Raw genomic sequence first — 57,671 nt, 5'->3', positions numbered from 1 at the left:
GATAGTAACCTTGTGATCCGAACTTATGGAGGTATTAGTTTAGCAAATTCGTTTAATAAAATAGATGGATATTTAGGAAGAACAGATCAAGAACTTCAAGTGAAAAAGCAAATTGCTAAAGAAGCAAGTAAACTATTACTTGAAAAGCAAACCGTATATTTAGATGTGTCGACCACAATCTCACTTTTGCCTCAATATTTAGCGAATAGAAATATAAACTTAGCTGTGACAAACTCGATTGACATTGCCGATCAATTCTTAAAGACCACTTCAATACCTACTACGATTCTTGGAGGAACTTTAAACAGAGAAAGCCGTTCAGTTACTGGTGGATACCCAATCTGGGAATTAACTAAGTATCGGTTTGATAGTTCTTTCTTAAGTTGTGCGGGTATAAATAATCAGGGAATCTATTATGCCCATGAAGAAGATATCGCAATGAAACAGGCAGTTAGAGAGAAAAGTAATAAAATCGTATTACTATGTGATCATACAAAAATTAATTTATCACACAATTACCTTGTCTACTCGTTTGAAGAAATTGATTACTTGATAACTGATAAAAAAATTCCTGAAGAATTAGTCGTTAGAATAGGAAAGAGCAAAATCATCTACACAAAGGAGAATAGCTATGATTAAAACGATATTATTTGATGTTGATGGAACGATTATTGATACAGAATATGTTATGACACATTCTCTGCAAAAAACATTGCGTGAAGAATTAGAGAAGGAAATCCCGATTAAAGAATTACATTATATTTTAGGTATTCCTGGAAGAGAAGCTATTAAAAAGTTTGTAAATACTGAAGAAGAAGAGAAAACTCTCTTATCAAAATGGGGTGAAAACGTACTTTTATTAGCAGACAATGCTCAAGTTTTTCCGCATATAGAAGAAACATTACAGACATTGCATGTAAAAGGGATTCAATTAGGACTTGTCACATCTAAAACAAAAGAAGAAATGAAAAATGAGTTTGATCGATTTAATTTAAATCTATATTTTGATATACAAATTACAGCTTCAGATACTAAGTTGCATAAACCTTTTCCGGACCCCATACAAAAGGCAATTGATGAATTGGGCATAAAAAAAGAAGAAACGATTTATATTGGTGATTCATTATATGACATGCAAAGTGCGAAAGCTTGTGGGATAGCATTTGGTTTAGCTAAATGGGGAGCCAAAAATATAGAAAAATTTCAAAGTGTAGATATAATTATTGATTCTCCTCAAGAAATACTTGATTTGTTAGAAAAATAGACAAAGAGCGTGAGATAAGGATAGGGTCTCACGCTCTTTGTTTTTCACCATTTAAAGATTGAAATTTTTGCCATTTAAAAAGAAAAGTGACAACTAGATCTTTCAATGATTGTCCATCGTCTATTTAGGGTACACTTATAATAGACACCAATGTTGTAGAAATTTGTTTTGGTTTAAAAATTTTGTCAAAAATGTTCGGACTAACTCCTGTTAGGCTAAAAACACTGGGATACTATCAATTCCGACGAACGAGTGCATTTTTTTAAAATTTATTTACATAGTAATTTGTTAAGATTATAATAGATTCTTAAAATAAGAGGTCTAGTGATAGAGAGAAATTATCAAAATATATATGGGAGGTTATATTTATGCATTTATTCGGAATGGTAGTCTTTGTTGTTGCATTTTTATTTTTACGTTTTTTAGATAAATTATAAGGCAAAACAGGTTCTTATCTAAGAGTGATTAGTTATTTAATCGTTTTGATTTTATGTATTTTTGTAGTAGTATACATGATTAAAAATACTTATATAGAAGGTTTTTCGTCGGTAAACGAACTTTTAACTCTTATTTTTGTAATGGTTATCATGTTTTTTCAGTTATTTATTGTGGCAAAAAAATTTACCGTTCTTTCACTGAAATATAGATGAATGTTTATTAAAAATTAATGTATATAAATAAATATGGTGTTATTGTTTATATATAAGTAAGCGCTTGCTGTAAATGGTGAAAGGGTGAACATTCCATGAAAAAATTGTCAATTTTTCTCGCTACAACAATTATGTTATTCTCTACAACGGTTCCAACTGCTGCTTATGCTGCTGAAGTAAATAGTCAAAACTCTATTGACGAAGATGTTTGTACATTAAATAGTCGTTTTGTTACTGATAGCCAAACAAGTGAGTTTCAAAGTATTTTACAAGATTCGCTTACAAGTTACAAAGCTAAACCACAAGTAGAAAAACAAGCAGAGATTCAACAACTTGCCAATCAAATTGAATGGATTTTTACTAATGCTATTGTAAGGGACATTTCTGGAAGCATAACAGCAATTGATTTCAATAAAGTCGAAAGTTATTATGGAGATACAGCTGTTAATTCCAAAGGATACCAAATTTTGAAAGAAGTAGTTGCTCAATTCGATCAATCTAACGTAAACCCTTCTACTAATGGGATTATGCCAAGAAGTTTTTTGAGTTGTATGGAAGATAATATAAAAGATCTTATTGGTGGAACAGCGTTTGCAGCAATTGCTAAAGGAGCTTGGGCTAAGCTTATTGAAGAACAGGCTTGGAAAGAAGTTGCAGAACTTATCGTTGAAGTTGCAGGATCAGAATTTACGGTAGGGGCTCTAGCAATTTCACTAGTTTATTTTGCTGCAAGATGTATATAATATTTTTTGATTATTTTAGAAACAGTATGTAAAATAAAAAAGCAGATTCCTTCAGATGGAGCGGAGGGAGCTGTCCTAAGATTGTGAGACAGTAATAAAAATAAAAAAGCATTTTCTTAAACTGTTGATTTCCGATAGTCTATTGGTGATCGATAGACTAGTTTTTGTTGAATTAGAATTTCATTATAATAAGTAATGTATTCTTTTACAATTTCTATTACAATAGATGTAGGCTCGTTTGTAAGCCTATCTAGGTAGAACGTTTCATGCATCACTGAAACGATTCGATGCAGGTATTATCTGAGGGTGTCTCTTTGCGAGACATACTCATGGTAATGCCTTTTGTTTTTATTTGGTTCTGGTAGTCAAAAGAAGTATAAACAGAACCTTGATCACTATGCAATAGACAATCCGTTGTTTTGGACAATTGATTAAGTGTGTCTAGAACAAAAGATGTATCTTGCTTATCACTGATGGTATAGGCGATAATTTCACCATTGTACAAATCCATAATCGAAGATAAATACAATTGTTTTTGACCAAAAGGCAGATAAGTAATGTCTGTTACTAATTTCTTTAAAGGGGCTTCTGAAGAAAATTGTCTATTCAGCTTGTTCTCGACAATCGTATAAGGTTGTCAAACTTTACTGCGTTTCTTCATTTTCACACGACAATTCCAATGATATTTCTGCATAATCTTTTGTATGGTGTTTTTATTAACTTTGTATTCCTTGTTAATCAACGCAGTGATCTTTCGATACCCATATCGAAATTTATGCTGGAAGCAGAGGCGACGAACAGCATCCATCCATTGCGAAAACACCTTGACTATTGAAAAAGAAATCAAGTAATAATGTACTAAGAAATGAGTCTAATTAAATAGAAAGAGATCAAAACAAAATGGACTATTACCATGCGAATATCGGAAACAGTCCATTAAAACAGTTCAATTGTATGAGGGAGATTTATAGCAGATAAGTGTATTCTTATATCGAATTTTCTGTTACTTTTTATTTATTGTTTTTTGTTTTGAGGGTTTCGGTAGTTTGTCGAAGTTATTTCTACATATAAATGATCACTGTTTGAATTGCTAGTTTGTACCTAAGCGATAAGAAAGAGGGGTATCTTTGCCTTTGTTTTTTCGATACAACCAGTAGTCTAAGACAGCAGCGATACAAATACAGATTGGGGCATTTTCTTCTATTGGAATATCAAGGACGTAATAATCACCAGTAAAAAGTGTGGCTTTATCCATTTTCATGATTTGTTGATTAAAGTGATGAATTTGATACTGATGATTATAAATATCTCCTTGAACAGTCCAATGGAGGCGACGAATATAATAAAAATCTCCCGGCCAATTAAAAATTTTTTTCATCGTTCCCACTTTTTTAAAATCTTTATAAAGCTCAAAACGAGTGCCAAATGTAAGACTCGTTTGTTTAATGTGCGCCACAAGATTGCCATTCATCGCATAAAGAGACAGAGCATCACCTTTTGTTCCCCAGCGTCCAACCATCAAGAAGATGGATTTACCCGATTCATCTTTGACAACAGTTCGTGTGGCACGACTGAGATGTTTTTCTTGAATGAAATATTCTGACATCTTTATCCCTCTTTTCTCGTAAGTTACAGATTTTCGGAAATAGCACGCAAAATTGCTTTACCAACTCCAAATTCAAGGTTAGTATCAGTCGTATATTTTGCATAATCTTTTACTTCAATTTCAGCATTTCCCATGGCAAAACTGACACCAGCTACTTGCAACATACTTACATCATTAAAATTATCACCAATAGCCATCACTTCATCTAACGCAATCCCACGATCATGGGCAATATGTGCCACAGCAATTCCTTTTTGGGCATTCTTATGATTGATTTCGATGTTGTTTTGTCCAGAAGAAGTGACTGCCAAATCACCTAGCTGACTAATCTCTTTTCCGACAGGTCCTAACACATGAGGGCCTTCAGGATGGTAACAGATCACTTTCAATACTTCTATTGTTTTGTCTTGAAGCAACTCGCGAATACTATCTGTATAATTGATATGCAACAATTCAAGATAGGCAGAAGCCATAGCAATTGCCATTTTATAGGTTAAATGGGGAAGCTGGATACCAATCATTGAAGCAAAGCTTTCAATTCTTTTCGCTTGGCTTTCAGAATAAAGTCCACGATTTGTCGCTACTTCATAATAAATGTCATTTGCATCAAGAATATCTAAGACCGTCTTTGTTTGAATTGTTGGTATTGGAACCGTAAATAATGAGTTTCCAGTTTTATCAAAAACTTGTGCGCCATTTAAAGTAATCATGGCGCAATCAATTCCAGCTTCATCCAAGGCTGCTCGTGCTTCTTGATAATTGCGACCAGTCGCTACCATAAATTCAATACCAGCGTCATTTGCCAATCGAATAGCTTCCACATTTTCTGGTGAAATACTCATATGTGCGTCTAATAAAGTGCCGTCCATGTCTGAGGCAATTAATTTGATCATAGGTATAATCGTTCCTTTCTTTCTCTTCTACTTAGTTTACCATATTCAACGATCACTTAGTGCGAAGATTGCCACTTGTTAAGAAAGAAATTGTGCGTTATTCTGAATATTGGAGGTGGGAAAGTTGAAAACAATCATTCATAATAGTTGGCAAGATGTTTTAGCGGATGAATTTGAAAAAGAATATTATCAAAATTTAAGAAATTTTTTGAAAAAAGAATATACCACGCAAAAGATCCATCCTGATATGTATCATATTTATGAAGCCTTGGAATTGACTCCATATGAAAAAGTAAAAGTAGTGATTTTAGGACAAGACCCATATCACGGGGGGAATCAAGCACATGGTTTGTCATTTTCTGTTCAACCAGGTGTTAAGATTCCACCATCTTTAAATAATATCTATAAAGAATTACAAAGTGACTTGGGTATTGCGCCAGTTCATCATGGATATTTAGTTTCATGGGCAGAACAAGGCGTATTATTATTAAACACGGTACTAACGGTTCGAGAAGGACAGGCCTATTCACATAGAGGGAAAGGCTGGGAAATTCTGACAGATAAAATTATTGAAAAATTAAATGAAAGGCAAAAACCGATCGTTTTTATTTTATGGGGAAAACCAGCACAAGAAAAAATAAAAATGATTGATAAAAGTCGTCATATTATTTTGACTTCTTCTCATCCGAGTCCTTTGTCTGCTCATCGAGGATTTTTAGGTTCAAGACCTTTTTCCAAGACAAATGATGCGCTACTTGCTTTAGGAGAAACACCGATCAATTGGCAACTACCTGAAACAGTGTAATAAGACAACGTTTTCCTGTTATATGTCAGTTTTCAGAGTATGTGAAAGTCTTCATTACTAATGGTTTTTTGACTAATACAGATAAAATAAACTGTTCTTTTTTTTGTGAATAGTGTATGATGGGTACATAGAAAATATCTGGAGGTTATCTTGTGGAATTGTTTGATAGTTTAAGATTTAAAATTGTACGTCGTAGTATTAAAATTGTTTTTCCTGAAGCAACAGATGCAAGAATTTTAGGAGCAGCTGCTCGCTTAAAAGCCGAAGAGTTAGTTGAACCTATCTTGATTGGTAGCGAAGAAGAAATAACAGCAGCTGCTCATGCCCGTGGAATCAAAACATCAAGTTTTACAATCATTGATCCAAATCATTATGAGAAATGGGATGAAATGGTTGAAGCTTTTGTCGAACGTCGTAATGGAAAGGCATCCAAGGAACAAGCAGAAAATATCTTAAAAGATGTCAACTACTTTGGAACGATGCTGACCTATATGGGTGTCGCGGATGGCATGGTTTCTGGCGCAATCCATTCAACTGGAGATACTGTACGTCCTGCCTTACAAATTATTAAAACGAAACCAGGTGTAAGCCGAACAAGTGGTGCGATGATCATGGTGCGTGGTCGAGATCAAGAAAAATATGTATTCTCAGATTGCGCAATCAATGTCAATCCTAATGCACAAGAATTAGCAGAAATTGCGGTAGAGTCAGCAAAAACAGCTGAATTATTCGATATTGATCCAAAAGTTGCATTAATGAGTTTTTCAACAAAAGGTTCTGCCAAAGCACCAGAAGTGGATAAAGTAGTCGAAGCAACAAAAATTGCCAAGCAATTAGCACCTCAATATGTCATTGATGGTGAACTACAATTTGATGCATCTTATGTGCCTTCAGTCGCACAGTTAAAGGCACCTAATTCAGATGTGGCTGGTCAAGCGACCGTTTTCGTTTTCCCAGAATTACAATCTGGAAATATCGGCTACAAAATTGCGCAACGCTTCGGTAACTTTGAAGCAATTGGCCCCATTTTACAAGGATTAAATAAACCTGTTTCTGATTTATCTCGTGGCGCAAACGAAGAAGATGTTTATAAATTAGCAATTATTACTGCTGCACAAACTTTATTAGATTAATCTGTAAAAGTTAATTGTATAAGTTCAATCAGTCAAATAGATTAAATCAATCGATGAGTAATTACTTTTAAATGTTACTAAATAGCAGAAAAAGATTCATGGCAACTGTCGTGAATCTTTTTTTTGCTTTAAAAATTTTTCTTTCCACGATATACTGACAAAAAAGGTTAGACTAAGGGAGTCGTTTTTGATGATTGAGTTAAATGGATTAAATAAGACAGAGGAATTAGCAAAAGTGATTGGGGAAGTAGCAAAACCTGGTGATAATTTAGTATTAACTGGGGATTTAGGGGCAGGAAAAACCACCTTAACTAAAGGAATTGCTGTCGGTTTAGGGATTGATCAAATGATTAAAAGTCCCACTTATACCATTATTCGAGAATACAATGAGGGAAGATTACCCCTTTATCATATGGATATTTATCGTGTAGCTACAAGTGGCGCTGATCTGGGATTAGACGAATACTTTGAAGGAGAAGGCTTATCTGTTATTGAATGGGGAAATTTATTAGAAGAAACTTTGCCAGAAGACTATTTGGAACTGATTTTAGAAAAAAGTGATACAGATTTAGAGAAAAGATATGTGAAATTGCAATCATATGGTGAGAAAAGTGTAGATTTTAAGCAACGCATTATGAAACAATGGAGTAAAATAAATGAGTGAAGAAGTAACATTAATCATTCGAGAAGCTGAATCTAAAGATGCCAGTGAACTATTAGCTATGATGCAACAAGCGGATAGAGAAACCGATTTTTTAGTGATTGATGAACAGGATTTAAACTTATCAACTGAAGCCTTAGCAATAGAAATCGACTATTTGAAAAAGAGTATAAACAATCTTTTACTGGTTGCTAGTATGGATAAAAAAATAATTGGTGTTTTATCTGTCAAAGCCCAAGAACAAATGCGAGTCTCTCATATAGGAGAAGTAGGGATAAGTATTTTAAAAGATTATTGGGGAATAGGGATAGGAACCATGATGTTAGAGGAACTCTTAATTTGGGCTAAAGAAAATGGCGTTTTTTTTAGGTTAGAGCTAGATGTCCAATCCCGAAACGAACGTGCGGTTCACCTTTACCAAAAAATGGGCTTTCAAATTGAAGCCACCATGAAAAGAGGCGCTAGAAAAGAAACTGGTGAATTTTTAGATGTCTATAAAATGAGTTTGCTACTTTGATGGATAGACAATAAAGGCCTAGAGATAGAATTTCATTCTAAATAGTGACGACAAGAGTACTGTAAAAAATAAGACGAAAGTTTGTCAAAGTTAGGCAAACTTTCGTCTTATTATTTCTAGTCCATTTATCAATTATTTCATAAAAATGAAGTGAAATAATTGAACACGTTACTTTAGAGTCACCAATTTTTTCAAAGGTTCTGTTCCAAAGTGTTTTTCCTGATAAAGCAAGATTTCTGCACATGCACGGCTATCTTCTAGTGCATCATGATGATGAGCTAAAGAAATATTTAGATTTTCACATACCGTGTTCAAACGGTGATTTGGCATTTCTGGAAATAAACGGCGACTGGTTTTGACGGTACATAAAGACAAATAATTAGGCTGTAGTAGATTGTAATAATCTAAACATCCGGCTAAAACTTTGTTATCAAAAGCAGCATTGTGAGCTACAACTAACCGATTTTTTTGAAAATACTGGTTTATTTCTTGCCAAACTTCTGGAAATTTTGGCGCATCGCGAACATCTTCTTGGTGGATGCCATGAATCTGGATATTTTTCCAGAAAAAGGGTGTTTCTGGTTGGATTAGTGTGTAATATTCACCAACGATTTGACTATTTTGTACCATGACCAATGCCAAAGATCAGGCACTGTGAGATTGGTGGTTTGCTGTTTCAAAGTCCATTGCAACAAAATTCAACTACATAACCTCCTTAAAAAACTACATTAACATAACGATCAATTAAAAGAAAGATAACGAACAAATATGTAAAAAATATGAAAGAAAAAGTGACAATAGATGACTAGTTTAAAGATAATCTTGCCCGATGGTTAAAAAGATTTAGAAAAAACAAGAGGGGCAATAGCTCAATTAGGTGATTGAGATCCCCCCTTATTTTTATTAATAAAAAGTTTTTTCATCGTAAGCTATCTATGCCTTATTTCAAATCTAGCTCCACTGGACAATGGTCACTGCCCATGATTGTAGTGTGAATTTTTGCATCCATCAATTGCGGCTTCAATTCTTCACTAGTCAAGAAATAATCAATACGCCAGCCAGCATTATTCTTACGTGCATTGAAGCGATAACTCCACCATGAATAAACACCTTCTTGTTCAGGATAGAAGTAGCGGAAAGTATCAATAAAACCATTACTTAGTAAATGTGAGAACGCTTCTCTTTCTTCTATAGTAAAGCCTGCATTTTTTTGATTCGTTTTCCAATTTTTTAAATCAATTTCTTGGTGTGCCACATTCAAGTCTCCACAAACGATCACTGGTTTTTGTTTTTTTAATTCCTCTAGATAACGGTAAAAGGCCTCTTCCCATTGCAATCGATAATCCAATCGTTTTAATTCATTTTGAGAGTTAGGTGTGTAACAAGTAACTAAAAAGAATGCAGGATACTCTAGTGTAATCAAACGGCCTTCTTGATCATGGAGATCAATTCCCATGCCATAAGAGACGTTCAAGGCGGGTTCTTTGGCAAAAATTGCTGTACCAGAATACCCCTTTCTTTGGGCATAATTCCAATATTGATGATATCCAGGTAAATCTAATTCAATTTGTCCAGCTTGTAATTTCGTTTCTTGCAGGCAAAAAAAATCTGCATCCAATTCATTAAAGACTTCTAAAAAATTTTTATTCACAATGGCACGAAACCCATTGACATTCCATGAAATAAATTTCAAACAAACACGCACCCTTCCTTTTTCTTCTTTGTATGAATACTTGCGATTATATTGTACCTTATTTTCTTTAAAAATAGTGTAAGATAAGAGTAAATAATTGATAGGGGGAAAGAAAATGAAGATCGGTGTGATTGGTGTAGGCAATATTGCGGAAAAAGCGTATCTACCTACCTATGCAAAAAATCAAGGAATTGTTGATTTTTATTTTGCTACAAGAAATAAAGAAACAAAAAAGAGGATTCATGCAATGTATGGGTTTAACCATCTTTATGAAACGCTCGATGAATTGTTAGCACAAAATATCGAAGCTTGCATGATTCATGCTGCAACAAAAGTACATTATACATTGGCAAAAAAATGTCTTGAAAACCATATTCATGTTTATATTGATAAGCCCTTATCCGTCAATCTTAATGAAGTAAGAGAACTACAAGAGTTAGCAGACAAAAACCAAGTCATTTTAATGGTCGGATTTAATCGACGATTTGCACCCATGGTTGACCGTTTAAAGAAAGTACCTGATAAGCGATTGATCCAGTTACAAAAAAATCGAGTGGCTGCTCAAGAAACAACAGAATTTGTCATCTATGATCTCTTCTTACATTTGATTGATACGGCGGTCTATCTTTTAGATGAACCGATCCTTCGTACAAATTATCAAATTCGTGAAACAAAAGAATATTTAGATTTTGCTATTTTACAGTTAGAAACAGCTCATCAAACAGCCATATTAACGATGGATTTAGCTAGTGGTGCCAATACGGAACGATACCAGATAACGAGTAGAAATGGTATTTATGAAGTTTCTGAACTAACAGAATTAACTATCCAACAAGCGCCTGAACTAAAGATAGAAACATTTGGTGATTGGGAAAACACGTTGGTAAAACGGGGATTTGAGCCAATGATTCAAGCCTTTTTGACGGAAATAAAAAAAGAAAAACCTGATCTAAATGCTTTAAAACAACAACAGATTGTTCAAAGTCATGCGCTTTGTGAAGAAATGCTGATCAAACATATGAGACAACAAATGTAAGGAAACTGGTAAGTTTGTTTTAAGCATGATAGAATAATGAGGATGTTTGATATAGAAAGGAAAATCCTCAGTGAATAAAGAAAACTTAGTGAAGAATTTACCAGAAATGTATCTGTTGTTTGATGAACCATTGATGAATTATACATTTACAAAGACAGGTGGTCCAGCGGATGTTCTTGTTTTTCCAAAATCTCAAGAAGAAGTAAAAGAAGTTGTGGATTATTGTAGAAAAAATGAAATTCCTTGGATAGTGTTAGGAAATGCAAGTAACTTAATTGTTCAAGACGGTGGGATTCGTGGCATGGTCATCATGTTGACTGAGATGAACCAAATTCGAGTAGAAGGTACAACGGTGATTGCAAAAGCAGGGGCTAAATTAATTGATACGACCTACGCAGCATTAGAGGCTTCTTTAACTGGTTTTGAGTTTGCGTGTGGGATTCCTGGTAGTATCGGCGGGGCTGTCTATATGAATGCAGGGGCTTACGGCGGAGAAGTGAAAGATGTATTAGCTGAAGTCGATGTTTTATTAGAAGATGGTACATTAAAAACTCTAACCAATGAAGAAATGGCTTTTTCTTATCGTCATAGTAAAGTGCAAGAAATGAATGCAATTATTTTAGAAGCACGTTTTCAATTAACGGCTGGTGATCAAGAAATAGTTAAAAGACGTATGGAAGAACTGACTGAATTAAGACAATCAAAACAACCATTAGAGTATCCTTCTTGTGGAAGTGTTTTTAAACGTCCAGTTGGGCATTTCACTGGTCAATTGATTCAACAAGCTGGTTTGCAAGGATTGAAGTGGGGCGGCGCACAAATTTCTGAAAAACATGCAGGTTTTATCGTAAACATTGATCATGCGACAGCAACGGATTATATAGAATTGATTGCCCATATCCAAGAAGTAATCAAAGAAACATTTGACGTATGTTTGGAAACAGAAGTGCGAATCATTGGCGAAGAACAAGCAGTAGATGTGAAAAATTAACGTTCGTCAGAAGGGCTTAGCTAGTTAGACACATGGATTAAATGGCGAATTTATTATCAGATAGTTGATTAGGTAATAGGTTGGAAGAATAACATCTTTAGAAAGGAATCTAAAATATGTTAGATAAGCATATCCCTTATGCTGAAATTTGGATGTCACGTCCGATCGGTGGAATACTACCTAACGTTTCTTTGCCTGATGGGTATCATTTTGAATGCTATACTTTGGGAGATGAAAGAAGTTGGGCTCAAATTGAAGTGTCTGTAGGAGAATTTGAAACGAAAGAAGAAGGAATGACTTATTTTCAACGTGTCTTTTTACCCTATCAAGACCAACTTCAACAACGGATGCTATTTGTTGTCACTGAATCTGGGAAAAAGATTGCAACGGGAACGGCTTGGTATAAACAACGTAAAGATGGATGCTATCCACTTTTTCATTGGTTGGCTGTAATGCCTGAGCATCAAGGTAAAGGTATTGCTAGAGCTTTAACTGTTGAAGTATTGCGTCGATTTCAAGAACTTGAAACTCATGGACCCATTTATTTGCACACACAGACTTGGAGCTATCCGGCCATCAAGCTTTATCAAAAATTAGGGTTTTCCATTCTCCCTGAAAACTTTGATGGCAGTGAAAATAAAGATTATCCTTTAGCAATGAAAGTATTAGAACAACTAAAAAACAACAAGAAAAGCGAATGATTTGTTTTTCTTGTTGTTTTTTATGTTATTAAAGTTTAAATGAAGCCACTATTCGTTTTTTTTATTTTTCGTTTGAACCGATGTCACTTCTCCTGATCATTAGAAAATACTTTATGTATTGAAATTTCTAGAGGGAAATATAGATTTTAAGCAAGGAATCCTTGCTTTTTGGGTTACTTTGAACAACCTACAATCGTACGATACCTCTTACGCTAAATTGAAAGGATATTCTCGGCATTAGTCTGTAATCGCAAATCTAACTTTAACTAATTAAAGACTGTAACAATCATTAGTTTTTTCTGATGATTGTTACAGTCTCTAGTTTTTGTAGGTAGATTCCCAAGTTTTAGTAGCAATAGTTTGTTTTAACTTTACCGATCAGAAGAGCCCTTTATTTTTGTTGGCGACGTTCTCTTTTTCTTCGAGGAATAAAGTTGCGGATGAAGGTAAATTTTCTATAATGATTTTGACTGTATAAATAGCCAAATATGCTAAAAGTTAAAGCACCAATGAAGTTGACAAATAAATCTTTCATCGTATCAATAATTCCTATATCTAAGTAGCCACCAGTAATTGTATATTTCTCTATATTGCCATCTGGATTTTTATATTCCACAATAGTTTTTTCAATATCTTTAATGGAATAGACAGTGTTGCCGTCTTCACTTAACTTAACACTATTGATTTGTTGGACAAGGCTATCTTTTTGCATATCAAGTTGAAATAAATGATCCGCTGAAAATTCAACAAATTCCCACATGACACCGACTGTCATCGAAAAACAAAAAGAGACGATTGCAAGAAGTAAAGGGGTGAGGTTCATCGTTTTTGTATTTTTGTTAAGCAAATAGACAAGAGAAAAGCCAACGCCACCTGCTAAAAAGCCACTTAGCCCATGAAGTACCGTGTCCCACATGGAGAAATATCCATAAAAGTCACTTAATTCTCCTAAAACTGTTGAACTAAAAATAAAAGAAATAATAATGACTTCCAACATATTCGGTATTTCGATTTTAAACACTTTTTCTAAAAGATAGGGGATTTCAAATAAAACTAATGTTAGTAATAAAAGAAAGATATTTCCTACATTTCGCTGGATTATTTGGTCAATCAATAAGACTGTAACAATGACACGTAAGAGGATATAAAAAGCATGAGTAATCCTTTCAGCAGTTTTTGTTCCATTCATAAAAAATCTTTTCATATAATTCATAAAATAACTCCTTTATCTATAGTTAAGATTATACTAGGTAACTAGCTTGAGCCAAAATTTTTTGTACTAATCATGGTTTTAAGAAAGAAGGTGGCGTTTGCAAAAAAAATTAATAGAAAAAGAGTAGAATAAAAAAGAATTGTTAAAAATTAAAATAATGGTTGAGATTGTGAATTTTTTCACTTAAAATAAAAAAGAAGAATAAATTTTAGGAGGAAATAATGAAAAAAATAGTAAAAAGTTTATTTGTTTTTACATCGGTGTTTATTATGGGGGCCTGTGGTACGGGGACAGAGACAAATGAAAAAACGACTGCTACTAGTACAAAATCATCAGAAAAAACAGAAGTATCTTCTGGCGCTTCTGAACAAACTTACACGAATCCAGCTGAGATGAAAGATTCTTACGATATTATTATTGTTGGTGCAGGTGGAAATACATTAAAATCTTCAAGTGGCATGAATGCTTCAGAAACAAAATTCCAAAAAGAAAATGGTATTAAAGATTCAAATGATGCCTTTTATGAAGAAACCTTAAAAGGAGGCGGAGGTACCAACGATCAAGAATTACTTCGTTACTTTGTGGATCATTCAGCTGAGGCAATTGATTGGTTAGATCAAAATGGAATCACATTAGATAATTTAACGATTACGGGTGGGATGAGTGAAAAAAGAACGCATCGTCCTTCTGATGGTTCAGCGATTGGTGGCTATTTGGTAGATGGGTTATTAAAAAATGTCCATGAACGAAATATTCCTGTTTTTGTCAACACAGAAGTGACTGACATCAAAGAAAATGACGGCAAAGTCAATGAAGTGACTATAAAAGTCCAAGGAGAAGAACCAAAAGCGATCACAGGAAAAGCGATTGTTGTGACATCAGGTGGCTATGGAGCGAGTGAATCATTCATCAAAAAATATCGCCCTGATTTAGAAGGCTATGTAACGACGAATCAATCTGGTTCAACAGGTGACGGTATTACGATGATTGAAAAATTAGGTGGACAAATCGTTGATATGGATAAAATCCAGATCCATCCTACAGTGCAACAAGATGAAGGAGTATTGATCGGTGAAGCAGTACGTGGTGAAGGTGCTATTTTGGTAAATCAAGAAGGAAAGCGCTTTGTAAATGAGCTAGATACAAGGGATAAAGTATCTGCTGCGATTACTGCTTTACCAGAAAAATCAGCTTATTTGATCTTTGATCAAGGGGTGAGAGATCGAGCAAAAGCGATTGATTTTTACGAACAAAAAGGCTACGTGGTTTCTGGTGAGAGTGTAGCAGAATTAGCTGAAAAAGTGGCTCTTCCTCAAGAAGCACTGACGCAAACACTTGAAACTTGGAATCAAGCAGTGGCCGCACAAAAAGATGAGCAGTTTCAACGTACGACAGCGATGGAAAACGATCTTTCAAAAGCAAAATATTATGCCATCAAAATCGCACCAGGTATCCACTATACAATGGGTGGGGTGAAAGTTAATACAAAAACAGAAGTATTAAATAAAGAAAATCAAGCAATTACCGGCTTGTATGCTGCAGGTGAAGTCACTGGAGGACTGCACGGAGATAATCGTATTGGTGGCAATTCAGTTGCTGAAATCATTATTTTTGGACGCCAAGCTGGTCAGCAAGCGGCTAAATTTGTTAGTGAAAGTTAAAGATAAATAAAACCAATAGGAATGAGGAGAAAATGTTGTAATGCGTTTTCTCCTTTTTTATCCCTTTGATTATTTTTACAAATAGTTTGATTTATTTAAAAAAAATATCTCTATGATAACACCAGTTTTCAATATACAATAAGCAATAGAAAGGAGGGGAAGAAGTGAGCGGTATATTATTTTTCTTATTTCTAGTGATTGCTATAATAAGATTGTATGTCTTAAAAATTTCAAGTGTACATGCAAAAGCACTGTTAAACGCAGGAGCTGTTGAATATGGACAATTCACGACTAAATGGCTAGCTATCCTACATACTCTGTTTTATTTTTCAGCTTTCTTTGAAGGAATTGTTCGTAAAGTAACGTTTGATTCATCTAGTTTTTTGGGACTTGTTCTGATTCTATTTTCTTTTATTATGTTAATCTGGGTCATGCGTTTATTAGGAAAGTATTGGACAGTCAAACTAATATTTGAAGAAAATCATCAATTAAACAATCACTGGTTATTTACATATGTGAAACACCCAAATTATTTTTTGAATATTATTCCTGAACTATTAGGTGTTAGCCTTTTATTCCATGCATCTACCACTTTAGAAGTATTGATTATTCCTTATAGTATTTGTCTTTATATGCGAGTAAAAAAAGAAAACCAACTCATCGGATCAATTAGCCAATCAGCTTAAAAAAGTTTGAAGAAGCTGCTCAAAAAGGCGGCTCTTCAAACTTTTTTATTACTCCAGTTTTTTTGAAAAGTGATTGGATTAAGGTTAAGAAGGAATAGTTAAAATAATTTTTCCAATATTTTTATTTGCTTCCATGTATTCATGGGCTTCTTTTACTTCATCTAACGTAAATGTCCGATCAATAATTGGTTTTATTCGTTCATCTGCAAGATAAGCTCCTACATTTTGCATAAATTCCTGTGTTAGTTTTGCTTTGTAGTGGTCACTTCTGGGAGTGAGTAGCGTACCAATTAATTGAACTCGTTTTGTAATCAATGTGCCTAAATTTACTTCAGGAACAATGGTACCGCCCAACATACCAATTAGTACCCAACGACCGTCAACAGCGATAGAGGCTAAATTTTTTGTCCAGTAAGAAGCGCCGATGAAATCTAGAATCACATCTACTCCCTTACCTTTTGTTATTTTTTTCACTTCTGTTTGAAAATTGTGCGTTTTATAATTGATCTGTTCATCCGCACCCAGTGATTTACAAAAGGCCAATTTTTCTTCTGAGCCTGCCGTGACGATTACTTTTGCTTTTGAAAGTTGTTTGGCTAATTGAATAGCTGCTGTTCCTACACCGCTAGCACCCGCGTGAATTAAAACTGTTTCTCCTTCTTGCAATTTTCCCAGCCAATAAAGTGTCTGATAAGCAGTTAGAAAAACTTCTGAAATACCAGCAGCATTCACGTAATCTAAGGAATCTGGCAGTAAAATCGCACGATCAGCCGGCATGACAGCATATTCGGCATAGCCACCTAAATTGACTAAACCACAAACTCTTGTTCCTGGCGTAAAGTTGGGATCATCGCTTAAATTTTCGACCACTTCTCCGGCTACTTCTACGCCTAAAATTGGAAAAGGGGGCTGTTGGGTGGTCGATTCTCTGCGCATGATATCGGTGCGATTAATTGCGGCAGTATGGACTTTTATAAGCAGTTGCCCTTTATCAGGTGTTGGTTTTTCTGCATTGATTTCTTGTAAGACTTCAGCAGACCCAGGGTGTTTAAATGTAATGGCACGCATCAATTATTCCTCCTCCAATACTTGGTGAAATGCAGTTGTAAGATCTTGGTTTCCTTCAGATAGAACGAGAGTTATTTTAGATATACTTGGTTGGTCGACTAAGGCTGTTAAGACAGACGCTACAGTTTTACGTGAAACTGTTTCAGCTGCTTTATCCAACGGTTTTACTAATTGGACAGGTGTTATTTCTTCATCATTTGTCAATGAGACGGGTTGAAGGATTACATAATCCAAAGAAGTTTGATGTTTTAGCCATTCATCTGCGTAATGTTTAGTAATATAGTAATCGATCATCGTATCTGGCCATTTACTGCGATCATCTGCAAAAACTGCACTGATCATAAAATAGCGGTGTACGTTAGCCATTTCAGCAGCAATCATGGTTTTGATTGCACCATCTAAATCGATTTGTAATAGATTTTTTCCTTGTGAACCAGCGGTAAAGATGATAAGTTCATTACCTTTGAAGACGTGTGCCATTTCTTCAGCTGTCCAAGTAAGATCGAACGAGACATAAGTCACATTTTCGCTTTTTACAAGTGACTGTGTCGCTACATCTCGTACTCCGGCTACTATTTGATGGTTTGTTGCTGATAAGTCTTTAACTAAGTGTCTTCCAATTTGACCATTTGCTCCTACAACAAAAATATTCATTTTAATCTTCCTTTCTTACAGTATTCACTAACAATCATAACACTAAACGAAAAAAATACGAGGCAAAAGAGGTTGTGAACAGTATGGTCTGCTTCAAGAATTAAGAAGCAATACTGTTCACAACCTCTATGTTTACTTACGTTGTCTTTTTTCTTTAGATCAAATAATTATTTGGGTTGGGGAGTGGCATGCATAAGGCGAAGCAACACATTGCAAACTGCGGCAGTCGCAATCCCTGCTACGATCCCTTCTGGAATACCGCTTGTGAAAATAACAGTTAAAATAGCAGAGTAGACAGCATGGATACTTTTTCCAACCACTTGAGCATAATCATGTTGAAATAAGAAATAAATCATATTCATCACAAGAACTGTGTTCACGAAAGAACCAGCTAAGCCTGCTAGAAATAAAGAGAGAGAATAGAATTTATTTTTACTTAATTTTAGTATTCCTTTATAGACAAAATAAGGAACAATCCCAATCATAATACGTGGGATAAAAGCAATCAATATGGCTTTTAAGCTTCCATGTTCAGTGCCAATGACTGGGATGAAAGGGGAGAAAACAAAGGATAAAGGTGTTTGAACAATCGTACTTCTAATCATACTAATTAAGCCGAAAGTTCCCCCTAAAAAAGCACCTAATCGTGGACCCAAAACGATGGAAGCGATGATTACTGGTATATGCATGGTTGTAGCATTGATTGGTCCAATTGGAATAAATCCAAGAGGTGTGACTGCTAATAAAATAAGGATAGCTAAAAACATCGCAGTCAAAGCAAAAGTTCTTGTGTTTTTCATAATAACGTACTAAGCCTTTCTTTCGTTCATTAATTGCACAGCTTGATCAATGATGATTTGGATGTCAGCTAAAGCACCTTTACCAAAATCACCACAAGCTAGTAAAGATTCTCTTGGTTCAACTTCATGATAACCAATTGATTTTAACGTTTCTAAATTTTTTTGATTGATCGGATGTTGGTACATATTGGTATTCATTGCGGGTGCAATTAATTTTGGTATTTCTTTTTTTAGTGCCATTGCTACAGTTGAAAGTAGGTCATCTGCAAGTCCATTAGCTAATTTCCCAATGATGTTTGCTGTAGCAGGTGCAATCAAAAACAAATCTGCTTGTTTGGCCAATTCAATATGGTTAATCACTGCAGGATCTTTTTCTTGCATAACATCTGTATGGACAGCACGTTTTGACAATGATTGTAAAGTAAGTGGTGTAATAAAGTGAGTACTACTTTCTGTCATGATCACATCCACTTGATAGCCAAGTTTTACGAGTTGATTGGTCAGATCTGCACTTTTGTAAGCAGAGATGCTACCAGTAACACCCAGTAAAATTTTTTTCATTTTTCTTACCCCTTTCAAGGATTGTTAAATGAGTTTATCACAATGTTTTGATCAGTCAAAGAAAGATGGTTCTATTATAACTGATGTCAATAATTTAGCAATTTCTTTCTTCGTTTTGGCTTCCTTAATGGTGCCGTCTTCTGCTAATAAATAGCCGTGATGCCGTTCTCCTTTAATTTGAGTAAGATCATTGGCGAAGATATAATCTACTTGATTTTTTTGCAAGCTTTTTTTGGCTACTTCTATGAGATGTGCTTTAGGAACATCAACTAATAATTTAAATCCGATAATTTTCGCTTTTGGTTGCCATTTTCTCAAAAAACTAATGATTTTTGGTGTTTTTTTCAAGGCAATTAGTAAGTGTTGCGTATCAGAAGAAATTTTTTCATCGTTCATCGGATATTCGCTATTTTGCTCTAACCATTGAGGAAGCAGTGTCGCTGTTAAGGGTGTTTGCATAATACTTTTTTCTAATTGCTCTTCAGAAAGGCTGAAAGCAGGGGTAAAATCACTGACTGCCATGCTATGAATAATGCCATCGTAGTTTTTTTCTGTGGTTAAATGTTTTAATGTGTCAAATAAATCTTGTGTGGATTCGATAAAATGAAAGTGGATATTTTCTCTTGATTCTGGTGTGACAGCGGTAGGCGTTGTCACATAATCAATTGTCATTGATGGGTATTTACATAAAGCCTCTGCAATATTTTTTCCTAAACGTCCAGTAGAATGATTGGTAATTGAACGAACTTGATCGATTTTTTCACTTGTCCCACCTGCAGTAATTAAAATATTCATTGCCATTCACCCACATTTACTAAAGTTCTGCCTTGATGTTTGCCCGCTAATAATTGTTGAATCACTTCTGGCAATTGATCAAAATTGATTTCGTTGATTAAAAGTTCATCTGCAATAGCAAGGTCAGCTAATTGTTGCCAAATAGACGCACGTTTTTCATGAGGGACATTGACTGAATCAATACCAATTAATTGAATGTTACGTAAGATAAATGGCAAAACGGTAGTCATTAATTGCATACCGCCAGCATTACCACAAAGTGCAGCAGCTCCATCATAAGCAAGTAAAGGAAGTAATTGAGTTAATTGTTCTCCGCCAACTGTATCGATAGCATAATCAATTTGTTGCTTGCCTAGAGGTTTTGTTTTTTCTGGGAAAAATTCATGTGGGGCAAGAACTTCATTAGCTCCCAAATTTTTTAGCCATGCCACCGATTCTTTCTTTCGAGAAAGGGCAGTAATTGAAGTAAACCCAAGTTTACGCAAGATAGCGACAACAACGCTCCCCACTCCTCCGGAAGCCCCGGTAACTACGACTTTATCTGTTATTTTCATGCCTGTTTGAATCAGGGCATTGACACATAAAAGAGCTGTAAATCCTGCTGTTCCGAAAACCATTGCTTGACGAAGAGTCATATTTTTTGGTAACGGTACTAACCAATCTCCAGGAACTTTTTGGTATTGACTATATCCGCCTGGAGAGGTCACGCCTAACCCATAACCAGTTACTATGACAGAATCACCAGATTTGAAACGGCTGTCGAGACTTTCAATGACAACACCGGATAAATCAATCCCAGGAGTCATTGGGTAAGATCGAATCACGCCACCAGATTCACTACTAGCTAAGGCATCTTTGTAGTTGACGTCGGAATAGGCAATTTTGATTAAGACTTCATTTGCGGATAAAGTCGGTTTTTTTTGCTCCACAAGTGCTGTATGAAAAGCTGGGGTGTTATTTACTTGAAACGCTTTAAATGTATTCATGTAAGGATAAGGCTCCTTTCAAAATTTTCTTATATCATACCATAAAGTTGTGAAATTTAGCGTTATTCTTTCCTGTTTTATTATGAAAAAATAGAGAAACTTAGGTAACAAAAATAAAAAGAATTTTTTCGATAAAAATGAAGAAAAAAGGGTTGTCTTTTTCAATAAAATTTGTATACTAGTACGAGTGAAAGTAAACTTTGTGTTTACTAATAGAAAACTTTTGGGAGGAGGAATGGGATGGAAATAGGAGAAAAGTTAAGGAATTTACGTATCCAAAAAAATTTAACACAAGAAGAATTAGGGGAACGGACAGATTTGTCTAAGGGCTATATTTCTCAATTAGAACGCGATTTAAGCTCACCTTCTATGGAAACATTTTTTTCTATCTTAGAAGTATTAGGTGTTTCACCAGAAGAATTTTTTCACCAAGATACGGTCAATTTACAGGTGGTTTATTCGAAGGAAGACCATACAATTTACTTAGATGAAGAAAATGGCTATCAATTAGAGTGGCTTGTACCTGATTCAAATGAAAAAGAGATGGAACCTGTTTTGCTCACCTTTCATGAAGCAGGAGAGTACAAATTATTTGAACCTTCGCTATCTGAAACGTTTATTTTTGTGTTAGAAGGCGAAGTAGAGTTATGCTTAGGAGAAGAACGATATGTGGCAAAAGCTGGACAATCGATCTATTACCAAGCGACAACGCATCATCAATTGAAAAATCATCAGTCAAATCGTACGAAAGCTTTGATTGTAGCTACAGATTCGTACTTATAATTTAGGGGGGTAAAAAGTGGGGAAACCAATTATTTCATTTGATCAGGTAGTCAAACGCTATGATGATGAAACGATTTTAAAAAAAGTGAGTTTTGAGCTCGAACAAGGGAAGTTCTATACATTATTAGGTCCTTCTGGTTGTGGAAAAACAACAATATTAAGAATCATTGCAGGTTTCACAGAAGCAACTGAAGGGGAAATGTATTTTGAAGGAAAACGTTTAAATGATGTACCGGCGAATAAACGACAAGTTAATACGGTTTTTCAAGATTATGCGTTATTTCCTCACATGAATGTGTTTGACAACGTTGCGTTTGGTTTGAAAATTAAAAAAATGAATAAAAGAGATATTGAAAAGAAGGTAAAAGACGCACTACGTATGGTTCAATTACCTGGATATGAAAACCGGGAAATTAGCGAAATGTCTGGAGGGCAACGACAACGTGTCGCAATCGCTCGAGCGATCGTCAATGAACCGAAAGTATTATTGTTAGATGAACCCTTATCTGCACTTGATTTAAAGTTACGTACAGATATGCAATATGAACTAAGAGAGTTACAACAACGTCTGGGGATCACCTTTATTTTTGTTACGCATGACCAAGAAGAAGCATTAGCGATGAGTGATGAAATTTTCGTGATGAATAAAGGGAAAATTATTCAAAGTGGCACACCTGTTGATATTTATGACGAGCCGATTAATCATTTTGTGGCAGATTTTGTTGGCGAAAGTAACATTGTCAATGGCGTAATGATTGAAGATAATTTAGTGGAGTTTGTTGGAAAAAAATTCGAATGTGTGGATGGCGGTATGCGTCCAAATGAACCCGTGGAAGTGGTATTGCGTCCAGAAGACCTCACCATTACGACACCTGACAAAGGAAAACTAGTGGTAACAGTTGATACGCAACTTTTTCGAGGTGTTCACTATGAGATTGTGTGTTATGATGAACAGCAAAATGAATGGACTGTCCATTCAACGAAAAAAGCAAAAGAAGGTAGCAAAGTTGGTTTATCTTTTGATCCAGAAGATATTCATGTCATGCGATTCAATGAAACAGAAGAAGAGTTTGATGCTCGACTTGATAGCTATGAAGAATAGGGGGAAGATATAGATGAAAACAATGCGTAGAATCTATTCTGTTCCTTATGTTTTATGGCTTGGGTTGTTTGTTATTGCCCCAGTTTTGATGATTATTTATCAATCATTTTTTGATATGAATGGACAATTTACGTTAAGTAATTACTCCGCTTTTTTTATGTCAGGTACGTATCTATCGATGACACTAAATTCAGTTTGGTATGCATTTTTGATCACATTTTTTACCTTGATTATTAGTTATCCAACCGCTTATTTTTTAACCAAATTAAAACACAAACAACTATGGTTAATGTTGATCATTTTACCTACATGGGTCAATTTATTGCTAAAAGCCTATGCCTTTATCGGTATCTTTAGTATCCATGGGAGTGTCAATCATTTTTTCGATTTTCTAGGAATCGGAACAAGACAAATTTTATTTACCGATTTTAGCTTTTTATTTGTGGCTACCTATATTGAAATCCCCTTTATGATCATGCCAATTTTCAACGCACTAGAAGAAATGAATCCTTCTTTGATCAGTGCTAGTCGTGATTTAGGAGCCAATAATTTTGAAACCTTCCGTCGTGTAGTATTTCCATTGTCACTAAATGGCGTAAAAAGTGGGATACAAGCTGTTTTTATTCCTTCACTTTCGCTTTTCATGCTGACTCGTCTGATTGGTGGGAATCGAGTGATAACTTTAGGTACGGCTATTGAACAACATTTTCTTGTCACTCAAAATTGGGGAATGGGATCGACCATTGGTGTTATTTTGATTATTGCCATGTTTCTCGTCATGCTACTTACTGGCGAGAAGAAGAAGGGAGGCCGCATATGAAGAAAAGGTTTAAGTGGTCTTATCTCTACCTATTTGTTGTTTTCTTACTATTGTATTTACCGATTTTTTATTTGATTTTTTATTCTTTTAATGCCGGTGGTACGATGAATAGCTTCACTGGTTTTACTTGGGAAAATTATCAAGCGGTATTTGAAGATACACGCTTGATCATTATTGTGCTAAATACCTTTATGCTGGCGTTCTTATCTGCGTTGATTGCCACAATTATCGGAACATTTGGTGCAATGGGGATTTACTATACAAGAAAACGACAAGCAAGAAATACCTTATTAAGTATGAATAATATTTTGCTTGTTTCTCCTGATGTAATCATCGGTGCAAGTTTTTTGATTTTCTTTACCTTTTTAGGATTTGGTTTAGGATTTCAAAGTGTATTACTTTCTCATATTGCTTTTAGTATTCCGATTGTGGTCTTAATGGTTTTACCTAAGTTACAAGAAATGAATGATTCCATGGTTGATGCAGCAAGAGATTTAGGAGCCAATCATTTTCAGGTGATAAAAAACATTATCTTACCTTTTTTATCTCCTGGTATTATTGCAGGATATTTTATGGCATTTACTTATTCATTGGATGATTTTGCTGTGACTTTCTTTGTGACGGGAAATGGATTTACGACTTTATCTGTGGAAATCTATTCACGTGCTCGTCAAGGAATCAGTTTAGAAATCAATGCATTAAGTGCATTAGTATTCCTGTTCTCAATGGTCTTAGTTATCGGTTATTATTTTATTAGCAAAGAAAATCGATCAAAAAAAATGAGAAAAAATCGCCGAGGACGTGAGGAGGTGGTACGTTTACGATGAAAAAATTACAATCACTATTTGTTGGCATTATTGTGATCATCTTAGTTTTATTTTTTGGCGTACGACAATTAGAAAAAGCAAGTGGGATGAGTGGTGCGAAGATCGTTACGATTTACAATTGGGGAGATTATATTGATCCTAGCTTGATTACCAAATTTGAAAAAGAATATGGATACAAAGTGAACTATGAAACATTTGATTCTAATGAAGCGATGTTTACAAAAATCCAACAAGGTGGGACAAATTACGATATTGCCATTCCTAGTGAATATATGATTCAAAAAATGATGAAAGAAAAACTGGTGCTACCATTGGATCATACAAAAATCAAAGGATTATCAAATATCGATGAACGTTTTTTGAATTTAGACTTTGATCCAAAGAATATTTACTCTATTCCTTATTTTTGGGGTACGCTAGGGATTGTTTATAACGATAAAGTATTTAGTGAAGAAGAGATTCAACATTGGAATGATCTTTGGAACCCAAAATTAAAGGACAGCTTAATGCTAATTGATGGTGCGAGAGAAGTAATGGGGCTTTCATTAAATAGTCTGGGGTATTCTTTGAATAGTAAAGAGATGAGTCAGCTAAATGCAGCCGCAAGTAAGTTGAATCAATTAACTCCTAATGTTAAAGCTATTGTGACCGATGAAATCAAGATGTATATGACCAATGAAGAAGCTTCTGTAGCGGTTACTTTTTCTGGCGAAGCAGCGGATATGTTGTCTGAAAATGAACATCTTCATTATGTGATTCCGTCAGAAGGATCGAATTTATGGTTCGATAATATTGTCATGCCTAAAACCGTAAAAAATAAGCAAGGAGCGTATGACTTCATTAATTTTATGCTGAAGCCAGAAAATGCTGCTCAAAATGCGGAATACATTGGTTATTCAACACCTAACAAGAAAGCTAAGGCTCTCTTACCAAAAGCAATCTCAGAAGATGAACAATTTTATCCAGATGATGCGACCATCTCACATTTAGAAGTCTACGAAGATTTAGGCTCAAAATATTTAGGAATTTATAATGATTTATTCTTAGAATTTAAGATGTATCGAAAATAGAGCTAAAACTCAATAAAAATGGGGAATTTTGAAAAGTCTGAATCTTAAGAATGTTCATCATTTCTATAGCTGAAAAAACGGTGTTCATGAACCAGCTCCTTCGAAATTAAAGCGAAATTTCGAAAAATATGAAAGGCTATTTTACGAAATCTCTCTTTAATGCTTGAAGCTGTACGGTTCATTCACAACCTCTCGTCTCAGTTTTCCAATTTCTACCAAAAGCGTCTTTTTAGGCGCTTTTTTTATGTTACTTTATTTTTTCTACCAGAGATTTCTACCAAAGAAAAATTAGAAAAAACATTGGTATTTTGAGAAAGATAGAAGAGTTATAAAAAGGTAGAAATAGAGTTAGCGTGATGAGTTGAGTAAAAAATAACTTGCTGTGATAATTTCTGATAGAAAAAGGTAGATAAATTAAATGGGAATGTTTAGAAGAATAGGTTGTTTCATCTAAAATTTCCAATTTTAGAAAAACAATTCCCATTACGATCAACTACTTGAACCAGTTGAAATTGAGAAATTTGAACATAAAAAAAGCATCTTTTTATTCGTTTTTCATTTGAAAATTGAATAGCCGAAACAAGGTGTGCTATAATGAATATGAAAAAAGGAACTGTGTCAACAGTTCCCTTTGACAGCACCGCTAAAGACGGTGGCAGATAGAATTATTTAATTTGAAATAACCGTGTGCACCTGCTAAAGTGACGGTTATTTCTTTTTGTCGTGTTTAAGCATGGACACAACCAAACCAATCAAAGAAATGGTAAACATACCAAAGCCAAGAATGATTTGAATTGTCTCGTATGCGGACAAAAGGCTACTCCTTTCGTAGATTTTAGTACTTACATCCATAAGCACCACCACCTTCTTGGAAATCGCCACCGTCATTAAACTTTACTGTCTCAAAGAGTATAGCACATCTCATAAATAATTCCCTTGAAATAAAAAAAACAAACAGAACTTTCATTTGAAATTTGAATATAAGAGTCAATATGTAAATAATGAAGATGACAAAAGGAATTGCTTCAATCATTCTTTTTGGTTAGCTACATTTAAGTTAATCCCTAATTTCGTTTAGTCGTTAATCATTTTAGAAAGGGTTAGGAGAGAGATGTACTACTATTCATGGTGAATTACTCCTACTTCCAGCGTTAAAAAATGTTAGATTTAGCTAAGTAGAGGTAGTTCACTAGCAGTTCAGTATAATTTTTTTTAAAATGGAAACGCATGTTGTACCAAACAAATCTCGCATTTAAAAAATGTGCATATTAGAATACAAATAGGAGGTGAACAGCGCTGTGGATGAAATGATTACTTATCTCCTCAAAAGTTACTCTGGTAAAGAAATAACTTGGTCCGAAGCTTCAACGATAATTGGGAAACCAATGAATGAAGTAAAAAAGCAACTTCTTCCTTTTAGTAGTTCTTATAACGAACATTATGTGAAGCTAGAGAAAATCAAACCGATTGAATGGGTGGAAACGTTTCTCGGAATTTCAAGATATGAAGTTGTTTATACAGAGAAAGAAAGAAGTCATTTACTTTATTTAATGGTTTACTCAGAAAAAGAAGGTTTATCTGTCTTTCATTTTCAAGAATTTTTAAAAGTTTCCAAAGGGACTATTCTATCAGATATCAAGAAAATACGAGAAATGTTAAGCAATGAAAACTGTCAGTTGCTCTATTCAAGGAAAAGGGGTTTTACACTTTTGGGAAGCGAGTTTCAATTACGTAGAGAAGCAAAAAATCGTTTGGCGTCTCTACTGCAAACTACAAGTGGGCGATTTGGGGTATTGTTATGGCTAGTTTCAATGGATTTTGTACTAGTTGCACAAGTGAAAAAAGCAATTATTAATGCTTGTCTTCGTACGACGATTCAATTAGCACCTAGTAGAATGGAAGAACTTGCATTTTTCTATTCATTAACAAAAAAAAGAATTGGAGATTCCAGCTTGGAAGAGTATGATGAGTTGCCTATTATCCACTCGAATGAAACCGCTTCGATCAGTAAAAAAGTACTTTCGTCTATTATTGAAACACCAATAACAGAAAAAGAAACCCAATTTTTTTCAAGATGTTTGATGACATTTGTACAAGGAAACCTTCACGATCAGTCCCAAGAATTTTTATTTTCTTGTGTAGCTGAGATCATTCATCGCATGGAGGCGCTTGTCGCTGTTAGATTTGAATCATTCAAAGAACTATTTGATAATTTGTATTTTCACTTAGTTCCAGCTTATTACAGAATGGTTTACGGGTTTTATTTACCCAATCCAATGATTAAACAAATAAAAAGTCAGTATGGCGCTATTTATGAACTAACAAAGAAAGCTTTGCAGCCGTTTGAAAAAATCATCAGAAAAAAAATACCAGAAGAAGAAATTGGCTTTTTTTCGATTCTATTTGGTGGAGAAATTCGTAAGTCGAATTTATTAGCACAACAAAAAAGGATTCGGGCAATTATTTTATGTCCGAGTGGCATTAGTTCTTCCTTGATATTAAAAAGTGAATTAGCTCATTTATTCCCTACACTTTTCTTTACTCAAACGGATTCCATTGATCGGTTACACGAAATTGATGAAGAAACATATGACATTATTTTTTCAACTGTTAAGATTAGTCAGTTGTCTTTGAAGAAATCTATTTATCTTGTCAAACCCATTATGAGTGATTTAGAAAAGAACAAATTACTCAATATGGTACAAAATGAATGGTTGATTCCGGGTTTCTCTTTACCCACAGCTAGAGAGATTTTTGATGCAATTAAGCCGTACATCCATTTAAATGAAGGAATAGAAGAAGAAAAAATTTACCGTATTATCAATCGTAAAATAAACAAGTCATTTGAAAGAAAAGAGGATTGTCGCCCTATGTTATCACAATTAATCACGCCAGAAATGATTCAGCTGGTCCCAAAACAAGTGAATTGGAAGGAAGCGATCACGTTAGCTGCAAAACCATTACTTGATACAGAAAAAATCACTACTTCTTATATTGAAGCAATGATCGATCGCGTGAATCAATATGGCGCTTTCATTTATATTGGTGACCGTATTGCTTTACCTCATGCAAGACCAGAAGATGGTGTAAATGAATTGGGAATGTCGTTGTTAAAATTAGATGAACCAGTAGACTTACTTGACGAGAAACATCCCGTTCAATTATTTATTTGTCTTGCAGCCATTGATAATGATGCCCATTTACGTGCATTAGCAAATCTTACAAAACTATTATCAAAGAAAGAAAATTTACAAGCATTAATGCATGCACAATCCACGGAAGAAATTAGAAAGATCATTAAAAAAGGAGACGAATAATTATGAGAATCGTAGCAGTTTGTCAAAGTGGTTTAGGAACAAGCTTCATGGTGGAAATGAATATTAAACAAGCACTTCAAGATTTAGGACAAGAATTAGACCAATATGAAGTGAGTCATACGGATGTTGGTAGTGTGTCAAATGACATGGCGGATTATTTTTTTATCGAATATTCTTTAAAAGATACATTATACACCATTCCTGAGGAAAAATTGATTGCGCTTCAATCAATCATTGATGGAGAAGAAGTAAAAGAAAAGGTAGCAGCAATTATTGAATAAAAAATACACATATGGAGGAGAAGATAACCATGGATACGGTTTTGAATTTGTTTGTTTCGATTGTCAGTCAACCGTCGATATTAGTCTCTCTGATTGCTTTTTTAGGATTAGTTTTGCAAAAGAAAAAAGCTTCTGAAGTCATTCAAGGAACCATAAAAACGTTTATCGGTTTTCTTGTATTAATTGGTGGTGCGGGATTGATCAGTCAATCATTAACGCCTTTTGCTACAATGTTTCAGACAGCACTCCATACACAAGGGGTGGTTCCAAGTAATGAAGCAGTTGTAGCAATTGCCTTGCAACAATTTGGTACACCAACAGCACTTATCATGTTAGTGGGAATGATCGTTAACATTTTATTGGCACGTTTTACACGATATAAATTTATTTTCCTCACTGGACAAGCGATGCTTTATGTATCTTGTTTAACAGCTGTCATCTTGATTAGTGCAGGATTTGAAACTTCTCTCTGGATGATTTTACTTGGTGGAATCTTTGAAGGATGTTTATTAACGATCACTCCAGCACTTTGTCAACCATTTATGAAGTCAATTACTGGTAATGATCAAGTGGCATTAGGACATACTGGAAATATTGGTTATGCAACAAGTGGCTGGATTGGAAAATTTTTTGGCAACAAAGCGCATTCAACAGAAACGATCAAGATTCCTAAAAGTTTTGGTTTTTTGAGAGATTCAACTGTATCAATCATGTTATTAATGTCAATTGTGTATGTTGCACTTGCTTTAATTGCTGGTCCATCTTTTGTGGAAAAAGAATTAAGTAATGGTGACAACGCTGTGATTTTTTCTTTGATCCAAGCAGGAACATTTACTGCAGGCTTTGTGATCGTTTTACAAGGTGTTCGTATGGTATTGGCTGAAATTGTACCAGCATTTCAAGGAATTGCTAAAAAGCTTGTGCCAAACTCAAAACCAGCATTGGATGTACCAATTGTTTTTCCATATGCGCCTAACGCCGTTTTAATTGGATTTTTCGTTAGTTTTCTTGTAGGAACACTCTCCATGTTTGGAATGATTGCCTTGAAAACCACCGTAATTATTCCTGGTGTCGTTGGTCATTTTTTCTGTGGTGCAGCTTCTGGTGTATTTGGGAATGCAACAGGCGGAAGAAGAGGAGCAATATTAGGATCTGCATTCAACGGACTACTGATTAGCTGGTTACCGCTGTTTATTTTTCCAGTTCTAGGAAATTTACAACTTGCTTCGTCGACATTTGCTGATACGGACTATTTGATCCCAGGCTTGATTCTAGGAAAGTTAGGAGCAGAAGGAAAAACTGTACTGATCTTTGCGATTCTTGCTTTCCTTGTTATTGTGGTTTTATCGAGTATTATCCTCAATCAACGTGCACCAAAAAATAGCAATGTGGAAACAAATAGGATTCAAGAAAAATAGATTTATAAAACAATAAATCTTCTTTATTATGTATTCTCAAAAAGCTTGGAATAACTGTTGAAACAATCGTTATTCTGAGCTTATTTTTGTGTAGGCTCTCTTATCAAAGAACAGGGGAAATTGAAAATAGAGGGAAAAATGAACATTCATCGCAAATTGCTTTTGTAAAGAGGGAGAAAAGCAGGTACTATTTCGTTTTATTTTCTACTATATTTTTGCTGAGTTACCGGATCTTTTTTTAAATTAATTATCAGAAGAGCTCAATGCGTTGTACGTAAGAATAATGGCTTTTATTTTTTATCTTTTAAGTAGATAAAATATTTATCGATAAATATTTAGTTTTTTTATTTACAAACTAATTAAATGGTTTATAATTTATTTTGTTGATATCGATATAAACTAAATAAATAACTGGGAGGTTGTTTTATGAATCACAATGAAATTTTAGAAAATCTATTAGAAATCTCGCATCATCCGTTTTTACTTTTTGCTTATCAGGTAGAAGAAAAAACAGACAATGCATTTGAGACATTGAAAATATTAGTAACCGAAGAAAATGTAACAGCAGGACGTATAGCTGAAGTGCTTGATATTAAGCCTTCGAGCGTGACTCAAATCATTAAAAAATTAGAAGAGGCTGGTGCGGTCATACGAGAAAAATCAGCAACGGATTCACGCGTCACTTTAGTAAAGATTACAGATAAAGGTCGAGAAAGTTTAACGGAACATGGTTCGATCAGTCAGACATTAAAAGAGGTCTTGTTTAAAGATTTTGCAGAAGAAGAATTGAGACAATTAAATAGCTATCTTGAACGGATGAATGAAAATATTAGTAGTTCCGAATTTCAGGAAAAATTAGCCGAAGTGTTTGGTGATGACAAGCGTTGGGAACGATTCAATACGATGAGTGCTCATTTTGGTCGGGCACGTGAACAAATGATGGAACGTAGTGGCTTTGGTGGGTTCAACAGATTCGATGGATTTGGACGTGGCGGTTTTGATCATCGAATGAATGGTCATTTTGGTGGTTTTGATGGTTGGAAGAAAGGACGTAAAAAATAATGGCACAAGGTGGAGGCGGAAGACCTATGAATGCTTCCGTGAGAAAAGATGGTACGAAGTTCTCGCTAAAAGAATTTTTTGGTTTGATTAAACAGACCAAACCTAAGTATCATTTACTGATAATTGGTATGATTTTATTGGCAGGCTCGTCAGCAGTTCAAGTTTATGTACCAAAATTAGCTTCTAATTTAGTGAATAACTTTCAACAAGGCGTGGATTATTCTTTATTAGGAAAGGTAGTAGGATTATTTGTCCTTTCAGCGATTGTTTCTGCAACTGGTGGGACTATCTTAGGCATCTTCGGAGAAAATGTTATACAGAATATGCGAAAACGGTTATGGAATCAATTGACCATACTCAAAGTATCTTATTTTGATTCAGTGAAAGCTGGAGAAATGGCGAGTCGGGTGACCAATGATACAACACAAGTTAAACAATTACTTGCAGGTACTTTTCCACAAACGATTGCAAGTGTCATTACTGTGATTGGAACAGTTTATATGATGATCAAAATGGACTGGCATATGTCTCTTGCGATGGTTATTGCAGTTCCAGTAGTTATCATTTTTATGGTGCCAGTAATGTCTTTTGGTTCAAAAGTAAGCCATATTCGTCAAGATGCCATGAGTCATTTTAATGGGATCGCAACCGAAACACTTTCAGAAATTCGTTTAGTTAAAACATCTAACGCCGAAAAGCAAGCGCAAGAACGTGCTGCAAATGAAGTGGATCGTTTGTTTCATGTCGGGAAGAAAGAAGCTGTATTTGACGCTGCTATGCAACCCATTATGATGATGGTTTTTATGAGCATGGTCTTTGGTTTACTAGCATATGGCATGCACCGAATTGCCATTGGAGCAATGACGATTGGTGTGTTAATGAGTTTCTTGATGTATCTATTTAATTTGATCGGAGCGATGCCCATCATTGCGACATTATTTTCTGAAATGGCTAAAGCGGCAGGTTCAACACGTCGCGTCCAAGAACTATTGGATGAAACACCAGAAGATTTTGAATCTGGTCAGACAGTTGATTTAGCTAATCAAACGTTAACAGTTTCAAATGTAGATTTTGCTTATAGTGATACTCCTAACGAAACTATTTTGTCAAATATCTCTTTTGAAGCAAAACCCAATGAAATCATTGCGTTTGCTGGTCCTTCAGGTGGTGGGAAATCGACGACTTTTAGTTTGTTAGAGCGATTTTATCAACCTACTTCTGGAACGATCAAATTTGGAGAAACAAATATCGAAGAGATTCAGCTAACAAATTATCGTAGTCAAATTGGGTATGTTTCGCAAGATTCTGCTATTATGGCAGGTTCAATTCGTTATAATTTGACCTATGGACTTGAAGAAGAATTTTCAGATGAAAAACTTTGGGAAGTTTTAGAATTAGCATATGCCCGTAAATTTGTAGAAGATATGCCTCAAGGATTAGATACAGAAGTGGGAGAACGTGGAACAAAAATTTCTGGTGGTCAACGCCAACGGCTAGCAATTGCACGAGCGTTTCTTAGAAATCCAAAAGTTTTAATGCTAGACGAAGCAACAGCAAGTCTTGATTCTGAATCAGAAGCAAAAGTTCAACAAGCTTTGACAAATTTGATGAAAGGGCGTACGACTCTTGTTATTGCTCATCGATTATCAACAATTGTGGATTCAGACAGAATTTACTTTATTGAAAAAGGAAAAGTAACAGGCTCAGGCAAGCATGATGAACTGGTTCAAAAACATGATACCTATGCAAAATATGTCGAAGAACAATTTAAAGTGGACGTATTGCAAATTGCTTGATCAGTCCCAAGACCGCGACTAACCCTCGCGTTTTTTTTTGTTATAAAGGGTGAAATATGAATAGTTGAGAGTAATGACCAAAATCTTTTTTTCGAACTAGAATGGGATAAAAAGACCTATACAAAAATAATTGAATGATTATAATTTTCTTTAAAGAGCTTAGAAGATAATATGTGAGTTGAAAAACAACGCTAAAAGATAAGTGTGAAAGAAAAAATCTGTGGGATTAAGAAAAATAATTAAATGAACATCATTTCTTTCATTGCAACAGCCAAATAGTTTAGAAATAGTTAGATAATGAATCAAAAAAAAGAATGAAATAGTACAACGGAAAAAGCACGTTCTGTGATAGTTCAAGGTTACTGTAGTTCTATTAATAATTTTATTTATACTATCTATATTAGCTAGGAGTGATGATTAAGAATGTCAACAAAAAAACTAGATAAAGAAATTAAAAAAAAGCTAAAAATATATAAGAAAAAATATTTCGCTTATCCCAAATATAATTCAACCATTGCAAAATCCTTTGAGCGTTTAGAAGCACGAATGAAACTTGCGGAAAAACTCAGTACGAATAAACCAAATGAGTTTAGAAGAAAAATGTTAGCTTATTCCAATAATAATTTTTATCTCATCGAATATTTGTATTACTGGCAAAATATAAATGTAAGCAAATTAAATGATATGAAGCGCCATTCTGAAGTGTCTTTAAAAGAAATGATTACAGGACTTGAGGAAAACATAAAGATCCGAGATGAGATGATCAAGCAATGTGTAAGTGGGAAAATTCCTAATATAAAATTAAATCAATTGGCAGAAAAAGAAGTGATTGGACGTCTAACTTGTGAGTTATATAAAGTAGATGATTCTATAAAAATTAGCTGGAATAAGAGCGACCCACTAAAAAATGATCCTATGAAAGAAAAAAAGAAACAGCTATTCGTTAATATATGGCGTTATATAAGAAATAAACTGATCATTAGTAAGAAAGAAAATGTGATCACAACAAAAACACCAAGTAAAGAAACAAAGACCAATGTGCTACCTCAAGATAAAAAAACAATTTCACATGCAAAAGTTATAGCAGAAGAAGCAATGAGGTATAGAGCGTTAAAAAAGGCCAACCACTCACCGACCTTTCAACCATACAGATAATGGCAATGGATAATCCATTTTATTTGTTGAAGTAGTCAAAAAACACACGGTTATCAGTATAAAAATACTAAAACCGTGTGTTTTTTATTTAGCTTCATATTCTTCTAACTCAAGACTTAACTCTTCCCATTCGGAAAGTTTTGCTTCTTGTGTTTGACGTGCGTGTTCTAAAGCTTCGTTTAAATCATTTAGTTTGATATGATTATCTAAATTCTCTGGCATGACCATTTGTTGTTCTAATTTGTCGATTTGTTCGTCTAGTAAAGCCATTTCTTCTTCTACTTGTGTAATTTTTCGTTGCAGGCTACGAATTAATTTTTGTTGTTCTTTATTTTGGTAATAAGTTTTCTTAGTAGAAGAGACTAGCGTTGTTTCAATTGTTTTTTCAGCTAGTAACTCAGCCATTTCTTCTTCTTCTTGTTTTTTTTCTAAATAATAATCATAATCTCCTAGGTAAACTTTACTACCATTTTCAGATAATTCGATGACTTTCGTTGCGATACGATTGATAAAATATCGGTCATGAGAAACAAAAAGCAATGTGCCATCGTAATCAATAAGCGCATTTTCTAATACTTCTTTATTATCAATATCTAAGTGATTGGTTGGCTCATCTAAAACCAAAAAGTTTTCCTGATTCATGGCTAATTTTGCAAGAGCAACTCTTGCCTTTTCGCCACCACTTAAAAGGGGCATTGTTTTTTCTACGTCTTCGCCAGAAAACAAAAAGGCGCCTAAGACATTTCGAATGTCTTTTTCCGGTACGGTAGGGTGCTCGTCCCATAACTCTGCTAAAATCGTCTTATTTGCATGTAAATCAGCTTGACCTTGGTCATAATAACCGATGGTGACGTTTGTTCCTAAATGTTCTTTTCCACGGATAAAAGGTAATTGATGAATGATTGATTTTAAGAGTGTGGACTTTCCAATACCATTTGGGCCGACAAGTGCAATGGCTTCTTGTCGACGAATATCAAGGTTGATTGGTTCAGATAATACTTTTCCATTATAACCAATTGCGGCATCTTCGATTTGTAAAACGACATTTCCAGATGGTTTTGCCACTTCAAAAAGAAAATGCGCTTGTTTTTCTTCTCCTTGAGGACGATCTAAACGTTCCATTTTTTCTAGCATTTTTCTGCGACTTTGCGCCCGTTTAGTGGTAGATGCTCGTACTAAATTTCGTGCAACAAAATCTTCCAATTTGTGGATCTCAGATTGTTGTTTCTCATAGGCTTTCCATTGCGTGGCTAATTGTTCAGCTTTCATATCTAAATACTTAGAATAGTTCCCTTTATAATGGCGCATTTTTTTGCGGCTTAATTCATAAACTTCTCTAGCTACTTTATCCAAGAAATAACGATCATGAGAAACGATCAACAAAGCACCTGTATAGCTTTGAAGATAGTTTTCTAACCAAGAAAGTGTTTCAATGTCTAAGTGGTTGGTTGGTTCATCTAAAATTAAGATATCTGGATGTTGCAATAGCATTCTGGCTAACGCTAATCGAGTACGCTGACCACCAGATAGTTCATTGATTTTTTGATCATAAAAAGATGAATCAAATTTAAATCCATGCAAAACAGAACGGATTTCATTTTCATAACTATAACCGTTTTTATCTGAAAAATCGTGTTGTAATTTATCATATTCTTTTAATAAAGAATCATTAGAACGTCGATCTGTTGTGCTTTCGCTGATTAAGACTTCTAATTGACGCATGCGCTTTTCCATTTTGCGAATGGTATCAAATGCTTTGAGCATTTCATTCCAGACTGTTTCAGATGAATCTAATCCAGTATCTTGAGCTAAATAACCTAAAGTAGCCGTTTTATTTTTAGCAATATTTCCTTCATCTGGGCGTTCAATCCCGGCAAGAATCTTTAATAATGTTGATTTTCCAGCACCGTTACGACCAACTAAGGCAATTCGTGCACCTGTACTGATTTCTAAATGGATGTTTTCAAATAAAATTTCTGCACCAAAATGGCGAGCGATTTGATTGGCTTGTAATAATAACATCGAATCCTCTTTTCTACTTTGTGAATTCTCTAAGAATCATTCTCTTTATTATCTAGTAGTCTACCATAATTTCCTTGATACTGCGAGGTTCAAAGAAATGAAAAAAAATGAATAAAGAATAAAATTTCACAATATCTAAGCAATCAAATTGATTTTTACTTATATATACTGCTATGATGGATAAATCAAAGAAATTTTAAAGAAATAGTGGAGGTAATTAAGTGAAAGATCATATTATACCAAAGGCAACAGCCAAACGCTTGCCTTTATATTACCGTTATTTGAGAATTTTAAATAATGCAGGTAAGAAAAAAGTATCATCAACTGAATTAAGTGAGGCTGTTCAAGTGGATAGCGCGACGATTCGCCGTGATTTTTCATACTTTGGAGAATTAGGAAAGCGTGGATATGGATATGACGTGGAAGATTTAATGCATTTTTTTGCAAAAACGTTAAATGACGACCAGCTGACTAATGTGGCTTTAATTGGTGTAGGGAACTTAGGTAGTGCACTATTAAAATATAAATTCCATCAAAGCAATAGCATCCGTGTCAGTTGCGCTTTTGATGTCAATGAAGAGATTGTCGGACGGATTGTAGATGGTATCCCTGTTTATCCAATGGAAGATATGTCTGAACAAATCAAAATACAGCAGATAGAAGTGGCTATTTTAACTATTCCATCTGAAAGAGCGCAAGATGTGGTAAATCGGTTAACGGAAGCAGGCATAAAGGGAATTTTGAACTTTACATCTGCTCGTTTAAATGCACCAGCAGACGTGTTAATTCAAAATGTTGATTTGACCAACGAGTTGCAAACGTTGATTTATTTTCTTCATTCAGATTCATCTCTTCATACGAAAGAAGAGAATGAAGAGTAAAAAAACATCTGTTGTATTCATCGTTTAAAAGTGATTTCACGAAAAAGTATCTAACCTTTATCAGTCGAAGTTTCTAGACATTATTTTACCGATGTTTGTGAAACTTCGATTTTTTTATAAAAAAGAATTTACAAACTTCATTGATTCAGATGATTCGATAAGAAAATTTTTTCTTTACTTTTTTACTGTCTTTCACATCTCCTACTTGTATCCGAACAAAAGTTCTTATATAATCTTGGTTGGGGTGAGTGAGATGGAATTACAGTTTCCTTTACATAATGATACATCAAGAAAAATCATCCATATTGACATGGATGCTTTTTTTGCTTCTGTTGAAGAACGTGATCACCCTGAATTTCGAGGGCATCCGCTTGTTATTGCTAGGCATCCTAGTGATACCGGAGGAAGAGGAGTAGTCACTACTGCAAATTATGAAGCAAGAAAATATGGCATTCACTCAGCCATGAGTGCTCAAAAAGCGTATGAATTATGCCCCCAAGCAATTTTTAAACCTGGTGATCATCAAAAATACAGTGAAATATCAAAAAAAATTCGCGAAATTTTTTATCAATACACCGATATAGTTGAACCTGTTAGTATTGATGAAGCTTATTTAGACGTGACTCATAATAAGATCAATGGTAAATCTGCCATTAAGATTGCTCGTTTGATTCAAACAGATATTTGGGAAAGCGTCAAATTAACTTGTTCTGCTGGTGTGAGTTACAATAAATTTTTAGCCAAACTAGCTTCTGATTTTCAAAAGCCTCGAGGTCTCACGGTGGTGGCACCACAAGATGCTCTTACTTTTTTAATGGCTTTACCAATCGAAAAATTTCATGGGGTAGGTAAGAAAACGGTCCCTAAAATGCATGAATTGGGAATTTTTACAGGTAAAGACCTTTTCAATTGCACAGAGATGATGTTGATCCAACACTTTGGTAAGATGGGCTACTCTCTTTACCGCAAAGTAAGAGGCATCCATGATGCACCAGTAAATGTTACGAGAGAAAGAAAGTCAGTGGGAAAAGAACATACCTATGGACAGCCTTTGCAAACCGAAGAAGCCGTTTTATCACAGTTACGTCAATTAGCAGAAAAAGTAGAAGAAGCGTTAAAAAAAGTGCAAAAACATGGGAAAACAGTAGTTTTAAAAGTACGTTATACAGATTATACAACAATTACTAAAAGGATCACTTTGCCGGAATATATTTATAAGAAAGAAGCTCTTTTTTATCAAGCTAGTTTGATTTGGGAAGAGATTTTGGGAGTTGAAAAAGGGATACGTTTATTAGGGATTACTTTAACGAATTTAGATCCTATGACTTATGAGAACATCGTTTTACCGTTATGGGAATGACTTATTGCTAGGCTCAAATGATTGAACCTTAACTCTTGAAGTGGCGCTTTTTGAAAAAGAAAGACATCTAATGAGAATATTTCTTTGTTGCTTCCATGGTGACTTTTATTGACCAAGTGATTGTCATCACTTCTATGGTATTTAAATATTTCTAAGCTAGTATTTGTATCCATATGTCTGAACCATTTTTATTCACACAGAACATTCGATCAGGCTATTTGTGACCTGGACAAAGCTTCTCACTTATTTATTTGATATGAAAACAATGTAGAAAAGGATTTTTGACTGTTTATTTCCATCTAATTCTCATGTTCACTTAGTTTTTTTCTAAGCAGATTGGGATTAAGAATAAAATAAATAGGAAATTTCTTTTCTTTTTTTTCGAGCGATCACAGATAAACTTTATACAAAAAACGGCATGCATCAGCCACCAATAGATAGGGGTGATGCATGCCTAAATGACGTTAAATGAATGTTTGCTTTTTTATTTGTTCGTATGATTCCGTCGCGTCGGTACATTTTTCCCAAATGAACACTTTGTTTTCTGCTAAGGATTTTTTTACATCAACAATACGCTGGTTACTACTACCACGAAATTGTAATTTTAAATCTCGTTTACTCAACTCAAAACGACCATCCACTAGAATATCGATTTTGGATAAGAGTTCTAACTTATCTTCAGAGTCTTGTAATAATTCATCAAATGTATAGCCGGTCCAAGACCAAATATCTTTTGATTGTCCAAATTCTTGACGAATACGATTGACTACTTGGAGGCATACGTCGGTATTTAAGAAGGGTTCACCACCTAAAAGGGTTAGTCCTTGCACATATTCATGGCGCAAATCGTTGATGATTTGCTCTTCTAATTCTTTGGTAAAAGGTTTGCCATAACGGAAATTTTGGGCAGCTTTATTAAAGCAACCTTCACAAGCAAATAAACAGCCACTCACATACAGACTATTTCGTACTCCTTCGCCATCAACAAAATTAAAAGGTTTATAGTCAGCTATATAATTCTGGCTGTAATCTTGTGCTAGCCATTCTTTGGGTTTAGGATTTCGCATAAAAAAACTTCTTTCTAAAGTAAGGAATGATAAAACAGGTTTATTTTAAGTAACTAGTGAAAAAACTTACTATCCGAAAACTGTATAAAAGATGACGAAAACATCATACAGCTTGGATGAGTCCAGAAAAAACTGATCCATTTAAAAGTACAGACTTGTTTCAAAGCTTCTTGCTTTTTGACAGGCAACATGAACCAGAATGCTGCTTATTCAGTCAATTGAAATAAGCAGCAGAGATTGATACCAGTATTTTTAATTTTTTCAAAGAAGACAGGAATTACTTCATGTGTTTGACACGAGAAGAAATTTCCTTGTGGCGTCCATGCACCATCGGACGAGCTTGGGGATTTCCTAAATAGCCACATGTTCTTTTGACCACATCACATGATTTTGGATCATGATTACCACACTCTGGACATTCAAAACCCCGTTCAGTTGGCTTAAAGTCTCCTTCAAATCCACATTTATAACAATGATCAATTGGCGTATTGGTTCCCAAATAACCAATTTTATCATAAGCATAGTCCCAAACAGCTTCTAGTGCTTTAGGATTTTGTTGAAGCATTGGGTATTCACAGTAATGTATAAATCCACCAGAACAGTATTGAGGGTAATCTTCTTCAAAGTCAAGTTTTTCAAATGGTGTTGGGTTTTTACGTACATCATAATGGAAGCTATTTGTATAGTATTCTTTATCGGTAATATTTTCGATTTCTCCGAATTTTTCTGTATCTAAGCGACAGAAACGATCAGTTAAACTTTCACTTGGAGTAGAATAAACGCTGAAATGATACCCATATTCATTTCCCCACGAATCTGCTTTGGTTTTTAGTTCTTTCACGATATCAAGCGTAAATTCCTTGGCTGCTGGATTTGTTTCCCATTCTCCTCCATAAAATGCTGCGGCTACTTCATATAATCCGATATAGCCTAGTGAAACAGTCGCACGACGATTTTTGAATAATTCGTCGACAGCATCCGTTTTTGAAAGGCGTTTTCCAAACGCGCCGTACATATAAAGAATTGGTGCGTTGGCAGGAATGGCTTCTTTACAGCGATCAACTCGGTAAACGAGGGCATCTTTCATGATGGCTAAACGCTCAGAAAGAATTTGCCAAAATTTTTCTTGATCTCCTTTTGCTTCAATTGCAATACGTGGCAAGTTTAAAGTAACCACGCCAAGATTCATTCTCCCTACATTTACCTCTTGACCATTTTCATCTTTCCAACCTTGTAAAAAGGAACGACACCCCATAGGTACTTTAAAGCTTCCTGTTAATTCAACGATTTTGTCATAATTCAAGATATCGGGATACATCCGTTTTGTTGCACATTCCAAAGCCAATTGTTTAATATCATAATTAGGATCAGTTGGTTTTAGATTGATACCGTCTTTTAATGTGAAAATCAATTTAGGGAAAATTGCCGTACGCTTCTCACTGCCTAATCCATTGATCCGATTTTGTAAGATGGCTTTTTGAATTTCTCGTTCAAACCAATTTTTTCCTAAGCCAAAACCAAGTGAGGTAAATGGCGTTTGTCCATTGGAAGTAAAGAGTGTATTGATTTCATATTCTAGACTTTGCATGGCATCAAAGATATCTTTTTTTGTTTTTGCCTTGGCGTATTCTTTGCGACGTTCTGGCGTTTCGATCCATTCTTTTGCATCTTTTAAATGTTTTTGATAATTAAGTTCAGCAAAAGGTGCAAGTAACTCGTCTGTGCGATCTGCAGAACAGCCACCGTATTGACTAGAGGCGACATTGGCAATGATTTGTGATATTTGAGCGGTTGCTGTTTGAATTGATTTTGGCGATTCGACTTCAGCATTTCCGATTTTGAATCCATTGTTTAACATACCTTTAAAATCAATAAGGCAACAGTTTGTCATAGGAGTGTAAGGATGATAATCCAAATCATGATAATGAATATCTCCTTTTTGATGGGCATTGGCAATGTGTGGTGGCAACATTTTTAAACCAATTGATTTACCAACGATCCCAGCAGTCAAATCTCGTTGCGTATTAAAAACATTGCTATCTTTATTCGCATTCTCGTTGACAACTGTTTGGTCTTTGTTAATTAGTTTTTTGATAGAGAAGTTGATATCCGTTGCCTTGCTTCTGGCAAAATCTCGTTTTGTACGATAATTAATGTATTCTTCTGCTAGTTCGTATTCATTTTTTTCCAAAAGAACATGCTCAACGATATTTTGAATTTCATATATCTTAACATTATCAGTGAATCGGCGTTTGATTTCTTGAACGACTAATTCGACAATTGTTTGGATTTTTTCATACGTAAGTGGAGATAAGGAGCCGTGAATTTTCTTTTCAGCTTTGACTAATGCTTCGTTGATTTTTGTTTCATCAAATTCGACACGTCGACCGTCCCTCTTAATGATTGTTATGTTTGCTACTTCTGATGGAAGAGACTTTGTTGCTTTTTTTTCAAATTGTACATTCATTTTACTCAACTCCTGCTAAATTGTTCTTGTCTATCATAAAACAAAAAAGAGTAACGAGCAACTAAATGCTAGCTATATATAGTATGCGAATAGTTGTATATTTGAATGACTATACTATATGTAGTGTATATTTCTTTGTGAAAAAAAGTGAAAACGTAACTATATAGGTTTTTTTCTTGGAATATTTTCCTCTAATGAATAAAATGGATGAATAAAAATTTTTTTTAAATGATGGTTATGTATATGAAAAAATAAAAAACTAAAAAGAATGGATCAATACCCTAAGTGAAGAGAGAAAAAAGAGAAAGAATATGCTACTATGCAGGTAAGCAAAATGCAAGGAGATAAACCATGAATAAAATGATTGAAGTAAAACATGTGAGCAAGAGCTATGGAAATAAACTATCCTCGGCAAAAGTACTTGATAATATTTCTTTTACAGTGGCAGAAGGTGAATTTGTTGGTATCATGGGTCCAAGTGGAGCTGGAAAAACGACGTTAATGAATATTCTTTCCACTATTAGTTTACCTACGATGGGAAGTGTAATGATCCAAGGAAGCGAAATTACAAAAATGAAAAACAGTGAACTGAGTGAATTTCGCCGAAAAAAATTAGGCTTTATTTTTCAAGAATTTAACTTGATTGATACGTTAAATGCGAAAGACAATATTCTTCTCCCTTTAGCAGTAGAAAGAATTACTAAAGAGGAAATGGAAAAACGAGTACTTCGTGTAGCACAATTATTAGACATTGAAGATATTCTGAAACGTTACCCAGATGAGTTATCTGTGGGACAACGCCAACGAATTGCTGCAGCAAGAGCATTAGTCATTCGCCCACAAGTTATTTTTGCAGATGAGCCAACAGGTTCATTAGATTCGAAATCAGCTACTGAGTTGTTAAATTATTTAACGACGATGAATCAAGTTGAAAAAGCAACTATTTTGTTAGTCACCCATGACCCTTACACAGCAAGTTATTGTAATCGGATTTTATTCATTAAAGATGGAGTGATTTTTTCCGAGGTAGTTCGCAGTGGTACGAGAAATGAATTTTTTGAACGTGTGATTGACATGCAAGCAACCATTGGAGGAGGAGGAAAATTAAATGCTTTATAAGTTGACTGCTAAAAGTTTTTTACGACAGTCAAGAGGATACCTCGTTTATTTTGTTAGTCTGACTTTCTCTACGATGATTTATTATTCTCTTAGTACGATCACTCATGACGAGATATTGAACAGACGCACGAGCCAAGAAAACTTATTTAATGGTTTTTTTGATATTGGCAATTGGATGATCATGGTTGTTTTACTTTTTTTTGTCATTAGTGCGAATCGTTTTTTTTTAAACCGAAGGCAAAAAGAAATGGGCATCTATCAATTATTCGGTGTCACGAAACGACAAATCTGCCTTATTTATATCATGGAGACTATGACAATGGGACTATTTGCTTGTATTGCAGGAATCTTGTTAGGAATTATTTTTTCTAAGTTATTTTCCATGATTTTGATTCGCATGATGAAAATGCAATTAAATAGTCTATTTTTTATTTCTGTGCCATCCATTTTTGAAACTAGCTTATTGCTTTTTTCTATTTTATCCATCGTTTCTTTGCATTCTTTATGGCTAATTTGGCGTGGAACCAATTTAAGAAGTTTTGGCATTTACGATCATACCAAAAGTACAATGTTAAGGATTCGAACAAGACATCGTCTATTTGGGACTTTAGGGGGATTATTGATTTCAAGTGGGTATTTTTTGGCTGTTCACTTTCGCGAATTTGCCACAAAAGCACTAGATTATTCTCAAGATATACGTTTGATATTCATTTTGTTCTTCACTATTTTGTTTTTTTGTATAGTAGGTACGTATTTATTTTTTGCCTATTCTCTTCGTGTTCTCATCGGACTGTTGAATCGTTCTAGAATAAAATACAAGGGGATTAACTTTTTACTAATTGGTAATACTCAGATCCATCTTCTTAAAAATTGGCGGATTAATTCATTAATTACTTTGGTTATTGGTATCTCTTTAACGATGATTGGTGGAGTGATGAGTGGTGCTGCGATAATTACGCGAGTTACCGAGATGGAAACGCCTGTGTCTTATCAGTTAGATACAAAAACAGCAGAGAAGATGCGTCCCATACTAGCAAATGAAAAGCAGAAGATCCAAAATGAAATGATTCTAAATTATAAAGTTGTTGGTAGTTATTTTCTTGATGACATAATAAAAACAGATCCGCAAAAAATATTTCAAATTGTCAATTTAATTTCAGAAAGAGATTACCATGAGTTCCGCCGATTCAATCCTAATATGCCCAAGATTGATTTAACTTCTGATAGTAGTACCGTAGTATTGGATAGTATGAAAAATTTATTTAGAAATTTTTCGATTTATGGCTCAACTTTCTATTTACCTGATAAAAAACTTGATATTCAAGCCACGTTACCCAGTTTTTTAGGGGATAATAATATGTGTTATTTGGGGCCTACGTTGATTGTTAGTGAATCAGTATTTGATAGCATTCAAGGGTTTGATTATCAGGTCATTAATTGGAATGTGCAAGGAGGTAATGAGGAAAAGATCAATGAACGCTTAGCAAAGGAAATACCGCCAGTTTTTGAAAACGTAATTTATTATGATTATCAAATTCAAGAAGATACTATAACTGGTACAATTCAAACCAATAAACCACAACAAAAGCAAGAAACTTCAAACAGATATAAGAATGAAGATTCGCGGATGAATCTTGTTTCGCGTTACCCCATACGTCAGTCTGCCAATCAGACAATAGGTACTATTGCGTATATTTCGATCTTTATTGGTATGATTGTCATGATTGCTACGGGAAGTATCTTGATGGTTCGTCAATTAGCAGAAGCAGAAGAGGAAAAAGGCAATTACCAGTTGCTAACCAGATTAGTGGTTTCCCAAAAAAAGATTAAGCGAATGATTTTCAGTCAAAATGCTATTATGTTTTTACCACCGGTTATTTTAGGGAGTACTCATGCAATTTTTGCAATTAAAGTGTTGACACAATATATTGAAACAGCAAATTATGGTTTAGCCTATCTTATTTGTAGTTTGTTAATCCTTATCTATATTTTGTTTTATTTCATGACCAGTGTGTTGTATAGTCGCATTATTGAAGAATAAAAAAGTTGTTTGGTATAATCAAAGGAATTTCCTATACAAGGTGACAAAAGTCATAACCAATCATGAAGAAATGAATTTTTTACAATAAATAAACATGTGTAAAAAATGCTAAATAAAGCCAACATCTCCTCATATATTGGTGAATGTTGTTATTCACCTCTAATAGTTTAAAGACTTAAACGATTTATACATTGAATTGTTTAAGTCTTTTTTTGTTTTTTGCTGTTTTTTGATCTCTTAGACAGCATTCTTATTGTAACGATCATTTTTTTATAATTAATCTAAATTGTGACAAAATTGTTAGTAGAAAAACGGTTACTGTTAGTGGAACAGATGTTGTTTTTTTAGACGAGTAGGTAAAATGACTTTGAGGTTTAAATAGGAGGCAACGTTGAGATGAAAAAATGGTGGAACAATCCGCAGTTTAGGTATTGGGGTACCTTTATCGTACGAACATTATTATATAGTGCAATCCTTTTTATGTTGATTTACTTGTACCATTACAAAAACATTCAAGGGGGATCTTTTATCTATAATGAATTTTAGGAGGTAGACAATGAACATTCATAAAATCGTTGAATCAATCGATTTTTTTGGAAAATCTGAACCAAATCGAGTAGCTTATCAGTCAAATTCATCTCAGTATACTTATGGAGAATTGAAAAGTAAATCAGATGCTTTGGCTAGTTATTTAGAAAAAAATCTTAAGAAAAATGGTCCGATTGTGGTATTTGGGAATTTAGAATTTGAAATGATTGTATCTTTTCTAGGAGCATCAAAATCAGGACATGCCTATCTTCCTATTGAAGAACATACCCCACGTGAACGAATCGAAGCTATCCTTCGTGTGGCCAAGCCATCTGCAATTATTAGTGTGGCAGATTGGACTTTGGGTACACAAAATATTCCAGTGATAGCAAAGAACGAATTGCTAGGAATAACTAAGGAAGAAGTTCTCTATGAAGCAAAACACTTGGTTCAAGGTGATGAGAATTTCTATATTATTTTCACTTCTGGGACGACAGGTGAGCCGAAAGGTGTGCAAATCAGCCATGACAATCTACTAAGTTTTGTTCGCTGGACAATGCAGGAATTTAAAATTGATCAGGGTTTACGCTTTTTAGCACAAGCCCCATTTTCCTTTGATTTATCTGTTTTTTCTATCTATCCAGCCTTAGTTTCAGGTGGTGTATTAAAACCTCTTGAAAAAGCAGTGATTCAAGATTTCAAGCAGTTGTTTTCTATTTTAAATAAGTTGAAGTTAGATGTATGGGTTTCTACTCCTTCATTTATCGAAATCTGTCTGATGGAGCCAACTTTCAATGCTGAACATGTGCCAGAGCTATCGATATTCTTATTTTGTGGGGAAGAATTAACGAAGAAAACGGCACAAGAGTTGTTGAAACGATTTCCAGAAGCTTCCATTTATAATACGTATGGTCCAACTGAAGCAACTGTAGCTATTTCAAGCATCCAAATTACGCAAAATGTATTGGATCGATATGAACGCTTGCCTATTGGTTATATTAAAGAAGATACGAGAGTTTTTGTAGTTCACGAACAAAAAATAGTTGGTGTAAACAAGACAGGTGAAATTATTATTTCTGGACCTAGTGTATCTAAAGGTTATCTAAATAATCCAGAAAAAACACAAGCAGCTTTCTTTAAGGAAAATAAACAGCAAAGCTATCGTACAGGAGATGCTGGTTTTTTAAATGAGGAAGGACTCTTATTTTACGAAGGGCGGATCGATCAACAGATCAAGTTGCATGGGTATCGCATTGAATTAGGGGACATTGAACATGGACTTTTATTAGATGAACGCATCAAACAAGCGGTTGTTGTACCAAAATATCAAGGAAATAAGGTACAACAGTTAGTGGCTTTTGTTGTGTTAGAAAAAAGAAGCGAAACCCCAAGTTTTAAATTGTCTAAATCCATTAAAGAAAAATTAGCTGATTCTGTCATGGACTATATGATTCCTCAAAAAATCAATTATGTAGAATGTTTGCCACAAACAACGAATGGAAAAGTGGATCGGAAAAAATTAATGGCTGAGGTGAATTCTCTATGAATTTTCCGCACATGATTCCTTATGCAGAGCCCTATTATTTTCTACTTTTAATTATTGGTTTAATACCGATTGTATTATCGTTGTTACTCCGTGGGAAGAGATGGCTGATTTATCAAACAATACTTAGCTTTTTCTTCCTATTCATCAGTTTCGGGGGGATTTATTGGCAACAAGGAATCGCATTAATTGCTTATGTCATTTGGCAAACAATATTAGTTTGGGCTTATTTTTGTTATCGCCAGAAATACAATCAAACAAGTTGGTTTTATATCGCAGTTCTTCTTTCTATTTTGCCTTTATTTTTAACAAAAGTTACCCCATTTTTTGAAAGTGGGAAAGAATCACTTTTTGCTTTTTTAGGTATTTCGTATCTAACATTCAAGTCGGTGCAAATGATTATGGAGATAAGAGATGGGCTAATCAAAAGCTATCAGCCGTTTCATTATATTCAATTTTTACTATTTTTTCCCACGATCTCATCGGGTCCAATTGATCGCTATAGAAGATTTGAAAAAGATCAGCTTACTCCACCTACACCTGAAAAGTATGCGGATATGTTAGAAAAAGGAATCCATCATATTTTTATGGGATTTTTATATAAATTCATCATTGGCTATTATTTAGGACAAGTGCTATTACCCATAGTGGCAAAAGCTGCGTTACAAAATGCTGGGATTTCTTGGGCATTGTTAGGCTATACCTATCTCTACAGTTTCTATTTATTCTTTGATTTCGCTGGTTATAGTTTGTTTGCTGTAGGAACGAGTTATTTACTAGGTTATCATACGCCAATTAATTTTAATAAGCCATTTTTATCTTGGAATATCAAAGAATTCTGGAATCGTTGGCACATGTCATTGTCTTTTTGGTTTAGAGATTACGTTTATATGCGATTGATGTTTTTCTTGATGAAAAAGAAATGGTTTAAGAGTAAAATAGTCACCTCTAATATTGGTTATTTTGCGTTGTTTCTTTTAATGGGCATTTGGCATGGATTAACATGGTATTACATTGTATATGGGTTGTATCATGCAACCTTGATTTGTCTAACAGATGCTTGGCTACGCTTTAAGAAAAAACACAAAAAGCAATTACCATCCAATCGCTTTACTCATATATTTGCTGTTTTTATGACTTTTCAAGCCGTTTGTTTTAGTTTATTGATCTTTTCTGGCTTTTTAGACAAGCTGTTTTTTAAGTAAATCAAGACCAATTTTGCATAGAAAAGCAAACAATATGATTTTTACTATCAAATAATTGTAATATTTTAAAGGAGAGATTTTATTATGGAAGAACAAATTTTAACTATTTTAGAAGAAATTACTGGGACAGAAGAAGTAAAAGAAAATCGTGATCTCGATTTGTTTGGTGAAGGATTGCTTGATTCACTTGCTTCTGTTCAGTTATTAGTTGAACTTGATGGGCAATTAGATGTACAAGTGCCTGTGTCTGAATTTGAAAGAGAACAATGGGGGACACCGAATAAAATCATCGCACAAGTGCAAGAATTGAAGGATTGACAATGAAAAAGAAATTATTTGCTATTTTCGGTCCAATTGTCTTTTCATTTGGATTGATAGCAGTTCTTTTCACTTCTTCTTATCGCGTCAACTTATCCGATCCCAATATCCTAAAGAAAGCTGCTTCCTCCATGTCGGAAAATGTTTTAAAAGGAGACGTGATTAAAAATGAAGCATTATCAAAAAAACAATATGTCCCTTTTTTTGGTTCGAGTGAACTAAGTAGGATTAGTCCATTCCATCCATCTGTATTAGCAAAAAAGTATCATCGAGGGTATCAACCATTCTTATTAGGTGCTCCCGGAACACAATCATTGAGTCAGTATATGATGATGCGTTCTGCAGGTGAACAGTTAAAACACAAAAAAGTTGTGTTTATTATTTCACCTCAATGGTTTGTAAAAGAGGGAGTCAAAGAAGACTATTTTAATACGTATTATTCACAGTTACAAACACTCGATTGGCTATTTTCATTAAAAAAAATCACGCCCGCTGATCGATACTTGGCAAGAAGATTATTAAGTTTTTCAATCGTCAAAAAAGATCAACAATTGGCTGAAATGTTAAAAAAGATCAAGGCCAATCAACTACCGTCAGCTGTTCAACTTAACAAGATGCGGACGAAATGGAACATCTTAAAAAGAGAAGACGAAATGTTTAGCGATATTGGCTTGAAAAGCAAACAATCCCAAATTGATCACGCAATCCAATCATTGCCAAATAACTACAAAGTAAGTGACTTAACTGCCTTAGCAGAAAAAATTGGAAAAAAAGAAACAACGAATAATCCCTTTGAACTAAAAAATAATTTTTATAATGGGCGTATTCGTCATCGTCTGAAAAAGCTAAAAAATTCACAAAAAAATTGGGACTATTGTTTTTCACCAGAATTTTCAGACTTTCAACTAGTCCTAAATCAATTAGCCCAAGAACATACAGAGGCATTATTCATCATTCCTCCGGTGAATCAAAAATGGAGTGATTATACGGGTCTATCACAAAAGATGTTGGAAGAATTTGCAAAAAAAATCAAGTTTCAGTTGAATAGTCAAGGATTTAACCGAGTAGCAGATTTCACGAAAATGTCTGATCAATCTTACTTTATGGAAGATACGATTCATTTAGGTTGGAAAGGTTGGTTAGCAGCTGATCAACAAATCAAGCCATTTTTAGAAAAACAACTAACGCCAAGTGTCTATCATTTGGACCCGGCTTTTTATAGTAAAGATTGGCAACAACAAATTCCCGAGAAGTTGAAAGAACCTATCTAAAGAAGCAATTAATTCTTAGTGGTTTATATTGAAAAATAAGTGTTCAATAGATATAACTATAAACAAATATTACAAAAGACCACGTAAAAAGCTAGGATTTTCGAAATTTGTTCTTCAAATTTCAATGAAGTCCTAGTCTTTTTTAGAAAAAATCGTTAAGCAAAAAAAATATCTTCAAGTAATGATATAATCATAACTAACAATAGTAGAAATGGGGGAACTAATTTGGATAAAAAAGAAGAGCAGTTATTGATTGATCTGACTTCAGCTAAAGGTGTACCAGGAAACGAAGAAGAGGTTAGAAAAGTTTATAAAAACTATGCACAAGATTTTGCTGATGCCATTTTTTACGATGGATTAGGAAGTATTATTGCAAAACATGGTGCAGATGGAGGACCGAAAATTTTTATCTCTGGCCACATGGATGAAGTAGGATTTATGGTCACAAAAATCACTGATAAAGGTTTCTTAGAATTTCAAACTTTAGGCGGTTGGTGGGGGCAAGTAATGCTTGCTCAGCAAGTGGAGATCAAAACCCAAGAAGGAAAAGTAATTCACGGCGTAATTGGTTCAAAACCACCACATGTTTTAACCCCAGAAGTACGAAATAAACCTTATGATATTAAAGATATGTTTATTGATATTGGTGCAACAAGTGACAAAGAAGTCAAAGAATGGGGCATCCGTCCAGGAGACATGGTGACACCTTTTATTGAATATAAACGCATGAATGGCAGTAAATTTTTACTTGCTAAGGCGTGGGACAATCGAATTGGAACCGCCGTTTCTTTACGTGTACTTGAAAATTTAGCTAATGAAGGACATCCTAACGTGCTATTTGCTGGTAGTGATGTTCAAGAAGAGGTAGGACTAAGAGGTGCCCGTACAAGTACTCACTTAGTAAATCCAGATATTGCTTTTGCTTTAGATACAGGTACAGCTGGTGATACTCCAGGAATGACGCCTAAAGAAGCAGACTCCGTTTTAGGAGAAGGACCGCAAATTTTGATCTTTGACGCTTCCATGATCCCACATAAAAAATTATTGAATTTCGTGATCAACGTGGCAGAAGAATTAGAAATTCCATTCCAATATACAGTCATTACAGGTGGCGGAACAGATGCAGGTCAGATGCATTTAACAAGGAATGGAGTCCCATCGGTAGCTATTACAGTACCTGTTCGCTATTTGCATTCTCATACCTCTATTATTCATGAAGACGATTATTTAAATACAGTGAAATTAGTGACAGAATTAGTCAAACGTTTAGATAATGACACAGTTGAAAAGATTAGGAGCTACGAGTAATGAAAAATCGATTATCACTTTCAGATTATCGTAAAAAAGCACGAGCTAGTTTAGCTCAGCAATGGGGAATCAATGCTTGGTTGGTTTTTCTTTCCATGTTTATCATTGGCATCATCCAGATGATTTTTGAGCCATTCTTTTCTTCTGGTAGTACGCAGCAACAAATCTTCAGTTTTTTCTTAGAAAACTTCCTTTTGTTTGCTTTCTCTTATAGTTTATATTACATTGCGTTAGTGGTTGTTTGAGGAGGAAGAGCGAATCAGCGTTTATTATTTTCCGTATTTCAAAAAGAATACTTTGGTCCTATCTTAGTAATTAATTTGATTAATGTAGCAATCAATTGGCTAATCAATGCATTGGTTTTATTACCCGGTTTTTTGGTTGGTGGGGTCAACACGTACTCTAAATTGCTTTTTAGTACAAGCTCTGGTTCGGTCAATTTTTTATCGGAAAATGCGTTAGATATTGGTTTTATTTTGACGACACTGTTTATGACTTTTATTTCATTATTGATTATGAGTATTATTGGCGGTCTGTTTCAATTTGCCGCATGGACCAAGTTTGATTATCCTGAACTATCGATCATCCAATGCTTACAATATGCTTGGTATTTATTAAAAGATCGTTTAGGAACATATATCTTATTACAACTTTCATTTATTGGCTGGTACATTCTGGGGGCGCTTGCACTATTCTTTGGTTTATTATGGGTGATTGCTTATGTAAATGTCACAATTGCCGAATTTTATGAACAGGCCAGAATCGAAAAAACAAGTCCAGCTGAATACTTTTTGTAGGGGAAACAAGCGATACCTCAAAATACTAAATAGGGTAGGAGAAGTTTTTGAAGGGAGAACGATCATGAAATTAACTGTTTTAGGATGCTTAGGCGCATATCCTTATAAAAATCAAGGCACGACAAGCTATTTATTGCAATCAGCAGGTTTTAATTTGTTGATTGATGCAGGGAGTGCAACTTTAGTCAAATTAGAAGAGCATCTTGACCCGCTAGCCCTTGATGCGGTCATCTTGAGTCATTATCACCATGACCACATCGCAGATCTAGGAGTTTTGCAATATTATTGGCAGTTGCATCCTGAAAGAAAACCAGAAGCCGTGTTACCGATTTATGGACACACAAAAGATTCCTTTCACTTTAACGAGTTGACAATGCCTGGTGTTTCTGAAGGCCGAGGGTATTTTGAAGCAGAAGAATTAAAAGTAGGTCCTTTTTTAATTACATTCATGGAAACGATTCATCCGGTTGTTTGTTATGCCATGCGAATCGTGGAAGAGGCAACTGGAAAGGTGTTTGTCTTTACAGGCGATTCCGGTTATTTAGAAAGTTTCACTGAATTTGCAAAAAATGCGGATCTATTTTTAGCCGATACTTATCTTTTTGCTGGTAACGAACGTCATAAAGCTCACTTTACTTCAAAAGAATCTGGTGAGTTAGCTAAAAAAGCACAAGCTAAAAAACTAGTATTGACTCATTTGCCACAATTTGGTGACCTGACACAGTTAAAACAAGAAGCTAAACGAGCTGCAGGGCCTGAGGTTGAAGTAGCACTTGCTGAGGTCAATAAAGTATTTGATATTTAGGAGGAAGACCATGATTTTTGTACCGAATGATAAGCATGATCCACGTATTAATTTAGCAATTGAACATTTTTTACTACAAGAAATGCCGGTAGAAGAGCCAATTTTACTTTTTTACATCAACGAACCATCAATTATTATCGGTCGCAATCAAAACACTATTGAAGAAATCAATAGAGAATATGTGGAACAACAAGGAATTCACGTTGTCCGTCGTTTAAGCGGTGGAGGCGCTGTTTATCATGATTTAGGAAATTTAAACTTTAGTTTTATCATGCCTGATGACGGCAATTCTTTCCGCGATTTTGCTAAAGTGACAAAGCCAATCATTCAAGCATTACATGAATTAGGTGTATCGGGGGCTGAATTGAAAGGACGTAATGATTTAGTCATCGATGGCATGAAATTTTCTGGAAATGCAATGTATGCCACAAATGGTCGGATGTTTGCACATGGAACGATTATGTTTGATTCAGACATCAATGAAGTAGTCAATGCGCTAAAAGTGAAGAAAGATAAAATCGAATCTAAAGGAATTAAATCGATTCGTTCACGTGTAACAAACATCAAACCGTTTTTACCTAAAGAAAAACAAACAATGACAACAGACGAATTTCGTGAAGCGATTTTACTAAAAATATTTGGTGTCGACTCAATGAAAGAAGTCAATACGTATATTCTAAAAGAAGAAGATTGGCAAAAAATCAATGAGATTTCAAAAGAGTATTATCGCAATTGGGACTGGAATTATGGCAAATCACCAGACTTTAATTTTTCTAGACAAAAACGTTTCCCAATTGGATCAATTGAAGTTCATCTGAATGTATCGAATGGTTTAATTGAAGAGGTAAAAATCTTTGGAGATTTCTTTGGATTAGGTAACATTGAAGACGTAGAAAACGCCTTGATTGGGCAAAGATACGACAAAGATATTTTAAACGAAGTAGTGAAAACAATTGATGTGAAAAAATATTTTGGTGCTATTGAGCCAGATGATTTACTCGCTCTTTTGTATTGATTCTTAATTTTTAGTTTTAAAGAAGAAGGCGGTTGTGAATAGTCTGACTTATATCAAGCAATAAGCCCCAACGGAAAAGGAAAAACATGAGAAGTTGTTTTTCTTTTCCGTTGGGGCTTATTATCACGAAAGCAAGCCTTGTTTATTCGTTTTAAAGTTTTGAGGTAAGGTGTTATCTTGCACTTTATTCCTATAAGTAGTAAAAAAATTCTTCTTGATTTTTTTTACTGCCAAAGGATTATTTAGGCTAGATACTCTTTTTTTGATTTCTTTTGGTTAAGTGAATGATCAATCGATCCACTTCATTATCTTTTTCCTGCTTCAAGGAGCCGGCGTATCGTTCAGCCACATCTTGGATCATCATTAAGTCAAATCGTTCTTGTTCATCAAAGTTTTCTGTAATCCCTTCTGAGAAAAGATTTGTTTCATAATTTGAGCTATGTTCACAACGAATGAACAATTGATTTTCTTTTTCTTGCATGGATAAATAGATTTTTCGATGCACAGGATCTTCAATCGCATGTGTTTCTCTAAAAGAATGTTCAAGTAAATGAATCAGTATTTGTGTGAGGTCGTCATCATTAATTGGCAACACTTCTGGAAGATCTGCTTGAAATTGAACCTTGATATTTCTTTTTGAAGCTATTTCTTGGTAACGAGCCAATATAAGGTTTGTTAATTGATGAGAGGAATACGAAAAAATAAATTCAAAGTTTTGGGCTTTCGTTAAAATTTCTTGCACATAGTTTTGCGCTTTTAATGGCTGATCTTCTTCAATCAATGTAGCTAAATTTTCCATGTTTTGAATCAATTCAAATCTTAATGTACTAATTTCTTGAATGTGGTCTCGTAAGTGATCATAATGTTGTTCGAGTAAGTCTGATTTAGTTTTCAAAAAATTAACGGTTCGCTGATGTTTATCAAAGCTAGTGATATAGTCAATAATATTGTAGCCAATAATAATGACTAAAATGAGCATAAAGAGAATCGTTGACCAATTAATATTGGAATAATAGATGCCTAGAGCAGGTTGAATATAAAGCATACAGTGGAAAATGGCAATTAATACAATCCAAGGCGTACACGCAATAAAAAATCGATTGTTGCGGTAAGCTTCGCCCACGCAAACCAAGGAAGTAACTAACGTACTAATCACACTAACTCCATTGACGATAGGCATCAACTCTGTCAATTCACTAGAAGACAGTAGTGCATAAAAGAGTACACCAAGCTGTACCGTCAGCTGGAATAAACAAAATAAACCATATATTTTTTTATAGTGAATCATACGTGATAAATAATACAATACAAGAAATACTGAAGTTAAGATATTAAATATATCAGACAAAGTGGAATGAACAAACGGCTCGAAAAGGATACCACTTAAAATGTCTTCTGATACAGATTGAAATCCTAAAACAAGAGCAAAACAACTGAGGATAATAAGTGAAAGATCCAATGATTTTTGTTTGTAAAGCGTAAAAATTGCGTAAAACAACATACCAATGCTTAAAGATATGGCAATGATCATCGTGACAACTTGTGGAATGGATTGTGAAAAAATAAAGCTGATAATCGGACCGGTTTTCCCTACATAAATTTTTGGGGGAATCCCTGCGTAATTTTCATATGGGGAAGAAACTTCAATTTTTAAATTTTTACCAGCGTAATTTGGGGGTAAATCAACGACTGCTAAAGATAAGCCAGGGCCGTCTTGTTGCTTTTCAGTTGTTCGATCATATAAAATCTGATCATTTAGATAAACTTTTATCCACTGATGATTTCCTCGAATCACTAAATTGGCTTCCTTGATTTCATCTTTTAATAGCGTTTGCATAACGAAAGTTTCGTTTCTTTCCACCATAGGAAGATAGTTAATATATTGACTATCAAAACGGTATTCTGGATCGTCTTTTGAGTAAAATACCCACGAATTTTTTATTTCTTTCACTTTTCCACTGTCAGAAGGAGTAAAGATATAGTAAAAGAAATAGACCGTAGTTATTAAAAATAACGAAGATAATATAATGATAAACAACCATTTTGTATTTAAATTATTGGTTGTTTTTTTATTATGTATGTTATTAAAAAACTTCATGTGTGTTCCTTTCTAAAACTAATATTTTTTTTAGGGTAAACGTTTTTTTCATTCTAGTCAATTGTTAACTTGCATAAAATTAGATAACTTAAGTTATTTTATTGTTCTTGTTAAATTTTTCTCTTTTTTTCTTTGAAGAATATATAATTAAAATTGATAAAATTTATTCGTTATTATATGATGGTAGAAAATAATCAATTAATGGGAGTGAAAGACAATGCCAGTTTATAAAAAAATAACCTATGTGAGTTCCATTACATTGATTGTTCTTTTAGCAGTCGTCTTGAGTATTGTTTTGCTTCCTAAACTATTTGGCATAACGACGCATATTATTGAAGATAGAGGAATGAGCCCTTACTATAGCCAAGGGAGTTTAATTTACGTACGGCCGAAGAAACCAGAGGAATTATTAGTTGGAGACGTCATCACTTATTATGAAAATTCTGGGGAACAAATCATTACTCGACGTGTTATTGCGGTGGGAGAAGATCACCAAAATTTTTATACTAAAGCAGATAGTGCTTCACAAACTGAATCTGGTGTTGTAGGACAAAGATACATCATTGGAACACCGATTTTTCAAATTCCTTATATTGGTATATTCTTATCTAAGGCAGCGTTTGTTTGGATGCGTTGGCTGTTTTTAGGGATTGCCTTTTGTTTGACTGGGATTACTGCCTGGAATATGTTTGATGAATTTGAAAAAAAGAAAAACTCCAATCGCTTTTTTACCCAAGATGAGCAGGAGTAAAGCAAAAGAAAAGACATTTGTCGCTTGTGGATTAGTTGAGTTCTTCGTATAATGTGTGAGAAGAGGAGGCAAATTATGCGTAATGAAATGATGCATCGTCCTGTTGTAAAAGAAGAGTTGGTTGATTTTATGCGGACAAAACAAAAAAAACTGTCTGGCGAGTTAGGGAAAATTGAAGAAGAAGCGCATTTAGCAGAAGTTCCAATCATTCCGCACGAGACAGTTGTTTTTTTGCAATTTTTACTAGGACAGTTAAAGCCCAAAAACATATTGGAAATTGGTGCAGCAATCGGGTTTTCTTCTAGTTTAATGGCTCAATTAATCAGT

53 protein-coding genes and 2 pseudogenes (2 of these 55 cut by a window edge) are annotated in these 57,671 nt (G+C 34.5%); 38 read left to right on the top strand and 17 right to left on the bottom strand.

Annotated features, from left to right (window positions below; all coding sequences use genetic code 11):
- From EVI01_RS02900 to EVI01_RS02890, 3 genes are all read left to right on the top strand, one after another.
- Positions 1-639 carry the 3' portion of a DeoR/GlpR family DNA-binding transcription regulator gene (locus EVI01_RS02900; RefSeq protein WP_010751574.1) on the top strand. The gene continues 132 nt to the left of window position 1, outside the view, so the window shows 639 of its 771 coding nt (coding positions 133-771); its start codon lies beyond the left edge, outside the window; the stop codon is at positions 637-639.
- A complete protein-coding gene (locus tag EVI01_RS02895) occupies positions 632-1,264 on the top strand; it encodes an HAD family hydrolase (protein WP_010751573.1) in 633 nt (210 codons plus the stop codon). Before EVI01_RS02900 ends, EVI01_RS02895 begins: the two co-directional genes overlap by 8 nt.
- 745 nt (positions 1,265-2,009) lie before the next feature.
- Positions 2,010-2,657 (top strand): hypothetical protein, encoded by a 648-nt coding sequence (locus tag EVI01_RS02890; RefSeq protein WP_010751572.1) that lies wholly within the window; start codon positions 2,010-2,012, stop codon positions 2,655-2,657.
- Between the two features lie 116 nt (positions 2,658-2,773).
- Here the strand turns inward: EVI01_RS02890 and EVI01_RS13990 are convergent.
- The 3 genes and pseudogenes from EVI01_RS13990 to EVI01_RS02870 all read right to left on the bottom strand — a co-directional run.
- A pseudogene (locus EVI01_RS13990) lies at positions 2,774-3,447 on the bottom strand (IS3 family transposase); the annotation flags it as partial.
- Positions 3,448-3,747: 300 nt separating this feature from the next.
- A complete protein-coding gene (locus tag EVI01_RS02875; protein ID WP_010751571.1) occupies positions 3,748-4,263 on the bottom strand; it encodes an LURP-one-related/scramblase family protein in 516 nt (171 codons plus the stop codon).
- A 23-nt stretch (positions 4,264-4,286) separates the two neighbouring features.
- A complete protein-coding gene (locus EVI01_RS02870; protein WP_010751570.1) occupies positions 4,287-5,156 on the bottom strand; it encodes a Cof-type HAD-IIB family hydrolase in 870 nt (289 codons plus the stop codon).
- A 124-nt stretch (positions 5,157-5,280) separates the two neighbouring features.
- Here EVI01_RS02870 and EVI01_RS02865 point away from each other — a divergent pair, with 124 nt between their 5' ends.
- The 4 genes from EVI01_RS02865 (at position 5,281) to EVI01_RS02850 (ending at position 8,272) form a co-directional block, all read left to right on the top strand.
- Positions 5,281-5,961, top strand: coding sequence for a uracil-DNA glycosylase (locus tag EVI01_RS02865; RefSeq protein ID WP_010751569.1), 681 nt, complete (start codon positions 5,281-5,283; stop codon positions 5,959-5,961).
- 152 nt (positions 5,962-6,113) lie between these two features.
- On the top strand, positions 6,114-7,094 hold the full coding sequence (pta, locus tag EVI01_RS02860; protein WP_010751568.1) for a phosphate acetyltransferase: 981 nt from the start codon (positions 6,114-6,116) through the stop codon (positions 7,092-7,094).
- Between the two features lie 190 nt (positions 7,095-7,284).
- A complete protein-coding gene (gene tsaE, locus EVI01_RS02855) occupies positions 7,285-7,758 on the top strand; it encodes a tRNA (adenosine(37)-N6)-threonylcarbamoyltransferase complex ATPase subunit type 1 TsaE (RefSeq protein ID WP_010751567.1) in 474 nt (157 codons plus the stop codon).
- Positions 7,751-8,272 (top strand): GNAT family N-acetyltransferase, encoded by a 522-nt coding sequence (locus EVI01_RS02850; RefSeq protein WP_010751566.1) that lies wholly within the window; start codon positions 7,751-7,753, stop codon positions 8,270-8,272. The genes tsaE and EVI01_RS02850 overlap by 8 nt, the downstream gene beginning before the upstream one ends.
- Positions 8,273-8,440: 168 nt before the next feature.
- Here the strand turns inward: EVI01_RS02850 and EVI01_RS02845 are convergent, their stop codons facing one another.
- A complete protein-coding gene (locus EVI01_RS02845) occupies positions 8,441-8,914 on the bottom strand; it encodes a 3'-5' exonuclease (protein ID WP_244150168.1) in 474 nt (157 codons plus the stop codon).
- Between the two features lie 298 nt (positions 8,915-9,212).
- The gene (locus EVI01_RS02840) at positions 9,213-9,965 is read right to left on the bottom strand and encodes an exodeoxyribonuclease III (protein ID WP_010751564.1); all 753 of its coding nucleotides are present in this window, start codon (positions 9,963-9,965) and stop codon (positions 9,213-9,215) included.
- A 115-nt stretch (positions 9,966-10,080) separates the two neighbouring features.
- Between EVI01_RS02840 and EVI01_RS02835 the strand changes: the two genes are divergently transcribed.
- From EVI01_RS02835 to EVI01_RS02825, 3 genes are all read left to right on the top strand, one after another.
- On the top strand, positions 10,081-11,001 hold the full coding sequence (locus tag EVI01_RS02835) for a Gfo/Idh/MocA family protein (RefSeq protein WP_010751563.1): 921 nt from the start codon (positions 10,081-10,083) through the stop codon (positions 10,999-11,001).
- A gap of 70 nt (positions 11,002-11,071) precedes the next feature.
- Positions 11,072-11,992: a UDP-N-acetylmuramate dehydrogenase gene (gene murB, locus EVI01_RS02830; RefSeq protein WP_010751562.1), complete on the top strand. Its 921-nt coding sequence runs from the start codon at positions 11,072-11,074 to the stop codon at positions 11,990-11,992.
- A 116-nt stretch (positions 11,993-12,108) separates the two neighbouring features.
- Entirely contained in the window at positions 12,109-12,693 is a 585-nt protein-coding gene (locus tag EVI01_RS02825) for a GNAT family N-acetyltransferase (RefSeq protein WP_010751561.1), read from the top strand.
- Between the two features lie 391 nt (positions 12,694-13,084).
- Here EVI01_RS02825 and EVI01_RS02820 read toward each other — a convergent pair whose 3' ends face one another.
- Positions 13,085-13,906, bottom strand: coding sequence for a DUF2238 domain-containing protein (locus EVI01_RS02820; RefSeq protein ID WP_010751560.1), 822 nt, complete (start codon positions 13,904-13,906; stop codon positions 13,085-13,087).
- 221 nt (positions 13,907-14,127) lie between these two features.
- Here EVI01_RS02820 and EVI01_RS02815 point away from each other — a divergent pair, with 221 nt between their 5' ends.
- Both EVI01_RS02815 and EVI01_RS02810 read left to right on the top strand, forming a co-directional pair.
- Positions 14,128-15,567 (top strand): flavocytochrome c, encoded by a 1,440-nt coding sequence (locus EVI01_RS02815; RefSeq protein WP_010751559.1) that lies wholly within the window; start codon positions 14,128-14,130, stop codon positions 15,565-15,567.
- A 164-nt stretch (positions 15,568-15,731) separates the two neighbouring features.
- Positions 15,732-16,253 (top strand): isoprenylcysteine carboxylmethyltransferase family protein, encoded by a 522-nt coding sequence (locus EVI01_RS02810; protein WP_010751558.1) that lies wholly within the window; start codon positions 15,732-15,734, stop codon positions 16,251-16,253.
- Between the two features lie 84 nt (positions 16,254-16,337).
- On the opposite strand, the gene EVI01_RS02805 is transcribed toward EVI01_RS02810, so the two are convergent.
- From EVI01_RS02805 to EVI01_RS02780, 6 genes are all read right to left on the bottom strand, one after another.
- Positions 16,338-17,321 (bottom strand): NAD(P)H-quinone oxidoreductase, encoded by a 984-nt coding sequence (locus EVI01_RS02805; protein WP_010751557.1) that lies wholly within the window; start codon positions 17,319-17,321, stop codon positions 16,338-16,340.
- Between the two features lie 3 nt (positions 17,322-17,324).
- Complete coding sequence (locus EVI01_RS02800) at positions 17,325-17,975, bottom strand: SDR family oxidoreductase (protein ID WP_010751556.1); 651 nt, start codon at positions 17,973-17,975, stop codon at positions 17,325-17,327.
- Between the two features lie 167 nt (positions 17,976-18,142).
- Complete coding sequence (locus EVI01_RS02795) at positions 18,143-18,775, bottom strand: ECF transporter S component (protein WP_010751555.1); 633 nt, start codon at positions 18,773-18,775, stop codon at positions 18,143-18,145.
- A gap of 9 nt (positions 18,776-18,784) precedes the next feature.
- The gene (gene coaC / locus EVI01_RS02790; RefSeq protein ID WP_010751554.1) at positions 18,785-19,336 is read right to left on the bottom strand and encodes a phosphopantothenoylcysteine decarboxylase; all 552 of its coding nucleotides are present in this window, start codon (positions 19,334-19,336) and stop codon (positions 18,785-18,787) included.
- A 51-nt stretch (positions 19,337-19,387) separates the two neighbouring features.
- A complete protein-coding gene (locus EVI01_RS02785) occupies positions 19,388-20,131 on the bottom strand; it encodes a phosphopantothenate--cysteine ligase (RefSeq protein ID WP_010751553.1) in 744 nt (247 codons plus the stop codon).
- Positions 20,128-21,117 carry an acrylyl-CoA reductase family protein gene (locus EVI01_RS02780; RefSeq protein ID WP_010751552.1) on the bottom strand — a complete coding sequence of 330 codons (990 nt, stop codon included), beginning with the start codon at positions 21,115-21,117 and terminating at the stop codon, positions 20,128-20,130. The genes EVI01_RS02785 and EVI01_RS02780 overlap by 4 nt, the downstream gene beginning before the upstream one ends.
- 240 nt (positions 21,118-21,357) lie before the next feature.
- Here EVI01_RS02780 and EVI01_RS02775 point away from each other — a divergent pair, with 240 nt between their 5' ends.
- Genes EVI01_RS02775 through EVI01_RS02755 form a run of 5 tightly spaced genes read left to right on the top strand, consistent with a single transcriptional unit; the run spans position 21,358 to position 25,719 of the window.
- The gene (locus EVI01_RS02775; RefSeq protein WP_146811514.1) at positions 21,358-21,900 is read left to right on the top strand and encodes a helix-turn-helix domain-containing protein; all 543 of its coding nucleotides are present in this window, start codon (positions 21,358-21,360) and stop codon (positions 21,898-21,900) included.
- 16 nt (positions 21,901-21,916) lie between these two features.
- Positions 21,917-23,002 (top strand): ABC transporter ATP-binding protein, encoded by a 1,086-nt coding sequence (locus EVI01_RS02770; protein WP_010751550.1) that lies wholly within the window; start codon positions 21,917-21,919, stop codon positions 23,000-23,002.
- A gap of 13 nt (positions 23,003-23,015) precedes the next feature.
- Complete coding sequence (locus tag EVI01_RS02765) at positions 23,016-23,822, top strand: ABC transporter permease (protein ID WP_010751549.1); 807 nt, start codon at positions 23,016-23,018, stop codon at positions 23,820-23,822.
- Positions 23,819-24,649 carry an ABC transporter permease gene (locus EVI01_RS02760; protein WP_010751548.1) on the top strand — a complete coding sequence of 277 codons (831 nt, stop codon included), beginning with the start codon at positions 23,819-23,821 and terminating at the stop codon, positions 24,647-24,649. The genes EVI01_RS02765 and EVI01_RS02760 overlap by 4 nt, the downstream gene beginning before the upstream one ends.
- A complete protein-coding gene (locus tag EVI01_RS02755; RefSeq protein WP_010751547.1) occupies positions 24,646-25,719 on the top strand; it encodes an ABC transporter substrate-binding protein in 1,074 nt (357 codons plus the stop codon). The genes EVI01_RS02760 and EVI01_RS02755 overlap by 4 nt, the downstream gene beginning before the upstream one ends.
- 708 nt (positions 25,720-26,427) lie before the next feature.
- Here the strand turns inward: EVI01_RS02755 and pepG1 are convergent.
- Complete coding sequence (gene pepG1 / locus EVI01_RS02750; RefSeq protein ID WP_010751546.1) at positions 26,428-26,571, bottom strand: type I toxin-antitoxin system toxin PepG1; 144 nt, start codon at positions 26,569-26,571, stop codon at positions 26,428-26,430.
- A gap of 446 nt (positions 26,572-27,017) precedes the next feature.
- On the opposite strand from pepG1, the gene EVI01_RS02745 reads away from it, so the two are divergent.
- The 6 genes from EVI01_RS02745 to EVI01_RS02720 all read left to right on the top strand — a co-directional run bounded on the left by EVI01_RS02745 (position 27,018) and on the right by EVI01_RS02720 (position 34,748).
- On the top strand, positions 27,018-29,036 hold the full coding sequence (locus EVI01_RS02745) for a BglG family transcription antiterminator (RefSeq protein WP_010751545.1): 2,019 nt from the start codon (positions 27,018-27,020) through the stop codon (positions 29,034-29,036).
- 2 nt (positions 29,037-29,038) lie between these two features.
- Complete coding sequence (locus EVI01_RS02740; protein WP_010751544.1) at positions 29,039-29,317, top strand: PTS sugar transporter subunit IIB; 279 nt, start codon at positions 29,039-29,041, stop codon at positions 29,315-29,317.
- Between the two features lie 29 nt (positions 29,318-29,346).
- The gene (gene ulaA, locus EVI01_RS02735; protein WP_010751543.1) at positions 29,347-30,735 is read left to right on the top strand and encodes a PTS ascorbate transporter subunit IIC; all 1,389 of its coding nucleotides are present in this window, start codon (positions 29,347-29,349) and stop codon (positions 30,733-30,735) included.
- Positions 30,736-31,161: 426 nt separating this feature from the next.
- Positions 31,162-31,797: a MarR family winged helix-turn-helix transcriptional regulator gene (locus tag EVI01_RS02730; RefSeq protein ID WP_010751542.1), complete on the top strand. Its 636-nt coding sequence runs from the start codon at positions 31,162-31,164 to the stop codon at positions 31,795-31,797.
- On the top strand, positions 31,797-33,593 hold the full coding sequence (locus tag EVI01_RS02725) for an ABC transporter ATP-binding protein (RefSeq protein WP_010751541.1): 1,797 nt from the start codon (positions 31,797-31,799) through the stop codon (positions 33,591-33,593). Before EVI01_RS02730 ends, EVI01_RS02725 begins: the two co-directional genes overlap by 1 nt.
- 423 nt (positions 33,594-34,016) lie before the next feature.
- On the top strand, positions 34,017-34,748 hold the full coding sequence (locus tag EVI01_RS02720) for a hypothetical protein (RefSeq protein ID WP_010751540.1): 732 nt from the start codon (positions 34,017-34,019) through the stop codon (positions 34,746-34,748).
- Between the two features lie 84 nt (positions 34,749-34,832).
- Here the strand turns inward: EVI01_RS02720 and EVI01_RS02715 are convergent, their stop codons facing one another.
- Positions 34,833-36,770 carry an ABC-F family ATP-binding cassette domain-containing protein gene (locus EVI01_RS02715; RefSeq protein ID WP_010751539.1) on the bottom strand — a complete coding sequence of 646 codons (1,938 nt, stop codon included), beginning with the start codon at positions 36,768-36,770 and terminating at the stop codon, positions 34,833-34,835.
- A 221-nt stretch (positions 36,771-36,991) separates the two neighbouring features.
- Here EVI01_RS02715 and EVI01_RS02710 point away from each other — a divergent pair, with 221 nt between their 5' ends.
- Both EVI01_RS02710 and dinB read left to right on the top strand, forming a co-directional pair.
- Positions 36,992-37,651: a redox-sensing transcriptional repressor Rex gene (locus EVI01_RS02710; protein WP_010751538.1), complete on the top strand. Its 660-nt coding sequence runs from the start codon at positions 36,992-36,994 to the stop codon at positions 37,649-37,651.
- 253 nt (positions 37,652-37,904) lie between these two features.
- Positions 37,905-39,011: a DNA polymerase IV gene (gene dinB, locus EVI01_RS02705; protein WP_010751537.1), complete on the top strand. Its 1,107-nt coding sequence runs from the start codon at positions 37,905-37,907 to the stop codon at positions 39,009-39,011.
- Positions 39,012-39,475: 464 nt separating this feature from the next.
- Here dinB and nrdG read toward each other — a convergent pair whose 3' ends face one another.
- Together nrdG and nrdD are read right to left on the bottom strand one after the other, a co-directional pair.
- The gene (nrdG, locus tag EVI01_RS02700) at positions 39,476-40,078 is read right to left on the bottom strand and encodes an anaerobic ribonucleoside-triphosphate reductase activating protein (protein ID WP_010751536.1); all 603 of its coding nucleotides are present in this window, start codon (positions 40,076-40,078) and stop codon (positions 39,476-39,478) included.
- Between the two features lie 277 nt (positions 40,079-40,355).
- The gene (nrdD, locus tag EVI01_RS02695; protein WP_010751535.1) at positions 40,356-42,545 is read right to left on the bottom strand and encodes an anaerobic ribonucleoside-triphosphate reductase; all 2,190 of its coding nucleotides are present in this window, start codon (positions 42,543-42,545) and stop codon (positions 40,356-40,358) included.
- 351 nt (positions 42,546-42,896) lie between these two features.
- Here nrdD and EVI01_RS02690 point away from each other — a divergent pair, with 351 nt between their 5' ends.
- The 11 genes and pseudogenes from EVI01_RS02690 to lplA all read left to right on the top strand — a co-directional run bounded on the left by EVI01_RS02690 (position 42,897) and on the right by lplA (position 54,495).
- Positions 42,897-43,664 carry an ABC transporter ATP-binding protein gene (locus tag EVI01_RS02690; RefSeq protein WP_010751534.1) on the top strand — a complete coding sequence of 256 codons (768 nt, stop codon included), beginning with the start codon at positions 42,897-42,899 and terminating at the stop codon, positions 43,662-43,664.
- Positions 43,654-45,705 carry an ABC transporter permease gene (locus tag EVI01_RS02685; RefSeq protein WP_010751533.1) on the top strand — a complete coding sequence of 684 codons (2,052 nt, stop codon included), beginning with the start codon at positions 43,654-43,656 and terminating at the stop codon, positions 45,703-45,705. Before EVI01_RS02690 ends, EVI01_RS02685 begins: the two co-directional genes overlap by 11 nt.
- 396 nt (positions 45,706-46,101) lie before the next feature.
- Complete coding sequence (locus tag EVI01_RS02680) at positions 46,102-46,251, top strand: teichoic acid D-Ala incorporation-associated protein DltX (protein ID WP_010751532.1); 150 nt, start codon at positions 46,102-46,104, stop codon at positions 46,249-46,251.
- Between the two features lie 10 nt (positions 46,252-46,261).
- Complete coding sequence (gene dltA, locus EVI01_RS02675; RefSeq protein WP_010751531.1) at positions 46,262-47,779, top strand: D-alanine--poly(phosphoribitol) ligase subunit DltA; 1,518 nt, start codon at positions 46,262-46,264, stop codon at positions 47,777-47,779.
- The gene (gene dltB / locus EVI01_RS02670) at positions 47,776-48,981 is read left to right on the top strand and encodes a D-alanyl-lipoteichoic acid biosynthesis protein DltB (protein ID WP_010751530.1); all 1,206 of its coding nucleotides are present in this window, start codon (positions 47,776-47,778) and stop codon (positions 48,979-48,981) included. Before dltA ends, dltB begins: the two co-directional genes overlap by 4 nt.
- An 84-nt stretch (positions 48,982-49,065) precedes the next feature.
- The gene (gene dltC, locus EVI01_RS02665) at positions 49,066-49,299 is read left to right on the top strand and encodes a D-alanine--poly(phosphoribitol) ligase subunit DltC (protein ID WP_010751529.1); all 234 of its coding nucleotides are present in this window, start codon (positions 49,066-49,068) and stop codon (positions 49,297-49,299) included.
- A 2-nt stretch (positions 49,300-49,301) separates the two neighbouring features.
- Entirely contained in the window at positions 49,302-50,570 is a 1,269-nt protein-coding gene (dltD, locus tag EVI01_RS02660; protein ID WP_010751528.1) for a D-alanyl-lipoteichoic acid biosynthesis protein DltD, read from the top strand.
- 225 nt (positions 50,571-50,795) lie between these two features.
- Positions 50,796-51,878, top strand: a complete 1,083-nt coding sequence (locus EVI01_RS02655) for a M42 family metallopeptidase (protein ID WP_010751527.1) — start codon at positions 50,796-50,798, stop codon at positions 51,876-51,878.
- Positions 51,878-52,675, top strand: a pseudogene (locus EVI01_RS02650) (DUF975 family protein). The gene EVI01_RS02655 and the pseudogene EVI01_RS02650 overlap by 1 nt, the downstream one beginning before the upstream one ends.
- 64 nt (positions 52,676-52,739) lie before the next feature.
- Entirely contained in the window at positions 52,740-53,480 is a 741-nt protein-coding gene (locus EVI01_RS02645; protein WP_010751524.1) for an MBL fold metallo-hydrolase, read from the top strand.
- Positions 53,481-53,490: 10 nt separating this feature from the next.
- The gene (gene lplA, locus EVI01_RS02640; RefSeq protein WP_010751523.1) at positions 53,491-54,495 is read left to right on the top strand and encodes a lipoate--protein ligase; all 1,005 of its coding nucleotides are present in this window, start codon (positions 53,491-53,493) and stop codon (positions 54,493-54,495) included.
- 247 nt (positions 54,496-54,742) lie between these two features.
- On the opposite strand, the gene EVI01_RS02635 is transcribed toward lplA, so the two are convergent.
- Positions 54,743-56,593, bottom strand: a complete 1,851-nt coding sequence (locus tag EVI01_RS02635) for a GHKL domain-containing protein (RefSeq protein ID WP_010751522.1) — start codon at positions 56,591-56,593, stop codon at positions 54,743-54,745.
- Between the two features lie 217 nt (positions 56,594-56,810).
- Between EVI01_RS02635 and EVI01_RS02630 the strand changes: the two genes are divergently transcribed.
- On the top strand, positions 56,811-57,344 hold the full coding sequence (locus EVI01_RS02630) for a signal peptidase I (RefSeq protein ID WP_010751521.1): 534 nt from the start codon (positions 56,811-56,813) through the stop codon (positions 57,342-57,344).
- A 75-nt stretch (positions 57,345-57,419) separates the two neighbouring features.
- Positions 57,420-57,671 carry the start of an O-methyltransferase gene (locus tag EVI01_RS02625; protein WP_010751520.1) on the top strand. The gene runs 435 nt beyond the window's last position, so 252 of the gene's 687 nt are visible here — the first part of the coding sequence; its start codon is at positions 57,420-57,422; the stop codon falls past the right edge of the window.

Source organism: Enterococcus villorum, from assembly GCF_007990225.1.
In the GTDB taxonomy this organism is placed as follows: Bacteria; Bacillota; Bacilli; order Lactobacillales; family Enterococcaceae; genus Enterococcus_B; species Enterococcus_B villorum.
This window is presented reverse-complemented; position numbering and strand designations above follow the sequence as displayed.

Bases quoted from the DNA above. Each gene is read 5' to 3' on its own strand.
- EVI01_RS02775 (WP_146811514.1), top strand. From the start codon at position 21,358: ATGGAAATAGGAGAAAAGTTAAGGAATTTACGTATCCAAAAAAATTTA.
- EVI01_RS02690 (WP_010751534.1), top strand. From the start codon at position 42,897: ATGAATAAAATGATTGAAGTAAAACATGTGAGCAAGAGCTATGGAAAT.
- EVI01_RS02820 (WP_010751560.1), bottom strand. From the start codon at position 13,906: ATGAATTATATGAAAAGATTTTTTATGAATGGAACAAAAACTGCTGAA.
- dltB (WP_010751530.1), top strand. From the start codon at position 47,776: ATGAATTTTCCGCACATGATTCCTTATGCAGAGCCCTATTATTTTCTA.
- EVI01_RS02800 (WP_010751556.1), bottom strand. From the start codon at position 17,975: ATGAATATTTTTGTTGTAGGAGCAAATGGTCAAATTGGAAGACACTTA.
- EVI01_RS02760 (WP_010751548.1), top strand. From the start codon at position 23,819: ATGAAGAAAAGGTTTAAGTGGTCTTATCTCTACCTATTTGTTGTTTTC.
- EVI01_RS02890 (WP_010751572.1), top strand. From the start codon at position 2,010: ATGAAAAAATTGTCAATTTTTCTCGCTACAACAATTATGTTATTCTCT.
- EVI01_RS02725 (WP_010751541.1), top strand. From the start codon at position 31,797: ATGGCACAAGGTGGAGGCGGAAGACCTATGAATGCTTCCGTGAGAAAA.
- dltA (WP_010751531.1), top strand. From the start codon at position 46,262: ATGAACATTCATAAAATCGTTGAATCAATCGATTTTTTTGGAAAATCT.
- EVI01_RS02850 (WP_010751566.1), top strand. From the start codon at position 7,751: ATGAGTGAAGAAGTAACATTAATCATTCGAGAAGCTGAATCTAAAGAT.
- EVI01_RS02895 (WP_010751573.1), top strand. From the start codon at position 632: ATGATTAAAACGATATTATTTGATGTTGATGGAACGATTATTGATACA.
- EVI01_RS02780 (WP_010751552.1), bottom strand. From the start codon at position 21,117: ATGAATACATTTAAAGCGTTTCAAGTAAATAACACCCCAGCTTTTCAT.
- EVI01_RS02805 (WP_010751557.1), bottom strand. From the start codon at position 17,321: ATGCGTGCCATTACATTTAAACACCCTGGGTCTGCTGAAGTCTTACAA.
- EVI01_RS02785 (WP_010751553.1), bottom strand. From the start codon at position 20,131: ATGAATATTTTAATTACTGCAGGTGGGACAAGTGAAAAAATCGATCAA.
- EVI01_RS02680 (WP_010751532.1), top strand. From the start codon at position 46,102: ATGAAAAAATGGTGGAACAATCCGCAGTTTAGGTATTGGGGTACCTTT.
- EVI01_RS02835 (WP_010751563.1), top strand. From the start codon at position 10,081: ATGAAGATCGGTGTGATTGGTGTAGGCAATATTGCGGAAAAAGCGTAT.
- nrdD (WP_010751535.1), bottom strand. From the start codon at position 42,545: ATGAATGTACAATTTGAAAAAAAAGCAACAAAGTCTCTTCCATCAGAA.
- EVI01_RS02765 (WP_010751549.1), top strand. From the start codon at position 23,016: ATGAAAACAATGCGTAGAATCTATTCTGTTCCTTATGTTTTATGGCTT.
- EVI01_RS02685 (WP_010751533.1), top strand. From the start codon at position 43,654: ATGCTTTATAAGTTGACTGCTAAAAGTTTTTTACGACAGTCAAGAGGA.
- lplA (WP_010751523.1), top strand. From the start codon at position 53,491: ATGATTTTTGTACCGAATGATAAGCATGATCCACGTATTAATTTAGCA.
- EVI01_RS02870 (WP_010751570.1), bottom strand. From the start codon at position 5,156: ATGATCAAATTAATTGCCTCAGACATGGACGGCACTTTATTAGACGCA.
- EVI01_RS02630 (WP_010751521.1), top strand. From the start codon at position 56,811: ATGCCAGTTTATAAAAAAATAACCTATGTGAGTTCCATTACATTGATT.
- dltC (WP_010751529.1), top strand. From the start codon at position 49,066: ATGGAAGAACAAATTTTAACTATTTTAGAAGAAATTACTGGGACAGAA.
- EVI01_RS02635 (WP_010751522.1), bottom strand. From the start codon at position 56,593: ATGAAGTTTTTTAATAACATACATAATAAAAAAACAACCAATAATTTA.
- dltD (WP_010751528.1), top strand. From the start codon at position 49,302: ATGAAAAAGAAATTATTTGCTATTTTCGGTCCAATTGTCTTTTCATTT.
- EVI01_RS02795 (WP_010751555.1), bottom strand. From the start codon at position 18,775: ATGAAAAACACAAGAACTTTTGCTTTGACTGCGATGTTTTTAGCTATC.
- EVI01_RS02815 (WP_010751559.1), top strand. From the start codon at position 14,128: ATGAAAAAAATAGTAAAAAGTTTATTTGTTTTTACATCGGTGTTTATT.
- EVI01_RS02720 (WP_010751540.1), top strand. From the start codon at position 34,017: ATGTCAACAAAAAAACTAGATAAAGAAATTAAAAAAAAGCTAAAAATA.
- nrdG (WP_010751536.1), bottom strand. From the start codon at position 40,078: ATGCGAAATCCTAAACCCAAAGAATGGCTAGCACAAGATTACAGCCAG.
- EVI01_RS02875 (WP_010751571.1), bottom strand. From the start codon at position 4,263: ATGTCAGAATATTTCATTCAAGAAAAACATCTCAGTCGTGCCACACGA.
- tsaE (WP_010751567.1), top strand. From the start codon at position 7,285: ATGATTGAGTTAAATGGATTAAATAAGACAGAGGAATTAGCAAAAGTG.
- dinB (WP_010751537.1), top strand. From the start codon at position 37,905: ATGGAATTACAGTTTCCTTTACATAATGATACATCAAGAAAAATCATC.
- pepG1 (WP_010751546.1), bottom strand. From the start codon at position 26,571: ATGGATGTAAGTACTAAAATCTACGAAAGGAGTAGCCTTTTGTCCGCA.
- EVI01_RS02715 (WP_010751539.1), bottom strand. From the start codon at position 36,770: ATGTTATTATTACAAGCCAATCAAATCGCTCGCCATTTTGGTGCAGAA.
- coaC (WP_010751554.1), bottom strand. From the start codon at position 19,336: ATGAAAAAAATTTTACTGGGTGTTACTGGTAGCATCTCTGCTTACAAA.
- ulaA (WP_010751543.1), top strand. From the start codon at position 29,347: ATGGATACGGTTTTGAATTTGTTTGTTTCGATTGTCAGTCAACCGTCG.
- EVI01_RS02740 (WP_010751544.1), top strand. From the start codon at position 29,039: ATGAGAATCGTAGCAGTTTGTCAAAGTGGTTTAGGAACAAGCTTCATG.
- EVI01_RS02730 (WP_010751542.1), top strand. From the start codon at position 31,162: ATGAATCACAATGAAATTTTAGAAAATCTATTAGAAATCTCGCATCAT.
- EVI01_RS02645 (WP_010751524.1), top strand. From the start codon at position 52,740: ATGAAATTAACTGTTTTAGGATGCTTAGGCGCATATCCTTATAAAAAT.
- EVI01_RS02825 (WP_010751561.1), top strand. From the start codon at position 12,109: ATGTTAGATAAGCATATCCCTTATGCTGAAATTTGGATGTCACGTCCG.
- EVI01_RS02755 (WP_010751547.1), top strand. From the start codon at position 24,646: ATGAAAAAATTACAATCACTATTTGTTGGCATTATTGTGATCATCTTA.